At 54.0% G+C, this 57671-nt stretch carries 45 protein-coding genes and 1 pseudogene (1 of these 46 only partly in view); 21 read left to right on the forward strand and 25 right to left on the reverse strand.

Annotated features, from left to right (window positions below; all coding sequences use genetic code 11):
• On the forward strand, positions 1 to 1205 hold the 3' portion of the coding sequence (guaA, locus tag IEX96_RS09510) for a glutamine-hydrolyzing GMP synthase (RefSeq protein ID WP_150005119.1). It extends 343 nt beyond the left edge of the window; the window shows 1205 of its 1548 coding nt (coding positions 344-1548); its start codon lies off the left edge, out of view; the stop codon is at positions 1203 to 1205.
• Positions 1206 to 1359: 154 nt separating this feature from the next.
• Here the strand turns inward: guaA and IEX96_RS14325 are convergent.
• Positions 1360 to 1641, reverse strand: a pseudogene (locus IEX96_RS14325) (type II toxin-antitoxin system RelE/ParE family toxin); the annotation flags it as partial.
• A gap of 18 nt (positions 1642 to 1659) precedes the next feature.
• A complete protein-coding gene (locus IEX96_RS09520) occupies positions 1660 to 3912 on the reverse strand; it encodes a hypothetical protein (RefSeq protein ID WP_150005118.1) in 2253 nt (750 codons plus the stop codon).
• A gap of 769 nt (positions 3913 to 4681) precedes the next feature.
• Between IEX96_RS09520 and panB the strand changes: the two genes are divergently transcribed.
• From panB to der, 4 genes are all read left to right on the forward strand, one after another.
• Complete coding sequence (gene panB / locus IEX96_RS09525; RefSeq protein ID WP_150005117.1) at positions 4682 to 5536, forward strand: 3-methyl-2-oxobutanoate hydroxymethyltransferase; 855 nt, start codon at positions 4682 to 4684, stop codon at positions 5534 to 5536.
• Between the two features lie 135 nt (positions 5537 to 5671).
• Positions 5672 to 6388, forward strand: coding sequence for a tetratricopeptide repeat protein (locus tag IEX96_RS09530; protein ID WP_150005116.1), 717 nt, complete (start codon positions 5672 to 5674; stop codon positions 6386 to 6388).
• Between the two features lie 2 nt (positions 6389 to 6390).
• A complete protein-coding gene (locus IEX96_RS09535) occupies positions 6391 to 7734 on the forward strand; it encodes an outer membrane protein assembly factor BamB family protein (protein WP_150005115.1) in 1344 nt (447 codons plus the stop codon).
• Between the two features lie 12 nt (positions 7735 to 7746).
• Positions 7747 to 9237 (forward strand): ribosome biogenesis GTPase Der, encoded by a 1491-nt coding sequence (gene der / locus IEX96_RS09540; protein ID WP_149999474.1) that lies wholly within the window; start codon positions 7747 to 7749, stop codon positions 9235 to 9237.
• A gap of 25 nt (positions 9238 to 9262) precedes the next feature.
• Here der and IEX96_RS09545 read toward each other — a convergent pair whose 3' ends face one another.
• On the reverse strand, positions 9263 to 10054 hold the full coding sequence (locus IEX96_RS09545) for an enoyl-CoA hydratase-related protein (RefSeq protein WP_150005114.1): 792 nt from the start codon (positions 10052 to 10054) through the stop codon (positions 9263 to 9265).
• Between the two features lie 199 nt (positions 10055 to 10253).
• Positions 10254 to 11795 (reverse strand): DEAD/DEAH box helicase, encoded by a 1542-nt coding sequence (locus IEX96_RS09550; protein WP_188873837.1) that lies wholly within the window; start codon positions 11793 to 11795, stop codon positions 10254 to 10256.
• A gap of 342 nt (positions 11796 to 12137) precedes the next feature.
• Here IEX96_RS09550 and spbR point away from each other — a divergent pair, with 342 nt between their 5' ends.
• Both spbR and gyrA read left to right on the forward strand, forming a co-directional pair.
• On the forward strand, positions 12138 to 13247 hold the full coding sequence (gene spbR, locus IEX96_RS09555; protein WP_188873838.1) for a SpbR family protein: 1110 nt from the start codon (positions 12138 to 12140) through the stop codon (positions 13245 to 13247).
• A 235-nt stretch (positions 13248 to 13482) separates the two neighbouring features.
• Entirely contained in the window at positions 13483 to 16287 is a 2805-nt protein-coding gene (gene gyrA / locus IEX96_RS09560) for a DNA gyrase subunit A (RefSeq protein WP_229773645.1), read from the forward strand.
• A 208-nt stretch (positions 16288 to 16495) separates the two neighbouring features.
• Here the strand turns inward: gyrA and IEX96_RS09565 are convergent, their stop codons facing one another.
• Entirely contained in the window at positions 16496 to 18352 is a 1857-nt protein-coding gene (locus IEX96_RS09565; protein WP_150005112.1) for a sensor histidine kinase, read from the reverse strand.
• 812 nt (positions 18353 to 19164) lie between these two features.
• Here IEX96_RS09565 and IEX96_RS09570 point away from each other — a divergent pair.
• The 3 genes from IEX96_RS09570 to ssb all read left to right on the forward strand — a co-directional run bounded on the left by IEX96_RS09570 (position 19165) and on the right by ssb (position 23275).
• Positions 19165 to 22431, forward strand: a complete 3267-nt coding sequence (locus tag IEX96_RS09570; RefSeq protein ID WP_150005111.1) for an autotransporter outer membrane beta-barrel domain-containing protein — start codon at positions 19165 to 19167, stop codon at positions 22429 to 22431.
• 115 nt (positions 22432 to 22546) lie between these two features.
• Positions 22547 to 22657: an aa3-type cytochrome c oxidase subunit IV gene (locus IEX96_RS09575; protein WP_150005110.1), complete on the forward strand. Its 111-nt coding sequence runs from the start codon at positions 22547 to 22549 to the stop codon at positions 22655 to 22657.
• A 111-nt stretch (positions 22658 to 22768) separates the two neighbouring features.
• Positions 22769 to 23275, forward strand: a complete 507-nt coding sequence (gene ssb, locus IEX96_RS09580; protein WP_150005109.1) for a single-stranded DNA-binding protein — start codon at positions 22769 to 22771, stop codon at positions 23273 to 23275.
• Between the two features lie 13 nt (positions 23276 to 23288).
• Here the strand turns inward: ssb and IEX96_RS09585 are convergent, their stop codons facing one another.
• Positions 23289 to 23870, reverse strand: coding sequence for a hypothetical protein (locus IEX96_RS09585; RefSeq protein WP_150005108.1), 582 nt, complete (start codon positions 23868 to 23870; stop codon positions 23289 to 23291).
• A 113-nt stretch (positions 23871 to 23983) separates the two neighbouring features.
• Between IEX96_RS09585 and IEX96_RS09590 the strand changes: the two genes are divergently transcribed.
• A complete protein-coding gene (locus IEX96_RS09590; protein ID WP_188873840.1) occupies positions 23984 to 25405 on the forward strand; it encodes a DUF4139 domain-containing protein in 1422 nt (473 codons plus the stop codon).
• Between the two features lie 13 nt (positions 25406 to 25418).
• On the opposite strand, the gene IEX96_RS09595 is transcribed toward IEX96_RS09590, so the two are convergent.
• The 4 genes from IEX96_RS09595 to rpsF all read right to left on the reverse strand — a co-directional run bounded on the left by IEX96_RS09595 (position 25419) and on the right by rpsF (position 28052).
• Positions 25419 to 26633: an SAM-dependent methyltransferase gene (locus tag IEX96_RS09595; RefSeq protein WP_188873841.1), complete on the reverse strand. Its 1215-nt coding sequence runs from the start codon at positions 26631 to 26633 to the stop codon at positions 25419 to 25421.
• Between the two features lie 128 nt (positions 26634 to 26761).
• The gene (rplI, locus tag IEX96_RS09600; RefSeq protein WP_150005106.1) at positions 26762 to 27379 is read right to left on the reverse strand and encodes a 50S ribosomal protein L9; all 618 of its coding nucleotides are present in this window, start codon (positions 27377 to 27379) and stop codon (positions 26762 to 26764) included.
• 11 nt (positions 27380 to 27390) lie between these two features.
• The gene (rpsR, locus tag IEX96_RS09605; protein ID WP_149999462.1) at positions 27391 to 27636 is read right to left on the reverse strand and encodes a 30S ribosomal protein S18; all 246 of its coding nucleotides are present in this window, start codon (positions 27634 to 27636) and stop codon (positions 27391 to 27393) included.
• Positions 27637 to 27638: 2 nt separating this feature from the next.
• Positions 27639 to 28052 carry a 30S ribosomal protein S6 gene (gene rpsF / locus IEX96_RS09610; RefSeq protein WP_149999589.1) on the reverse strand — a complete coding sequence of 138 codons (414 nt, stop codon included), beginning with the start codon at positions 28050 to 28052 and terminating at the stop codon, positions 27639 to 27641.
• Positions 28053 to 28361: 309 nt separating this feature from the next.
• On the opposite strand from rpsF, the gene fabD reads away from it, so the two are divergent.
• The 5 genes from fabD to mltG all read left to right on the forward strand — a co-directional run bounded on the left by fabD (position 28362) and on the right by mltG (position 33003).
• Positions 28362 to 29303 (forward strand): ACP S-malonyltransferase, encoded by a 942-nt coding sequence (gene fabD, locus IEX96_RS09615; protein ID WP_150005105.1) that lies wholly within the window; start codon positions 28362 to 28364, stop codon positions 29301 to 29303.
• 75 nt (positions 29304 to 29378) lie between these two features.
• Positions 29379 to 30116 carry a 3-oxoacyl-[acyl-carrier-protein] reductase gene (gene fabG / locus IEX96_RS09620; protein ID WP_150005104.1) on the forward strand — a complete coding sequence of 246 codons (738 nt, stop codon included), beginning with the start codon at positions 29379 to 29381 and terminating at the stop codon, positions 30114 to 30116.
• 257 nt (positions 30117 to 30373) lie between these two features.
• Positions 30374 to 30607, forward strand: coding sequence for an acyl carrier protein (locus tag IEX96_RS09625; protein WP_042086239.1), 234 nt, complete (start codon positions 30374 to 30376; stop codon positions 30605 to 30607).
• Positions 30608 to 30706: 99 nt separating this feature from the next.
• On the forward strand, positions 30707 to 31975 hold the full coding sequence (gene fabF, locus IEX96_RS09630; RefSeq protein WP_149999459.1) for a beta-ketoacyl-ACP synthase II: 1269 nt from the start codon (positions 30707 to 30709) through the stop codon (positions 31973 to 31975).
• 29 nt (positions 31976 to 32004) lie between these two features.
• Complete coding sequence (mltG, locus tag IEX96_RS09635) at positions 32005 to 33003, forward strand: endolytic transglycosylase MltG (protein WP_150005103.1); 999 nt, start codon at positions 32005 to 32007, stop codon at positions 33001 to 33003.
• On the opposite strand, the gene IEX96_RS09640 is transcribed toward mltG, so the two are convergent.
• Complete coding sequence (locus IEX96_RS09640; protein WP_188873842.1) at positions 32975 to 33736, reverse strand: SDR family NAD(P)-dependent oxidoreductase; 762 nt, start codon at positions 33734 to 33736, stop codon at positions 32975 to 32977. The two genes, mltG and IEX96_RS09640, sit on opposite strands and share 29 nt — an antisense overlap.
• A gap of 157 nt (positions 33737 to 33893) precedes the next feature.
• Between IEX96_RS09640 and IEX96_RS09645 the strand changes: the two genes are divergently transcribed.
• Both IEX96_RS09645 and gmk read left to right on the forward strand, forming a co-directional pair.
• Positions 33894 to 34781, forward strand: coding sequence for a YicC/YloC family endoribonuclease (locus IEX96_RS09645; protein ID WP_150005102.1), 888 nt, complete (start codon positions 33894 to 33896; stop codon positions 34779 to 34781).
• Between the two features lie 3 nt (positions 34782 to 34784).
• The gene (gene gmk / locus IEX96_RS09650) at positions 34785 to 35411 is read left to right on the forward strand and encodes a guanylate kinase (RefSeq protein ID WP_150005101.1); all 627 of its coding nucleotides are present in this window, start codon (positions 34785 to 34787) and stop codon (positions 35409 to 35411) included.
• Positions 35412 to 35423: 12 nt separating this feature from the next.
• Here gmk and rsmA read toward each other — a convergent pair whose 3' ends face one another.
• From rsmA to IEX96_RS09670, 4 genes are all read right to left on the reverse strand, one after another.
• Entirely contained in the window at positions 35424 to 36275 is an 852-nt protein-coding gene (gene rsmA / locus IEX96_RS09655; RefSeq protein ID WP_150005100.1) for a 16S rRNA (adenine(1518)-N(6)/adenine(1519)-N(6))-dimethyltransferase RsmA, read from the reverse strand.
• Positions 36272 to 37261, reverse strand: coding sequence for a 4-hydroxythreonine-4-phosphate dehydrogenase PdxA (pdxA, locus tag IEX96_RS09660; RefSeq protein ID WP_150005099.1), 990 nt, complete (start codon positions 37259 to 37261; stop codon positions 36272 to 36274). Before pdxA ends, rsmA begins: the two co-directional genes overlap by 4 nt.
• Before the next feature lie 5 nt (positions 37262 to 37266).
• Entirely contained in the window at positions 37267 to 38592 is a 1326-nt protein-coding gene (locus IEX96_RS09665; RefSeq protein ID WP_188873843.1) for a peptidylprolyl isomerase, read from the reverse strand.
• Positions 38593 to 38743: 151 nt separating this feature from the next.
• Positions 38744 to 40954, reverse strand: a complete 2211-nt coding sequence (locus tag IEX96_RS09670; protein WP_188873844.1) for an LPS-assembly protein LptD — start codon at positions 40952 to 40954, stop codon at positions 38744 to 38746.
• A gap of 207 nt (positions 40955 to 41161) precedes the next feature.
• Between IEX96_RS09670 and IEX96_RS09675 the strand changes: the two genes are divergently transcribed.
• The gene (locus IEX96_RS09675) at positions 41162 to 42643 is read left to right on the forward strand and encodes a leucyl aminopeptidase (RefSeq protein WP_188873845.1); all 1482 of its coding nucleotides are present in this window, start codon (positions 41162 to 41164) and stop codon (positions 42641 to 42643) included.
• 146 nt (positions 42644 to 42789) lie between these two features.
• Complete coding sequence (locus IEX96_RS09680) at positions 42790 to 42969, forward strand: hypothetical protein (protein WP_150005095.1); 180 nt, start codon at positions 42790 to 42792, stop codon at positions 42967 to 42969.
• A 125-nt stretch (positions 42970 to 43094) separates the two neighbouring features.
• On the opposite strand, the gene IEX96_RS09685 is transcribed toward IEX96_RS09680, so the two are convergent.
• The 10 genes from IEX96_RS09685 to IEX96_RS09730 form a co-directional block, all read right to left on the reverse strand.
• Positions 43095 to 43340, reverse strand: a complete 246-nt coding sequence (locus tag IEX96_RS09685) for a DUF4170 domain-containing protein (protein WP_150005094.1) — start codon at positions 43338 to 43340, stop codon at positions 43095 to 43097.
• Positions 43341 to 43422: 82 nt separating this feature from the next.
• A complete protein-coding gene (gene dgcA, locus IEX96_RS09690; protein WP_229773646.1) occupies positions 43423 to 44439 on the reverse strand; it encodes an N-acetyl-D-Glu racemase DgcA in 1017 nt (338 codons plus the stop codon).
• Between the two features lie 15 nt (positions 44440 to 44454).
• Positions 44455 to 45102 carry an MlaC/ttg2D family ABC transporter substrate-binding protein gene (locus tag IEX96_RS09695; protein ID WP_188873846.1) on the reverse strand — a complete coding sequence of 216 codons (648 nt, stop codon included), beginning with the start codon at positions 45100 to 45102 and terminating at the stop codon, positions 44455 to 44457.
• Between the two features lie 146 nt (positions 45103 to 45248).
• A complete protein-coding gene (locus IEX96_RS09700) occupies positions 45249 to 45683 on the reverse strand; it encodes a c-type cytochrome (protein WP_150005092.1) in 435 nt (144 codons plus the stop codon).
• Between the two features lie 109 nt (positions 45684 to 45792).
• Positions 45793 to 47715 carry an alanine/glycine:cation symporter family protein gene (locus IEX96_RS09705; RefSeq protein ID WP_229773647.1) on the reverse strand — a complete coding sequence of 641 codons (1923 nt, stop codon included), beginning with the start codon at positions 47713 to 47715 and terminating at the stop codon, positions 45793 to 45795.
• Positions 47716 to 48097: 382 nt separating this feature from the next.
• Positions 48098 to 48577, reverse strand: a complete 480-nt coding sequence (locus IEX96_RS09710) for a bactofilin family protein (protein WP_188873847.1) — start codon at positions 48575 to 48577, stop codon at positions 48098 to 48100.
• Positions 48537 to 49844 carry a M23 family metallopeptidase gene (locus tag IEX96_RS09715; protein WP_268238503.1) on the reverse strand — a complete coding sequence of 436 codons (1308 nt, stop codon included), beginning with the start codon at positions 49842 to 49844 and terminating at the stop codon, positions 48537 to 48539. The genes IEX96_RS09710 and IEX96_RS09715 overlap by 41 nt, the downstream gene beginning before the upstream one ends.
• 153 nt (positions 49845 to 49997) lie before the next feature.
• Positions 49998 to 50837, reverse strand: a complete 840-nt coding sequence (locus tag IEX96_RS09720; RefSeq protein WP_150005089.1) for a ferritin-like domain-containing protein — start codon at positions 50835 to 50837, stop codon at positions 49998 to 50000.
• Positions 50834 to 51304: a peroxiredoxin gene (locus tag IEX96_RS09725; protein ID WP_229773648.1), complete on the reverse strand. Its 471-nt coding sequence runs from the start codon at positions 51302 to 51304 to the stop codon at positions 50834 to 50836. Before IEX96_RS09725 ends, IEX96_RS09720 begins: the two co-directional genes overlap by 4 nt.
• Before the next feature lie 58 nt (positions 51305 to 51362).
• On the reverse strand, positions 51363 to 54248 hold the full coding sequence (locus tag IEX96_RS09730; protein WP_188873849.1) for a bifunctional [glutamine synthetase] adenylyltransferase/[glutamine synthetase]-adenylyl-L-tyrosine phosphorylase: 2886 nt from the start codon (positions 54246 to 54248) through the stop codon (positions 51363 to 51365).
• 165 nt (positions 54249 to 54413) lie between these two features.
• Here IEX96_RS09730 and IEX96_RS09735 point away from each other — a divergent pair, with 165 nt between their 5' ends.
• Positions 54414 to 57668 (forward strand): YhdP family protein, encoded by a 3255-nt coding sequence (locus tag IEX96_RS09735; protein WP_188873850.1) that lies wholly within the window; start codon positions 54414 to 54416, stop codon positions 57666 to 57668.
• Positions 57669 to 57671: the final 3 nt, after the last annotated feature.

Genomic DNA, 57671 nt, shown 5'->3' on the forward strand with positions numbered 1-57671 from the left:
GATTGTTTGAAGGCATGTGGCAAGCCGGTTCCCGCGAGCAGGTCTGGATGAGCCATGGCGATCGGGTCGAGGCATTGCCGGACAATTTCTCTGTGGTGGCCACATCGGAAGGGGCGCCTTTTGCCGCCATAGCCGATGATGAACGCGGCTTTTACGGTGTGCAGTTCCATCCCGAAGTTGTGCACACGCCCCATGGCGCGCAATTGATCCGTAATTTTGTCCATGATGTTTGCGGCTGTCAGGCCGATTGGTCGATGGCGGCATTCCGGGATGCCAAAATCGCCGAGATTCGCGCGCAAGTGGGCGACGGCAAGGTGATTTGCGGCCTGTCGGGCGGGGTGGATAGCTCGGTGGTGGCGGTCTTGCTGCATGAAGCCATTGGCGATCAGTTGACCTGCGTGTTCGTTGATACCGGGCTGTTGCGCATGAACGAGGCGCAACAGGTGGTCGAGCTGTTCCGTGGCCATTATAATATTCCGTTGATCCACCGCGATGCCAGCGAACTGTTCATGGGTGAATTGGCCGGCGTCACTGACCCCGAACAAAAGCGCAAGATCATCGGCGGCTTGTTCATTGATGTGTTTCAGGAAGAAGCAGGCAAAATCGGTGATGCGCAATTTTTGGCGCAAGGCACGCTTTATCCCGATGTGATCGAGAGCGTGTCATTTTCCGGCGGCCCATCGGTGACCATCAAATCGCATCATAATGTGGGCGGGCTGCCCGAAAAGATGAACCTGAAGCTGGTGGAGCCTTTGCGCGAATTGTTCAAGGACGAAGTGCGCAATCTGGGCCGCGAACTGGGCTTGCCGGATGCCTTTGTGGATCGGCATCCTTTCCCGGGGCCGGGGCTGGCCATCCGTATTCCGGGGGCCGTCTCTACCGAAGCGGCGGATATCTTGCGCAAGGCCGATGCCATTTATCTGGAAGAAATCCGCAATGCCGGGCTTTATGACAGTATCTGGCAGGCGTTCGCCGTGCTCTTGCCTGTAAAAACCGTGGGCGTGATGGGCGATGCCCGCACCTATGACCATGTGTTGGCGTTGCGGGCTGTGACGTCCGTCGATGGCATGACGGCAGACAGCTATCCCTTCGATCATGGCTTCCTGTCACGGGTGGCGACGCGCATCATCAATGAAGTGCGCGGCATCAATCGGGTGGTTTATGACGTGACCTCGAAACCGCCCGGCACCATCGAGTGGGAATGATTGTCACTGGGTGGTAACTGCAATCAATAGCGATCTCAACGGTACTTGTTGCGAATCGAGCGGGGGTTAAATTTGTCAGCAATTTACACTGACTGGCAGTGCCGACTTTTAGCAGTATGAGAGATTGTTCGAGAGTGCACAGCACTATCGTTCATTAAAGGGTTATGTCTGGTTGTTTTAGATAATATTGTAATGCGTGGCGGCCACGCAGGACACGGGTAATTTTAACCCTGTTGGCGATCACACGGTAAAATAGGGTATGGCTTTCTACAGGGAGGCTTCTGGTGTCGGGGAGGAACTCGGGGCGCTCTGTATCCATAAGTAACTGCTGGGTCAGCAACCAGAATTGATTCTTTATAGCGGACAGATAGCTTTTGGATTGTGCTCTTCCCCACTGTTGCAGGCCATATTGGTAAATGTCCTTGAGGTCATTTTTAGCGGCAGGCGCAACGCACTAATCCTTGTATTTGTCCTTGATTGCCTGAGTCTCGCGCTCCAATTTGGTCCGTATCCGCGCCGTTTCATTGTTGAATTCGCGCAACATCTCCAGCCGTTTCGCGTCAGTACCCGCCTTTTGCATGTCCGCCTGAAAATTGACGTTCATGACGTTGATTTCGGCAAGGAAGGCGTCTGAAAGTGTCTTTATCTCGGCATTCATTTTCGCGTAGCGCTCTGCAGTACTCAGTGTGCTTGTGGACGATTTGGCCGGTGCCGCCATGGGGGCTGCTTGACGGGCCTCGTCAGGTACCTGCTGCACCGGAACTTCTGTCGACTGTGCGGGTGATGCAGTTTGTGTCGGTTGTACTTGTTTCGTAACGCCAACCGCGGGAACTGATAGCACCCGCAAAGGCTGTCCGTTCAGATCGTCTTCTGCCAGGGCAATCAGATTCCGCTCAAAGCGGGCGACTTCCGGGCTGGTGCAATCGTAGTTATTCTTCATCTGTACCAGCCCCTGCAGCACCAGGCGCTGTGCTTTGTTGAGCAGGGGGGAGGTGCTGTCCTGTGCGCCGTAGTGAGAGCCGACCCGCTCCAGTAGTGGGAAAAACTCCGGATTGATTGTGTATTCGGCCTCATAGGTTTGCCCGGGCTCATAGTCTGTGCTGCCGTCGAAATTGATGGTTTCGGTGCCGGATGTGGTATGCACGAAAGTGCGGGTCTTGGCACCTGATTTGAGGCACTGGGCTCCCCAGGCGGCGTAGGCGTACATGTACTTGTTAGCGGCACCAACAATGAGCCCGTCATCTGCTTCGATCATACCGGAAAGCAGCTGTGTGATCGGATTCTCTGTCATGTTGACCTGGGCCATCTGACGGCTGAGCATCTCATTCACTTCCGCTCGCTGGAGCTGATCCATCTCCTGTACCAAATCGCCACGGCCGTTGTAGATTGCGTTGAGGTAACGTCCGCCTGGCAACTCACAGAATGGTGCGTCGCTGCAGGCAGGCCCGAGATGATTCGCGTTCAGATATTCCAGATGGGCTTGTGCCCGTTCGCTCAGATGTTGGTCGAGCAGCTTCAGGTAACCCTTGTCATTGCCGAACGCGGAAGCCTGAATAGGCCGGAACTGGAAAGACATGCGATCCCATGGGGTCTCGTCTCCTTCGCGGTAGTTTGAGACGCTGGCCGTCAGCGCGTCGCCGCAATACTCGTTGACCACCTGCCTGGCCCGTTCGCCTAGCGCCTTGGCGTAGTTGCCGCCGAACGCCTGGTTTCGATCTTCGCTGGGTACCGTGTAGTAAGCGTCCATCCGCCGGTTCATGCACCAGTTGTCCTGGGCCGGATAGAGCGTGAGCTTCTGGCTCTTATAGAGAGCTTTGCGGGTGCGGATGAAAGTCTGCAGATCGTCTGCGGTGTCGAGGTCCAGATCAGCAAGCTGTTTGTGGAGCGAATCCGTGAACTTGACCCACTCAATACCCCAGAGCCGCTTGAACCCGGAAGGAGAAGGGGGGGACAGGTAAAGCTCATCGCTGTGACCCTTCTCGCCGGCTTCAGCGCAGAATTTCCGAATCATCTGGACATTGGAATGGCCGCGGTTGATCACCATGGTGAACGAGCCCCAGAGTGCATAACCATCGCGGCTGGCTGTGCATTGGCCGTTCGGCCGCTCGCTGCCCAGTTCGTACCAGTGCCCGGAAATGGTGTGATGAGACACCCGCGGTGGCGATGTGCCTTCCTGCATATGGCGCTCGATGTCTGTTCCAACCAGGTGGGATCTGAGCATTTTCCCGTAGATGGCTTCGAAGCGCCCGTCCTGGAATCGAACCAGCCCATTATGATAGCCCATTTCTGCCGGTAGATAACCTTGGGCGAGGGTGTCACGGACGAGATCACTGTACCAAAGCGCATTCTGTGCCACCCATCCTGCATTCCGGTGCATTTCGAATTGGTAGACCGGCCGTGGATTGGCCGGTCGTCCTGGCACATTCACTTGGATGATGTTTGCCTGCGGGCATTGGCTGAGTACATGAGGTACCGCTCCGCGCACGTAGTCGGTTACCCGAGGCAGCATATTCTGTATTTCGGAATGCCCCGTGTAGCCGATCTCGATGCCAACCCGCTCCGCGCAAGCACCTGACCAGTGTGTGGACCACGCCTCCGAAGTCGGCCCGTAACCGGTCTTAATAGCGGCTTCCGGGATAAAGACGGTACCTCGAGCACCACCGCCAGCGAGGAGCATGAGCAGACTTAGGATGATGCGAATAGACACGAATTTGGCTCCAGAGCGACTTGGGAAAGTGTCCAAATGTAGCACGACGACTGTCGTAGGTAAAATTGTCAGCGGCTTGAGATGGTATAAAGTCGAACGCATACGGAGTAATGTGATGTATTGGACTGCACTAAATGCCCGATAAATCATTTCGTTTTTCGCTGGGATAATTTGATCAGAGTCTCCGGTTATTACGCCAAGTCATTTTTATTGACAGTCCAGCACATTGGCCAGCAACATATCAACGATATTAGACGACACCAGTTCATCCTCAGCTGCCGTTAGTGTGGATTTGGCTTATCAAAAGCGGCTGCATCACCCTGCGTTTCAACCTTTTGGATTTATGCTCGGCAGATGATAATTGGCATCACCGCATCCTCGGCCAGCCAGTTTTTTAACATTCCAATGACAATGGTTATCAGCTATTTCCTTAAATGTAGTACGTAACGGGTCAGCAACATTTACGGGCAGTTTTCGAATAGCTTTAATTGTTTTCCTTCTGTAATGCGCTGTAAACATATGTAAAATTTAGTATTATGCTATTTTTATTCAGGTAGTAAATATTGCTGAGCGTTATTGGGTCGGGCAGCAAGGCGGCCTGCGAACTTCCGGGCAAGAAGGTGACCGGGTTTTGTGAGATTTTTTGAAGATGGTATTTTCCATGCTATCAGCCAAATATGAAATCATAAATCACTGAAAATACGGTGAAAAATTCACTCATTGACAATCGAGTGGGAATGACCCTCAAGGGTCGGTGAAAGGAGTTCTCATGAGCGTTCAACCACCCTCGGAGACAACAGCATCCGCGCCCATAAAGCGTTTGACGGTGCCGAACTTGATCAAGCGTAAACAGGCCGGAGAGCCCTTGGTGACGCTGACGGCCTATACGGCCCCTATGGCCCGGCTTCTGGACCCCCATTGCGAGCTTTTGCTGGTGGGCGACAGCATGGGCATGGCGCTGTACGGCATGGACTCCACCTTGGGCGTAACCATCGACATGATTATCAATCATGGTCGGGCCGTGGTGCGTGGATCAAAGCGGGCTTTGGTGGCTCTGGATATGCCCTTTGGCAGCTTTGAAGCATCAAAGCAGGTGGCCTTCACCAATGCGGCCAGAATGTTAAGCGAAACCGGTGCGCAGGCGGTGAAGCTGGAAGGCGGCAAGGAAATGGCGGAAACTGTGCACTTTTTAGTGGAACGCGGTATTCCGGTGATCGGCCATGTGGGGCTTCGTCCGCAATCGGTGCATGTGATCGGGGGCTATGCCGCCCAAGGCCGCGATGAAGATGCGTGGGAACCGATTATCGAGGATGCCAAAGCCATCGAAGCGGCCGGTGCCTTTGCCACTGTGGTGGAGGGAGTGGCGGAACCCTTGGCGGCCAAAATCACCGAAAGCGTGAACAATGTGGTGATCGGCATCGGGGCCTCGGCGGCCTGTGATGGCCAGATCCTTGTTACCGAAGATATGCTGGGGCTGTTCGATTGGGCGCCGCGTTTTGTAAAGCATTATGCAAGCCTTGGCCCCACCATATCGGATGCGGTGGCGCGTTATGCCGATGATGTACGGGCACGACGGTTTCCATCAACTGACGAGACGTATAAAATGCGGCGTCCGAAAAAATAAAGATAACCGGCGCGCCATCGCTGTGAATGTGATGGATTGCCTTTTGCGCTGGCGATATGGGGTGCTATGTGTTAGCGCCATGCAGATAAGACATGCAGGATAGACCGTCAGCAATCTGAAGGAGTGACGACAATCGTGGCTGAAGAATCCGATAGCATTTTTCGTGAAGTCGATGAAGACGTGCGCCGCGACCAGATGTTGGCGCTATGGCGCCGGCATGGGGTTTCCTTCGTTTCCGCTACGGTGGTTGTGTTGCTGGCCGCCGTTGGTTGGCAAATATGGACCGATATGCGCGAATCTTCGCTGAATGATCTGTCGGACCGTTATGCCGCGGCACAAGAAGCCGCCGCAGGGGAAACGCCTGAGACTGCGGCCGGTCTTTATGCGCAATTGGCGAAAGATCTGGATGGCGGCTATGGTCTTTTGGCTGGTTTGCGCCAAGGGGCGACACTTTTGGAAGACGGCGATGCTGCCGCTGCAGCAGCAGCTTATGATCGGGTTGTTGCAAAGGCCGGTGACAGCCGCGTCAAAGCCTTTGCCGGTTATCTGGCAGCCTCGGCCAAGGTGAAAGCGGGCGATGCGGATGGTGCCATTGCCCAATTGCAGGGGCTCGCGCTTCCCAGTGAGCCGCTTTACTACAGCGCCACCGAGCTTTTGGCGGCAATCTATACCGCACAAGGTGATATCGAGGAAGCACGTAGCCGTTTCGGTGCCTTGGTCGAAGACCCTGCGGCTCCCGCGGCTTTGGTGGCGCGGGCGCGCGATATGTTGGCGCTGTTTGATGCGGAGTCCCCCGGTGTGGATGCCGATAACAGCGTAGGTGAGACTGAAAGCGGGAGCGCAGCACAGTGAGCATGCGGCGGAGATTTCTGCTTGCCGTTCCGGCTATGGCGGCGGCTGTTCTGGCTGGATGTTCCAGTGGTGAAGATATCAGCGAGCCTGATGTGGGCGGCGGCTATGATGCCGATAACCGCGAACGGATTGCCGTTTTGACATTCGAACAGGAACTGGCGGCTGATCCGGCCATTGCCGATGTTCGAGTGATCTTGCCGCGCCCTTATAGGAACAAAAACTGGCCGCAATCGGGCGGCACAGCGGCCAATACGGCGCAGCATCTTGAAATCGCTCCCACCTTGAAACGGGCGTGGCGTACCAGCATCGGGCGCGGGTCAGATATTCTCACACGGCTGGATATGGAGCCGGTGGTTGAAGATGGCACCGTGTTTGCCATTGATACGCGGGGCTTGGTGTCTGCCATCGATACGGAAACAGGGCGCAAACGCTGGCAGGTGCGGCTGGAACGGAAAAAAGAGAAAAAGGCGCTGGCTTTCGGCGGTGGTTTGGCCGTGCAGGGCGGTGTTTTATATGTGGCCACGGGGTATGGCTTTCTCTCGGCACTGGATACGGATACGGGACGCGAGATCTGGCGGCATGACGGCATTGTGCCTTTGCGCGGCGCACCAAGCATTTCCGAGGGGCGGATTTTCACTCTGACCCAAGACAATCAGCTTTTGGCGCTCAATGCAAAAGACGGCAGCCTGATCTGGACCCAATCGGGCTTACCGGAAGATGCCGGGCTTTTGGGAGCGGCTTCGCCTGCTGTGGCGGGGGACACGGTGGTCGCTGCGATGTCTTCGGGTGAATTGATGGCTATGCGCGTCGAAAATGGGCGCTTGGCCTGGCAAGATACATTGTCGCGCACCCGCCGCTTGACGCCCCTTGCCACCTTGGCCGATATCGACGGAAATCCGGTGATTTCGCGCAATCGGGTATACGCTGTGGGGCATGCGGGCCGTATGGTGGCCATTGATATGCGTAGTGGCGAGCGAGTGTGGGAAAGTAATGTGCCGTCCGTCCATACCCCTTGGATTGGCGGCGATTATCTTTATGTACTGAGTGTCGATGCGGAAATCGCAGCAATTTCTGTCGCTGATGGTCGGGTGCGTTGGGTGACACGGTTGCAGCGCTTTAAAGACCCCGAAGACCGGGATACCCCTTTGTCATGGACTGGCCCTGTCCTGGCTGGTGACCGCTTGATCATTGCCTCGTCCCATGGCTATGTCTTGTCCATATCGCCTTATACGGGCGACTTCCTTGGGGCAGAGAAACTGCCTGATGGCGCACTGGCATCGCCGGTGGTTGCCGATGGTACCGTATATTTTCTGACTGAGGGTGCGGACCTCGTCGCATATCGCTGATAGGAAAAAGGCGTGTCGAAACATGCTCTAACGATAGCCATCATTGGGCGCCCCAATGTGGGGAAGTCGACTCTGTTCAATCGCTTGGTGGGCAGACGCCTTGCCCTTGTGGACGATACCCCCGGTGTTACGCGGGATCGCCGTGCAGGTATTGGCCGCTTGGCGGATCTTACCTTCCATATTGTTGATACGGCTGGTCTTGAGGAAGGCGATTCTGAAAGCCTTGCCGGGCGCATGCGGTTGCAAACGGAATCCGCTCTAAACGGGGCAACGATGGTGCTGTTCATGGTGGATGCCCGTTCTGGCATTACCCCGATGGACCGGCATTTTGCCAGTTGGCTGCGGGTGCAAAAAATTCCGGTGGTGTTGGTTGCCAACAAGGCCGAAGGCACGCGCGGGATGGAAGGCGCCTATGAAGCCTATTCGCTGGGTTTTGGTGATCCGGTGGCCTTGTCTGCGGAACATGCGGAAGGCTTGGGCGATCTGTACGAATCCATTACGGAAACGGCGCGCATTTTGGGCGTGGATCCTCGCGCCGAGATTGAAGAAGAAAAGCCCGACGAAGACGAGACTCTGGATGGGCCGCAAGAAGGCGATCTGGATTACGACTTTGAAGACCCTGAAGAAGAACCGGAATTCACCGACGACCGGCCATTGCGCTTGGCCGTGGTGGGGCGGCCCAATGCGGGAAAATCCACGCTTATCAACCATCTGGTGGGTGAAGAGCGGCTGATCACCGGGCCGGAAGCGGGCCTGACGCGGGATTCCATTTCCGTTGATTGGGATTATGACGATATTCCTGTGCGCTTGTTTGATACGGCCGGATTGCGCCGCCGCGCCCGTGTGCAGGAAAAGCTGGAAAAACTGTCCGTTGCCGATACATTGCGGGCAGTGCGCTTTGCCGAAGTCGTGGTGCTGATGGTGGATGCCGATCGCGGCGTTGATAAGCAGGATATCAAGATCGCGTCTTTGGTGGTCAATGAAGGCCGGGCTTTGGTGATTGCCCTTAACAAGTGGGACACTGTAGACGACCGTCTAAGCGCCCAACGGGCTGTAAATGACGTGCTTACCCGATCTTTGCCGCAATTGAAGGGCGTGACCACGGTGCCTATTTCCGCCCTTACCGGCCAAGGAACAGACCGCATCATGCCGTCTGTTCTGGCCGCTTATGAATTGTGGAATTCGCGCATCCGCACAGCAGAATTCAATCGCTGGCTTTCCGCTGTAACGGAAGCGCATCCGCCGCCTGCTGTGCAGGGTCGGGCAACGCGCATGCGTTATGGGGCGCAGATCAAATCCCGTCCGCCCACCTTTACCATTTTCACGAACCATCCGCGGGGCGTTCCCGATAGCTATATGCGGTATCTGGAAAATGAAATGCGGCGCGATTTCTCATTGGCCGGAGTGCCTTTGCGCTTGTATCTGCGTGCGTCCAAAAATCCTTATGTGGACGGGCGGAAAACCAAAAAGCAACGCCTGACGGAACGCAATAACCGCCGTTAAGGGCCGCAAGACAATCCTGTGGGTGTTATTTTCCGGTAAATGTGGCCGCGCTTTTGGTGAGAAAAGCGCGGACGCCTTCCATGAAATCCTGCGTAAAGCCCAGACGTTTTTGCGTTTCGGCTTCCAGTTCCAATTGATCGTCCAGCCCGTTTTCAAGCGAGGCCCGCACAAGCGCCCGAATACCGCCATAAGCAATGGTCGGGCCCGTGGCCAAGCCTTGCGCCAGTGTGTCCACCTCGGCCATAAGGTGATCGTCTTCAACGGCTTTGTGGATCAGACCCCAGTTTTGGGCTTTGGTGGCGGGTAATTTCTCCCCCAGCATCATCAAACGGCGGGCGCGGGCAGGGCCGATAAGGCGCGGCAAAAACCAACTGGCTCCGGCATCGGGGGCAAGGCCGATATTCACAAAGGCTTGCAAAAAATAGGCAGATCGGGCGGCCAGAACAAAATCCGCACAAAGGGCAAGGCTCATGCCTGCCCCTGCAGCCGGGCCATTGACTGCCGCAATCACCGGGATGGGAAGGGCCATCAGCTTTTTCACAACAGGATTATAACGTTCTCGTAAGCTGATCGACAGGTCGGGCATGCCCGATCCGTTTGTTGGTTTTTCGCTTAGATCGGCGCCAGAGGAAAAGGCACGCCCCGCCCCTGTGATAATCAAACAGCGCGTTGCCTGGCTGTCAGAAGAAAGATCGTCCAAAGCCGTTGCAAGTTCGGCCAATAAATCGGCGGACAATGCATTTAACCGTTCGGGCCGGTTCAATGTCAGCCGTGCAATCGGACCCTCTTTCTCAAGAGATATGGAACGGTATGACATGAAAGCCCCCTATGCGGTGTTATGACCGGTTCAGGCTAGTGCCGGGGGGCGTATGAGAAAAGCACAAACCGGCAAGGGACGGTTTGCTTCGCTCCGATATATGTTTCGGGGCAGGTCTTTACCCGTTTCGCACCATAAAAAATTGGCGACGCCGAAGCATCGCCAATCCAAGCCTGCGCGGGATCAGGATAGATGTAGGTTATCCGCGCTTGGGAACGGGGCGCATCAAAAAGGCGGGGACATGGGAGCCCATGCCCACCACAGGGGTGTCATCTTCATGGTGATGCCGCCCATTGCCATTATTGTTGCGACGATTGCCCGTCGATGTGTTGGAGCGGGATTTTCTATCATCCGTTGACCGGTCTTTGGCCTTTTTGTCTTCGGACTTTTCCGCCTCTTTGGGTTTGGACCGGCTTCTGGATTGCTTTTGAGGAGCCGCTTTTGTTTGCTGTTTTGTTGCTGCAGATTCGCTTGGCGCATCTTCTTTGGCCGTGGCGTCTGTCTTTTCTTCAGAATTGGTGCTTTGGGTTTTGGCCTGTGCAGCTTTGCCACGGGGTTTGCGTGCCGGGCGGCTACCGCTTTTCTTCGGTGCTTCCTCGTCGCTTTCCAGCTCGCGGGTTTTCACCTCTTTAAGCGGTTGGCGATCGATGGGACGCCCGATAAGCGCTTCGATTTCCAAAACAGCCTTGGTGTCGGACGGCATGGCAAGGGTTACGGAACAGCCCTTGCGACCAGCGCGGCCCGTTCTGCCGATGCGGTGTACATAATCTTCGGAATTACGGGGCACATCATAGTTGAACACATGGCTGACACTGGGAATATCAAGCCCACGTGCGGCCACATCGCTGGCCACCAGAATACGCACATCGCCAGATTTGAAACGGGTCAAAGTATCCATTCGATCAGGCTGGGCCATATCGCCATGAAGTTGCCCAACAGCCAGACCAGCCCGCTTGAGGCTGGTATAAACCGATTTTACTTCAACCTTGCGATTACAAAAGACAATGGCGCTGTCGATGTCATCGGACGCAATCAATTCCCGCAGGGCTTTGCTTTTTTCACGCGCCCCCACAATCGCAATGCTTTGACTGACTGTGGCAGCCGTAGAGGCGGGCGGGGCCACTTCTATCAGTTTGGGATCATTGAGAAACTTATCCGTTAGGCGTTTGATTTCCTTGGACAGGGTGGCCGAGAAGAACAACGTTTGATGCGCTTGCGGGATTTTCTGGCAAATGTTTTCCACATCGGGAATGAAGCCCATATCCAGCATGCGGTCACATTCATCGACAACCAGCACCTGAACGCCATTGAGCATCACATTGCCACGGGTGGCATGGTCCATCAATCGTCCCGGCGTGGCGATAAGAACATCAACGCCGCGTTCCAGCTTGGATTCCTGGTCGCCAAAAGAGACGCCACCGATCAGCAAAGCCATGGAGAGCTTGGAATGTTTTCCGTATTTTTCAAAACTTTCCGCCACTTGTGCAGCAAGCTCGCGGGTGGGCTCCAAGATCAAGGTGCGCGGCATACGGGCCTTGGCACGGCCTTGCGAAAGAATGTCGATCATAGGCAGAGTGAAACTGGCGGTTTTCCCTGTGCCGGTCTGGGCAATACCAATGACATCCCTGCCTTGCAAAATAGCGGGAATCGCCTGACGCTGAATTGGCGTCGGTGTGTCATATCCTGCGTCCCGAACCGCTGTTAACAGTTCATCGCTTAGTCCGAGATATTCAAAGCTCATGGGCGGATCGACTGTCCTCGCCTTTGTGAAATGCTGTGCCTGCGTGCATCAGCCATTTCGATGATCAAAATTTGGCGCAACAATAGGGAATTACACTTCAAAGTCAATGAAATGAGCCATGGTCGCGGATTGTTCTGGATTGTCCGTGTTTTAAGGTGGCAATATAAGACACCTTATGGGACATCCTGCTATAGGATGCACGATAAGAGTGCCGAATCCAAGGCGCAGGATATGACGGGCTTTTTCTGTTGGGTTTTACGGCACTTTAACCTTTTTGCGCCTAGGGTTTTTCTATGGGTCGATCCTGATTTTCGGCCTTGCCAGCTTTGAGGATGTTGCAATTTGAGCACGCAGTCGAATCTTTCCCAAGCAGATGTCCTGAAACTCCTGTCCGAACCTTCGGCAGAAAACCGTGCGGAAGCTGCGCGGAAAGTCGGGACATATTTTACAGAAACGTCTCCCACCGGGGCCGAACGGGCGCTGGCAGAAGACATTTTCCGTGCCTTGGTGAAGGATGCGGAAGTTCGGGTTCGCAAGGCTCTTTCCGAAACGCTGAAAGAAAATCCCTCCATTCCGGCGGATGTGGCGCGCACGCTGGCCAGCGATGTGAGCGAAGTGGCACTGCCGGTGATCGAATTTTCATCGGTCCTGACCGACAAGGATCTGCTGGATATCATCGGGACCAATGATCCTGAGCGGCAGGTGGCTGTGGCCAAACGTGCCACGGTTTCGCCCGATATTGCCGATGCTTTGGCGGAGTCGGGTGATGAAGCGGTCGTCTCCACCCTTGTGGGCAATGATGGCGCACAAATTAAAGATGCGACCTTTGCACGGGTGCTGGATAAATATTCCGGAAGTGATGCGGTCAAAACGCCCCTTACCAAGCGGGAAAAACTGCCCTTGGCGGTGGCCGAACGGCTTGTGACCATGGTCACGGAAAGCCTGCGTGACCATCTGGTGACGCATCATGAGCTGTCGCCCTCGATGGCGACGGATTTGCTGTTGGAAAGCCGGGAACGGGCAACGGTCAGCCTGCTCACACCGGGTATTAATGCGCCGGATGTGCTTAGCTTAGTGGACCAGCTTCATAAAAACGGGCGGTTATCGCCAACATTGATCATCCGCGCCTTGTGCATGGGCGACATGACCTTTTTTGAAGCGGCTTTGGCAAAACGGGCCGGAATATCGGTGGCCAATGCGTGGCAGCTTGTGCATGACAAAGGGCAATTGGGGCTTACCAAATTGTTTGATCGGGCTGAAATGCCCGCAGCGCTTTTGCATGTGGCGCGTATCGGGACAGCCATTAGCGAAGAAATGCGCCTGACCAGTGGTGATGATCGTGATTTGTTCCGGAATGTGATGATCGAACGGGTTTTGACCCAGATCGATCAGGATCTAGATAGTGACAATCTGGACTATCTGATCGGAAAGTTGGGCCGGAAGGCCGCTTGAGCCCAAGCGTTTTCAATGACTTTGGTGCCGATATCCTGATATTGCCCTTTGCCGGGCGGAGCCATGGCGTTTTTTCTTGTTTTTAAACAAGTTTAAGGCGAGGCCGAGCTTGCACCGGATGGGGCCAGTTGGTATCTAAAGACACCATTTCTGTCACTGGTGATCCTGGGCTGACATAAATGTCTGATACCCAGCAGCCGTTATACGAAATCCTGTAGAAAAGGGTGATTCGCCTGTGGTTGATACCGCCGATACATCTACGCCCGCCAATCCGACTTCCAGCATTGCCATCGAAGAGGAAATGAAATCCTCTTATCTTGATTACGCAATGAGCGTGATCGTGAGCCGTGCACTTCCTGATGTGCGTGATGGCTTGAAGCCAGTGCATCGCCGCATTCTTTATTCGATGCACGAAAACGGCTATGAATGGAACAAGCCTTATCGTAAATCGGCACGCATCGTCGGGGATGTGATGGGTAAATATCACCCCCATGGCGATAGTGCGATTTATGACGCCCTTGTCCGTATGGCGCAGGATTTTTCCATGCGCCTGCCACTGATCGACGGGCAGGGCAATTTCGGCTCTATGGATGGCGATCCGGCTGCCGCCATGCGGTATACCGAAGCGCGTATGGCGAAGGTGTCCACCACACTTTTGACCGACATTGAAAAAGACACGGTCAATTTCGCTGACAATTATGATGGATCGGAAAGCGAACCCGTGGTTCTGCCCGCCCGCTTCCCCAATCTTTTGGTGAATGGGGCCGCCGGTATTGCGGTGGGTATGGCGACCAATATTCCGCCCCATAATCTGGGCGAAGTGATTGATGCGACTTTGGCGCTGATCGATAATCCGGCGGCCACGAACGCAGACCTGCAAAACTATGTAAAAGGGCCGGATTTCCCCACAGGCGGGATTATTCTTGGCCGGTCGGGGGTTGTTTCTGCCCTTGAAACCGGACGTGGCTCTATCGTTATCCGGTCGCGCACACATTATGAAGAAATCCGCGGCCGGGAAGCGATCATCATCACGGAAACGCCGTTTCAGGTGAACAAATCAGCGATGATCGAAAAGATCGCTGAGGCTGTGAAAACCAAGCGGATCGAAGGGATCGCCGATCTGCGCGATGAATCCGACCGCGATGGCGTACGGGTGGTGATAGAACTGAAGCGCGATGCGGTTGGTGATGTGATTCTGAACCAGCTTTATCGCTTTACTCCGGTTCAAACCCATTTCGGCATCAATATGCTGGCGCTCAATCACGGGCGGCCCGAGCAATTGTCCTTGAAGGATGTTCTGTCTTCTTTCATCACCTTCCGCGAAGAGGTGATCACAAGACGCACCAAATTCGAGCTGGGGAAAGCCCGTGACCGGGCGCATCTGGCCGTGGGCCTTGTGGTGGCGGTGTCCAATATCGATGAGGTGGTTTCGATCATCCGCGGCGCACCCAGCCCGGCTGTTGCGCGCCAGACATTGCTGGAGCGGGAATGGGATGCTGGCGATATTCTGCCCTACCTGGACCTGATCGGCGAACCGCCTATGCCGGGATCAAAGGGGGCTGTTTACCGCCTGACCGAAATACAGGTGAAAGCCATTCTTGATCTGCGCTTGCACCGTTTGACAGCGCTTGGCCGTGACGAGATCGGCAAGGAACTGGAAGAACTGGCTGAAAAAATCCGCGGATTTCTTGAGATTTTGCGGTCTCGCACCCGTCTATATGAGGTGCTGCGTGGGGAAATCGTTGATGTGCGTGAGAATTTCGCCACGCCGCGTCGCACGGAAATCAGCATGCTGGAGGCATCCGGCGTCAATGAAGAAGATCTGATTGCCCGTGAAGACATGGTGGTGACCGTTACCCATGGCGGCTATATCAAGCGTGTGGCGCTGGATAGCTACCGGGAGCAGCGTCGGGGTGGAAAAGGCCGGTCAGGCATGGCCACCCGCGAAGAAGACGTTTTGACCACGGTGTTTGTGGCCAACACCCATCAACCGGTGCTGTTTTTCTCCAATTATGGTCAGGTCTATAAGCTGAAGGTTTGGCGCCTGCCATTGGGAACGCCGCAAAGTCGCGGCAAGGCACTGGTGAATCTGTTCCCGCTGGCCGAAGGGGAAGTCATCACCAATTTGATGGCACTGCCTGAAGATGAGGATAGCTGGGGCGAACTGAATGTGATGTTCGCCACCCGCACCGGCAATGTGCGCCGCAATCTGTTGTCCGATTTCACCAATGTGCCGTCCAATGGCAAAATCGCCATCCGCTTTGACGAGGGGGCGGATGATCGTCTGGTGGGGGTCCGCGTTGCCCATGAAGATGATGATGTTTTGCTGGCGGCCCAATCCGGCAAATGTATTCGCTTCCCCGTGCGTGATGTGCGGGTATTCAAGGGCCGCACGGCAACCGGGGTACGCGGTATGCGCCTTGCCGCCGGTGATCAGGTGATGGCCATCTCCATCTTGAATGGACAGGATGCCACCGTTGAGGAACGCGATTCCTATCTGAAGGTGGCTCCATGGAAAAATGCCGATGGGACTGAGTCTTCTCTGTCGCAAGAGCGTATAGACCAGATGGCCGAGCGGGAGCAGTTTATCCTGACCATAACGGAAAACGGATATGGCAAGCGCACCAGTTCCTATGAATACCGCACCACAGGCCGGGGCGGGCAGGGCATTGTCAATATCGTTACCAGCGAGCGTAATGGGGCCGTGGTTGGTTCCGGCCCGGTTTCGGAAAGCGATCAGCTTATGCTGTTGACCAATGCGGGCAAAATCATCCGCATTGGCGTGCAAGATATCCGCATTGCCGGACGAAATACCCAAGGCGTTACGCTGTTCCGCGTCGATCAAGAGGAACAGGTTGTCAGCGTTGCCAAGGTGCCTGAGCCAGATGAAGGTGAGGAAGAATTGGATGCGGAAGAGACCGCCGCTATGGACGGCGATTCCGCAAGCGGCGCTTCTGGATCATCTGAAGGGGAAGGCGAAGAGGCGCAGGCCCCGCAATCTTTGGAAGACGATGCTGGTGACACAGACCCAGACGCTTGAGACCCATAAATAAAACAATGCGATGCGGGGGGTGTGTTTAACACCTCCCGTTTTTTATTTTTTGCCGCAAATTATGCTGGTGGCCGCAATTATTTCTTTTGTTTGGGGGCGCGGTTTGGTTTTTCCCGCACTGTTGGTTTCAGATGGGGAGGATGCCCTTTTATCGGATAAGCGGGACACAGCTCAGGCTCAGGCTTATTGACCGGTTCTAGGCCGTTTCCCCTACGAAGCCATTTTCTTGCGATTGGTCCTTTGGCTGATACAAAGGCAGGGTGATGACGACCAGAGTCCCCGCCCCCGGATTGCTGCTCAGTGTCAGACTGCCGCCATGGAGCTCGATTATGCGTTTGGCCAAGGGCAATCCCAAACCAGACCCTTCAAAACGCCGGTTAAAGGTGCTGTCTGCTTGCGAGAAGGGTTCCATGATCCGCTCAACATCATCGGGATGAATACCGATCCCTTCGTCCTTGAAGCAGATCTTGTAAAAAGCGCCGTCTGCATAGCCGGTAATTGTTACGGTGCTTGGCCCGGGCGTGAATTTTACCGCATTGCACAATATATTGGTCAGCGCGCGCACAATCATATTGCGCTCCACATAAAGCGGCAGATCATCTTCGGAAAGATCGCGCACAATATCGATTTGCTTGTCTTGTGCTTTGGCCAAAGTCGGTTTCATCACATCATCCATCAGACCGGGGATGGCTTCCGGATGGCGATCAATATCTTCGATTTTATTGCCGATTTTGGTGAGATCCAAAATGGTTTCAACCAGATCCAGCAAGGTGTTTCCGGCGCTTGAAATGATGTCCATATAGGGCAAAAGAAGTTTTGGCTCGGCACCATTGTCGATCTTGTTTTTTATCAGCTCCGAAAAACCCAGAACCGCATTTAAAGGCGTCCTTAGTTCATGGCTCATATGGGCAAGAAAGTTCGATTTGGCCGAACTGGCCAATTCGATAGCTTGCAGGGCCTTCTTCAAGTCGATTTCGGCTGCGGTGCGCTTTTCGATTTCATGGCGCAGGGCATCATTGCTGTCCCCCAGCTCGCGGGTGCGTTCCTGCACCTTGCGGTCCAGCATTTCCATGGCGCGGGCGGTGGCTTCCACCTGATCGTTCAGCCGTGCGGTTTCGGCTTCCCGAAGGCGCTTTTCCGCTTCATTCTGGGCGCGTTCCATGCGCCGCTGGTTTTCATAAATCTCGCGGAAAACCTCTAGCGCATTGGCCATATCGCCGATTTCATCCCGGCGTTCACGCTCGGGGACAGACACATTGATATTGCCATCGGCAAGGGAACGCATGGCCTTTCGCAGCCGCCCCAAAGGCCGTGTGATGGAACTGTTCACCATGAGACCGGCGACACTTATGATCGTGGCCCCTAACAGAATGGCGAAGATCAGCTTGAATTTGATATCTTTGCGCATGCTTTGCGCTTCATCACGAAAGGCGATGGAGCGGGCGCGGGCAAATTCATGGATGGCGTTGATTTTTTCGGTTAGATCGCGAACCAGTTTGATATTTTCGGTGGCAGTTAGCTGTTGCGCCTGCGTTTGGTCCCCTTCGATCAAATGTCCGGCAATGGTCAGATTAAGCTCGGAAAATTGCTTGAAAAGCGTGAAGGCGTCTTGTGCATCTTCTTGGTTCCCAAGGAACCGTTCTCGAATGATGGTGAAATTTTGTCGTGCTCTTTTATGAGCGTTTTCCAAGGCTTCATATTTTACCAGCTTTTCATTGGTGCTTGCCGCCGATGCCATGGCCGAAAGATTGAGCTGCGCTTCTGTAATGTCGGCCCGGATTGCCATGGTGGCATTGCTGACCAGAAAGGGGTGCTGATAAGCTTGGTCCGTTATTTTTGAAAGCGCCTGAACTCCGAAATAGGTTGCAAACGATAACCAGCCGAAAGCCAAAATGCCCAAGCCGTACCCAAGAAAAATGCGATGAATAATCCTCAAGTGAAAAGAATTGCTCGGTTTGCTGATCGCAGGGCTTGTCTGGGCTTGGGCGCTTGACTCTGCCTCGCTATTTTCTTGCGAGGCAGGGGGCGCGGTATTTTTAGGTGCCGTGGTCACTTAGTGTGTCTCCGTTCAAGCGGCCCCCGACGAGACGCGAATACAAGACTTCCCCACAAAGTCTTTATGCTCCTCTACAGATTATTCTTTGTCCTTCATATGCTTAAAATCTTAACAATCCGGCAAAATTCCTTCATATCGGCCCGTGTCGATATATTCATTAAATTTGAAAAATAATGTGACATATATTTATAGCATGGCTCAATCATAGTTTTGTATTGAAAATGGGGATAATCGTCCTGTCGTACGGGAATTTTAGCATTTTCAAGACGATTGGACCCGACATGATCCCGCCATATCGGCTATAATAGCCCTTCCGGTTTTTCATTTCCCTGATGTGGCTGGCCATGCTCTTGCGATCTTTCCCACCGCCATAGAATGCCCGTATTTGATAGATAAGCGACGCCCATGAATCTGGATTTCAACCGTCTGAGGCGTCGGATGCCCAAGTCGCGCTCCATGAGAATCGCCGTGGGCGGTCTTCTCATGCTTGGTGGTGTGGGTGGAGTCTTGCCTATTTTGGGATTTTGGATGCTCCCCGCGGGTGTTTTTGTTTTATCTGTTGATTTTCCCCGAGTTCGCCGCTGGCGACGGCGGGTAACCATTAAATTTTTGCGCAAAAGTCGGCGCTGAAAAGGTGTCTCTCTTTATGACAGCACTTGCTCAATGCACCTGTGCCGCTTATGAGGGTTCATGATTGCTTTTCCTGACAGTATCGGCCCGAAATCTGGAATATTGATCCATGGTCTTGAGTCTATGCTGTGGACCCGAATTTTTCCTGTAATTTCTCGATTGATGCGGAGCTGAGATCTGTGAGTGTAAAAGCCGGTACGACGACCCCCGATCATCAAAATACTGTCGCTTTAGGTGTGCGCCTGTCGCGGTATCTGTCGGTTCCTATGGCGAGCACAGCCTTGGGGCTTGTCATGTCGCTTCCTGCCTTTGCCCAAGAGGTGACCATTGATGACGATCGCACCAGCACGGTGCGGACCTCGACAGCCGATGGCGGCTCTCCCGGTGATGTGACCATAAGCCCCAGCGGATCGATCACCGTCGAGGACGGGACTGCTGTGGTCATTGATAGCTCCAATTTGTTGGTTATTAACGGGGTTGTGGAATCCACCGACCGGGTGGGCGGTGTTGGCATTGATGTCTTGACCGGTGACAACGGGATCACATCGGGGATCGAACTTTCCGGTATTATCGCGCTGGACGGTGATTTCCAGGACAATGAGGAAGTGGTGGGCGGCCCCAATGTCGGGATCAGACTGGGCGGGGCCGGAACATTCACTGGCAATATCACCAGCAATAGTGGCAGTGAGATTGTTGTATTTGGCACGGACAGTGTGGGGCTGGACCTTGGGTCTGCGGTGGACGGCTCCATAAGCCTTGGTGGCACATTGGCGGTTCAAGGTGAAAATTCCATTGGCCTTGCCGTGCGCTCCAGCGTCAGTGGTGACATTGAAAATTCCGGTTCTATTCAGGGGGTTTCCTTTGGGGGTGAAACCGGGATGTTGATTGAAGGTGCCGTTTCAGGCAGTGTTTTAAATCTTGGCGCGATCACCACTGGGCGCAATCAGATTTTCGATAATGATTTTAATGTTTTGCCGCAGGAATCCGGCGGCCCCGGCGTGTTTATTGCCGCCGATGTGGCGCGGGGCTTTGTGAATGGCCCGCCGGTGATTCCCGAAGATCCCGACGAGGATGGTGATGGCATTGTCGATCTGATTCCGGGCACCGGTGCTACGATTGCTGCCCGTGGAGATGGCAAGGCCGTTGTGATTTCTGCGACCCGCAGCGATGGCAGTATGGGGGATGTCACCCTTGGGGCTTTCGGGACAGGCGATGAAGCTTTCGGGTTTATCAATCGCGGCACGCTTCAAGCCGATAGTCAGGAAACCAACTTTGTTGTCAATACCGTTCGCATTGAAGGGGCGCAATCCGGGTCCGATATTTTCCAGACCACACTGGAAGGCGGCTTTTTAAACGATACGGCCGGGGTTATTCGCTCGGATTCTATCGATCAATCAGCGACCTCCATCAGCGTGGGCAGCCACACTATTTTGCCGCTGTTCCAAAATAATGGCACGATTACCGCTCAATCCACGCGCACCAGTGATGATAGCAATTCCGATGGGGTACAAGATACATTCGGCCCCGGTGGTGACGCCTTTGGCATTGTGTTTGAAGAAAATGTCTCTGTCGATCGCATCGTCAATACAGGGTCGATTTTGGTTTCTGCCGCCGGTGAGACCAGTGTGGCGCGCGCTATTCTCGATTTGTCGGGCAATGTGACGGTGTTCGAAAATAGCGGCATCCTTTCCGCCAATACGCCAAGCAATCCGTCGGGATTGCGGATTGCTGCCGATTTCTCCCGATCCACATCGGATATGACGCTGACCAATAGTGGAACGATCTTTGGTGATGTGTTGTTGGGGGCGGGGAACGATATTTTCTCTATGGATGGCGGAACGCTGACGGGTGCTCTTGACTTTGGAGCCGGGCAGAACCGCTTTACTCTGGCCAATGAAGCGCTTTTCTCCGGCGCTTTATCGGGAGAAGATATCGATCTTGTCGTCTCGAACTCGAGCTTTGCCACCACCAATATCGGCACAACCAATGTCCGCACAGCACGATTCGAAGATGGCTCGGAATTGATCCTATCCTTGCAAGGAAATGCCCTCAATGAAGGTGCGCTGATTGCATCGGGCGATGTGACCATTGGCGCGGATACGATGATCGACCCGAATTTCTTTGCCTTTCCTGCCACGGGCACGCCTTTGGTGCTTATTTCCGCCGATCAGTTGATTTTGGGCGATAGTCTGGAAAATCTGAATCTGCAGCTTGGCCTTTCTTCGATCATTTTCGAACAATCCTTGGGATTGCAATCCGGTGATCGGGATGAATTGGTTGTCAATTTGCGGCGTCGCACAGCTGAGGAAATTGGGTTGAGCAGGCGGCGTGGGGCACTTTTTGAAGCCTCGATTGCCGGTCTGCAGGGCGATAACGAACTGGGCGGGGCCATTGCCAATCTGGAGACGAAAGAATCTCTGGAAAGTGTTCTGGATCAGGTCGCGCCGGAAGCAGGTGAAATGCCGCGTTATTCCGCTGTCACCAACCAATCCATGGCCTTGGGGATTTTGTCGCAGCGCTTTTCTTCCTTGCGGAAAGATGATGGGGTGGAATTTGCCAATTCTGCCCGTTTGGCGCGGGCGTCGGCCCGTCGTTCCCGCGAGGTGTCTACCAATGGGCTGAATGTCTGGCTGCAAGAAATCGGCTATGTGGCAAACCGCGATACGGTGGATGATGTCACGGGTTTTGATGGTGAAACGGTGGGCTTTGCGGCCGGCATCGACAAGCCGCTTTTTAATCTGGATGCGCTTGGCTTCAGCATCATGCAAACGGTGGGTGATTATAGCGATGATCTTGCCGGGAAAGACGAGTTCGACGTTTTATCCACCCAGTTCAATGTCTATGGCAGCTATTCCACGGGAGGGTTTTTCGTGGACGCCATCGGCACTTTCGCATTCATGAGCTTTGACCGGACGCGGTTGATTGAATTCGATGATTTAAGCCGCGAATTGGAATCCGATTGGAATGCCACGCAGTTCGGTGCCAGCGCCCAGGCCGGTTATCGTATGAAATTTGGCCGCTATGGGCTGACCGCTGCGGGGAATATCAATTATGTGAAGCTGGATGAAGATGGCTATACGGAAGTGGCCACCAGCGGATCAGGGTTCGAGGTGGACGATCGCAAGACCACATCCTTCCGTGCCGGAGCCACGCTGGCTTTGGATGCGCTGTTCGCCATGGGCGATGACCTGAAGATAATGCCCACCATTCGCGCCGGTTATCTGACAGAACTCAGCGATGACGAGATTGAAACCCGTGCCCGCTTTGCAGCAGGTGGCGACAGTTTCCTGAGCACAACGCCGGTGGCGCTGGATGATACGGTGATCGGGGGTGTTGGGCTGGTGTTTTTGACAGACAGCATCAATGTGTCGTTCAACTATGATCAGGAAAGAGCCAGCGATTTCATTTCGCACACAGGATCCTTGACGGTCCGGATCAAATTCTGATCCGAAAACCGACATGCGGGTCGGGTTCAGGGTTTCATCAGCTGCGATGATCCGCTAAACAACGGGATGAACCTCGATTTTTGATTGTCGCACGAATGCGGTACAGGAGTTTGCAATGGACACTGAAGAGCACGAACGGACATTTGATGGCTTTGTCAAACTAAGTAAGTGGGTGGCCATAGCTTCGGTCATCGTTCTTTCCGCCATGGCAATTTTTCTGGTCTGAGCGGCTGTTCTGACGGTTGGGAAAAGGCTCCCTTTTTCCCGGACTATCCGTCTTTGAATTGAACATTTGACGATCGAACACAGTTTTTAAAATCCTTGAAAAGGGGGCATCATGGCATCCAGTTTGAATAAGGTCATGCTGATCGGAAATCTTGGGCGCGATCCTGAGGTTCGTACGCTAAACGATGGATCACCGGTGGTTAATCTGGCCATTGCCACATCGGAAACATGGCGTGATAAATCGAGCGGTGAACGCCGGGAGCGCACGGAGTGGCACCGGGTTGTGATCTTCAATGAAAATCTTGCCAAGGTGGCGCAAAATTATCTGCGCAAAGGCAGCAAGGTCTATATTGAAGGCCAGCTGCAAACGAGGAAATGGCAAGATCGCGACGGGGTGGAAAAATATACCACTGAAATCGTTTTGCAGCGTTTCCGTGGTGAGTTGACCATGCTGGATAGCCGTGGTGGTGGTGAAGGCGGCGGTCGCTCTTCGGGCGGTGATTATGGTGCTGGCGCTTATGGCGGGGGCGGCAATGATTATGGCTCAGCGGGCGACCAAACCGGTCAAGCTGGCCAAAGCGGCCCATCTGGCGATCTGGATGACGATATCCCGTTCTAATCGGGCAAGAAATTTAATCTGAGAGCGGTTTATAAAGACCGTCGAACCACGGGGACCAGCCTGTGTTCGGCGGTCCGTTTTTTATTTCGAAAAACTGACAAACGCTGCCATCCTTATTGGCGGTCCAGGTGCCGCGAAAAGGCGATTTTATGCCTGAATAGGGCTGTAAAAACCCTTCCAATTGCATCACTCCGGGTTTTATCAAGCTGCCGGATATGTCGATCAGGTAGCCCGGAGCCGCGATCCAGATTTGTCGCCATTTGCGACTGGTAGGGTCATAATAAGTGAGGCTTTCTCCGCTGCCGCCACTTTGTGCTGTCCAATGCTCCAAAAGCGCACAGCCCCCCTTGAGTTTTTCAATGTGATTTGTACCGGCAAGGATGTGATCATTGGCACGGTCCAAAACCTGCCAATGACCCAGCCAGAAATCGAATTGGGAAAACTCCGGCGCGTCGCAGATATTTTGCACAGGGGCAGGCACGGTAGATGAAGGAGATACGTTTTTCTGTCCCGTATTGATTTCCGAGGCGCCCATGAGGAAAAACACAGATCCAAATATCGCCCCGGCCATGCGAGAAAAAGCCATACTGCCCATGATCCGGTCTCCATTGTTTTCAGCCGCGCGATGATCAGTGTCTCGCTATGACTTGCTCATGTCCAGTTCATCCTGCCATTGTCATAGTAAGGCAAAGGAACAGGAGAATGGGAATGAAACGCAGTCTTTTGATATCAGTGGCCCTGACAATGCTAACGCCGGCGGTGCTGGCAAACCCGGACCACCGGACAATAGATGCCGATAGCCGTACCGACCTGTCCCTGACCATTTATAACAATAATTTGGCGCTTGTTCGTGATGAGCGGGACATCACAGTGACGTCCGGCCAAACGCAGCTGGAATTTTCAGGGATTTCCACACAAATTCAGCCCCAAACCGTTCTTTTCTATGGCCGCGATTTGCAGGTGATGGAACAAAATTTTGATGCCAATCTTCTGACCCCGCAATCCTTGTTGGAAAATGCTGTGGGTGAAAGGGTGAAAATTTACCGTTCCCATCCTGAAACCGGGGAAGATAAAGTGCTGGATGCCCGCATCTTGTCGGCAAGGGGTGGCGTGGTGCTTGAGGTGGATGGACGCATTGAATTTCTCAATGAATTGCCCGGTCGGGTGGTGTTTCAAAATATCCCAAACTATTTGCATGTGGAGCCGGTTCTTTCCCTGCTGATTAACAGCAAAAAGTCCGGCGATCGCACAGTGGCCCTTAATTATCTGAGTGGCGGCATGTCCTGGTCGGCGGATTATGTGGGGATCTTGTCGGAGGATGAACGCAGCCTTGACCTTCAAGGCTGGGCTAGCATCGTCAATAGTAGTGGCGTGGATTTCACAGAAGCCTCCATTCAGCTTGCCGCAGGCGAGATCAACCGGATCAATCGCGGAAATAATGTGGGCCGCTTTTTGGCAGCAAAGACAATGGAAAGCCGGGCGCAGATGGATATGGTCCAGATGGAACAAAGCGCTTTGGCCGATATGCATCTTTATGAGGTGCCGCAAAAAACCACTTTGGTGGATCAACAGACAAAGCAAATTGCCTTGATCCAAAAGCCAAAAATATCGGCCAGAAAAACCTACCGCTATGTGACATCCAATTTCCAAAGCATGGACAAAGCCGTTTCCGTGGATATGGCCTTGCACTTTGATAATGCAAAAGCATCAGGGGCAGGGGAGCCATTACCCGCCGGCGTTTTGCGGATTTACACCAGGGATGCGGATGGGCGGTTACAGTTCATTGGCGAAGATAATCTTAACCACACACCCGTTGACGGGGAGGTGGTCGCCCAATTGGGAAAAGCCTTTGATGTGACCATTCAGCCAACCACTGTGGACCACAAAGTGTTGGAAAACACCCGTGACCGCAGCGTTCACAGCTACACCCAGCGCTATCTTGTAAAAAACAGGAAAGACAAAGCCGTAACGGTGGAGATTGACCAGAAAATCTATGCGACTGGCTGGAAAATCCTGAAAGAATCGCAAGCTCATAGCGAGAAAACAGCGCAAAAGATTCTATGGAAACTGGACGTTCCGGCATCGGGTGAAGCCATATTGGAATTTATGGTGGAGGTTGAGGCGCGTTAAAAGCGGACCGCTTTTATAAAGGTATGTCTTTCTCGAATGTCTCCATATAGGGGCGTGTATATGGCAAGCTGTGAGGGTTTTGACAGAGCTGCCATTGCGCCACCACATGCCCGCCATCGCGAAATGAGAGTTCAGAGCCCGCCAGATAAAATTCCCACATCCGGCAAAACCGCTCATCCAGAAGAGTCGCGACTTTGTGCCGGTTTTTTGAAAATCTTTGCCGCCAATGGCGCAATGTCTCGGCATAGTGGTGTCGCAAAATCTCGAGATCTGTCAGCATCAATCCCGAGCGTTCAATATGGGGCAGCACTTCAGACAATGCAGGCGAATATCCACCGGGAAAAATATATTTGGTCATCCACGGATTGGTCGCTCCCGGCCCTTGTGACCGGGCGATATGATGGATCAAAGCCACGCCATCGGGGGTGAGCAGATTATGTATCTTTTGAAAAAAGGCGCCATAAAAGGGCAAGCCGACATGTTCGAACATGCCAATGGAAACAATGCGGTCAAAGGCCGGTTCAATGGCGCGATAATCTTGCAGGTGAATGGAAACCCGGTCCGATAGCCCCGCCTGTTCGACCCGATCCTTGGCAAGTTGTGCCTGCTGCGTGGATAAGGTGATGCCGGTCACCTGCACATCGCAATGGTGCGCCAGCCATAAGGCCATGCTGCCCCATCCGCAACCGATATCCAGAACGCGCATGCCCGGTTTCAAGGCCAGCTTTGCTGCGATATGGCGCAATTTCTGATTTTGGGCCGTCTCCAGGTCATCATCGGGGGATTCAAAATAGGCGCAGGAATAATTTAGTCCGCGATCCAGAAACAGTCGGTAAAGCGTATTGGACAGATCATAATGATGGGCGACATTACGCTTTGCGCGTCGTGCGGGATTATATTGCGCCGCGAATCGTATGGACTGCCGCCATCCGCGCTGGATTTTTTGTAAAAGAGGATCGGAATCGTCTCCTGCACCAAGATTGCGGGTTAGCAAGGACAGGAAATCGAACACCGTGGCATTCTCGATGGTCAAGGCCCCATTCATATAGGCTTCCCCTAATTTCAGATAAGGGTTGAGGCCGATGGCCAGGGCTGTTCTGTGGTTTTTCACATGCACATGGATGGCGGGGCCGCTGCCATCGCCATACTGGCTGAATGATCCTTTGCCGATCTGTAAGCGAAGAGAGCCCTTTTTGACGATATGTGAAAAAAGTGCATTGAGAAGCATCACTGGTCCCCACAAATCTTCTTGCCATAAAGAAAGTGGTAAACAACATATTCTTTTTGTCAAACATATGAAAAAGGCGGCCCTTGTGGGACCGCCTTTCCATGAACTTACAGAGAAAAGAGACCGCCTTAGGCGTTGTCTTCATCCTCGGATTCAGAGGACATATCAGCGTCATCGGCATCTTCGTCTTCAAGAAGATCCTGCACAAGCTGTTCGGTGTCCATATCCGCTTCGTCTTCCAGATCATCGGCATCGTCACCAAGAACGGCGCCACCGATTTTCCACTGCTGCTCGGCTTCCGTTTCGGAGCGGGCAACATTGGCGGTCACATCAACAGACACTTCCGGATGCAAGCGAACCAGAACCGTATGAAGTCCCAGTTCCTTGATCGGTTTTTGCAGCTCAACCTGCGAACGGACAACCTGGAAGCCCAATTCACCAAGGGCATCGGCAACATCACGGGCCGTGACCGACCCATAAAGCTGACCGGATTCCCCAGCCTGACGCACTAGAACGAAACGCGCACCGGTCATTTTACCGGCAACGGCTTCGGCTTCTTCACGGCGGGCAAGATTCTGAGCTTCAATATCCTTGCGACGGGCTTCAAACGCTTTGCGATTGGCAACCGTTGCACGGAGGGCTTTGCTGCGCGGCAAAAGGAAATTGCGTGCAAAACCCGGCTTCACGTTAACTTCATCGCCCATTTGGCCGAGATTTGGAACGCGTTCGAGAAGGATGACTTTCATCGATCGGCTCCTTATTTCACAACAAATGGCAGAAGAGCGATATTACGGGCGCGTTTGATAGCGCGGGCAAGCTCTCGCTGCTTCTTGGCGGAAACGGCCGTGATACGGCTGGGGACGATCTTCCCACGCTCAGAGATATAGCGTGACAGAAGTTTCGTATCTTTATAGTCGATCTTCTGCGCATCCGGGCCCGAGAAGGGGCAGGTTTTGCGACGGCGGAAGAAGGGGCGGCGTGCGCCGGGGGCTTTGCTGGCCATGATCAATCCCTCCTGTCACGTTGTTCACGACCGCCATCGCGGCCACCGCCATCACGACCACCGGGGCGGCCGCCACGACGATCAGAACGTTCGGGCTTGCTGCGCAGGAAAATCGACGGACCTTCTTCCAGCTCATCCACGCGGATGGTCATGAAACGCAAAATGTCTTCGTTAAGACCTGCCTGACGCTCCATTTCGGCAACCGCAGGATAAGGGGCATCGATGTTCAAAAGAACATAATGGCCTTTGCGGTTTTTCCGGACTTTGTAAGCAAGCGGGCGAAGGCCCCAATATTCGTTCTTGGCGACGCGTCCGCCAAGGTCTTCGACAATTTTCGTCAGCTCCCCGGTCAGGCTTTCAACCTGAGCGGTGCTCACGTCTTGCCGAGCAATGAAGATATGCTCGTAATACGGCATCTGGTGCTCCTTGCTGATCGTACGCGCAGGCAAATGCCTTTGCGCCTCCAGCTTTCTTCAAGATAAAAAGCCGGGAAATCCCCGGCAGATTGGGGGCTATAGCGCGCAAAGCCGCATGATGCAAGGGCTAAGGCCGGTTTCAAGCCGCAAAAGACCAGTCTGTTCCCAACATATTGCCAGAGCTAATTGAAAGGTCTATGCCCATCAAGGTGATAAAGGCACAAAAACGTAAGGGCAGCTTTTGGCCCATGCGGAATGATAGAGTGCACGATACTTCAGGAACAAACCCGGATCGGGAGCTTTTTTCATATGACACGCGCCGTTCTTTTCCCCGGGCAGGGAAGCCAATATGTGGGCATGGGAAAATCCCTTGCCGAAGTTTATCCCGTTGCACGGGCGGTTTTTGAAGAAGTCAACGATGCCTTGGGTCAAAATTTAAGCCGCTTGATGTTTGAAGGCGACGAGGCCGAATTGCGGCTGACAGAAAATGCCCAGCCCGCCTTGATGGCGGCCAGCATGGCCGTGGTGCGGGTTCTGGCCGATGGCGGGGTTGCCATCAGCGATTGCGCAAGCCATGTGGCGGGCCATTCGCTTGGGGAATATTCAGCGCTTTGTGCCGCCGGTGCTTTATCGCTTACCGATGCGGCGCGCCTGTTGAAACATCGCGGTCAAGCCATGCAACGTGCGGTTCCCCTGAATGAAGGGGCCATGGCCGCCATTTTAGGGCTGGAAATCGATTCCGTGGAAGAGGTGGTGAAAGAAGCCGCCACCGATGATCAGGTTTGCGCCTGCGCCAATGACAATGCGCCGGGGCAGGTTGTTATCTCTGGTCATACGGCTGCTGTGGAGGCGGCCATTGCTTTGGCCAAAGAGCGTGGGGCAAAACGCGGCTTGCTTTTGCCCGTTTCGGCCCCTTTCCACTGCTCCTTGATGGCTCCTGCTGCCGATGAAATGCGCGAAGCGTTGAAAACTGCCAGCATCGCAAGCCCCGTGGTGCCGGTCATCACCAATATCACCGCCGCACCGGAAACCGACCCCGAAGCCCTGCGCCGCTTGTTGGTGGAACAGGTTACAGGGCGGGTGCGCTGGCGTGAAACGGTGCTGGCCTTTTCCGGTTTGGGGATTGATCAAATGGTGGAACTGGGAGCAGGGAAGGTCTTGTCCGGACTTGTCAAAAGAATCGATCGGTCCATTGCTACGGCGAACATTCAGGACCCGTCGGATCTGGATGCCTTCATTGCCACGCTTTAGCATGTGAAACTGTGTCTTTGTATTTGGAACGAGCCTTCGATGGTCAAGAATGGAACAGGTGGGAGACTTTGATATATGTTTGATCTGACGGGAAAACGCGCTCTGGTCACCGGCGCATCCGGTGGCATTGGCGGGGCCATAGCAACCGCGCTTCACGCACAAGGGGCCGTGGTGGCGCTTTCCGGCACCCGCCAAGAGGCATTGAGCGCCGTTGCGGAAAAACTGGCGGATAGAACATATGTGATCCCGGCCAATCTATCGGATCCGGAAAGTGTCGAGGCCTTGGCCAAATCCGCTCTGGAGGCCATGGGCGGTGTGGATATCCTTATCAACAATGCAGGCATCACCCGTGATCAGCTTTTGATGCGCATGAAAGATGCGGATTGGGCCGATGTGATGCGGGTCAATCTGGAATCGGCTTTTCGCCTGTCACGCGCCATGATGCGCCCGATGATGAAAGCCCGCTATGGCCGAATCATTTCCATCACCAGTGTGGTTGGCGTGACGGGGAATGCAGGGCAGGCCAATTATGCCGCCTCGAAAGCGGGCATGATCGGCTTTTCCAAATCTTTGGCACAGGAAGTGGCTTCGCGTGGGATCACGGTGAATTGCATTGCGCCGGGCTTTATCACATCGCCGATGACCGATGCCTTGGGGGAAGATCAGCGCACGCGTTTGCTTGGCGGAATTCCTGCGGGCCGGTTTGGTGAAGGGGATGATATCGCCTCCGCAGCCGTTTATCTTTCCAGCGCCGAAGCCGGATATGTGACCGGCCAGACCTTGCATGTGAACGGCGGCATGGCAATGATATAGAGATAGATCGTGTTTTTAGCGAAAAGTCCCATGGAAATTGGCCATAAAGGTAAAAAATGACGAACAGGTCGGCTTTGATTTATGGATAATCTATGATAGAGCCGAGCCGCTTTCACCAAATAGCCTTTGACTGCTTATAATGGTCGGTTATTGATCGGGTGAAAAAAATCGTTGTGTTCGATGGGATGGAGGACTTACTACACCCGGGAACAAACCCTGCCCTAAGGGATCGAGCCCACAGCATAAGGATATTGGGAATGAGCGATACAGCCGAACGCGTAAAGAAAATTGTTGTTGAGCATCTTGGCGTTGAAGAAGCCAAAGTGACTGAAAATGCAAGCTTCATTGACGATCTTGGCGCCGACAGCCTTGATACCGTTGAGCTGGTGATGGCTTTTGAAGAAGAATTTGGTGTGGAAATTCCCGACGATGCCGCCGAGAAGATCCAGACTGTGAAAGACGCAATCGATTTTATTGATGCGAACAGCTAAGACCTGTGGTCTTGTTGAGCTAAGCTGATACGGCGGCGGGGGCTTTCCTGGCTCTCGTCGCCGTTTGCCTTTCAATGCCAAAGACGAATAGGTGCTGAGATGAGACGTGTCGTTGTAACGGGCCTGGGAATGGTGACACCGCTTGGGGATGGGGTCGAGACCAGTTGGTCGCGCATCCTGTCGGGCCAATCCGGTGCGGGTGAAATCACACGCTTCGATGCGTCAAACAGTGTGGCTCGGGTGGTCTGCGAAGTGCCTGTTGGCGATGGCAGCAATGGCACCTTCAATGCCGACCGTTATATGGAACCCAAGGACCGCCGCCGGGTGGACGATTTCATCGTTTATGGCATCGCTGCCGCACAGCAAGCCATCGAAGATGCCGGCTGGACAAACCCGCAAGGGGAAGAAGCCGAACGCTCCGGCGTGATGATCGGTTCTGGCATTGGCGGTTTGCCCGGTATCGAGGAATCCTCCGTTTTGATGCATGAGCGCGGTCCGCGCCGGGTTTCTCCGCATTTCATTCCGGGGCGGCTGATCAATCTGGTGTCGGGGCAGGTGTCGATCCGTTATGGCCTGAAAGGCCCCAATCATGCGGTGGTAACGGCTTGTTCTACCGGAGCCCATGCCATTGGTGATGCGGCCCGGCTGATCATGCTTGATGATGCGGATGTGATGGTGGCCGGTGGTGCCGAAGCAGCCATTTGCCCTGTGGGCGTTGCGGGCTTTGCGCAGGCAAAAGCGCTGTCTACCCGTTATAATGATACGCCGGAAAAAGCCTCCCGTCCGTGGGATGAAGGCCGTGATGGCTTTGTCATGGGGGAAGGCGCGGGCATTGTGGTTCTGGAAGAACTGGAACATGCCAAAAAACGCGGCGCGAAAATCTATGGGGAAATCGTCGGTTACGGGATGTCGGGCGATGCCTATCATGTCACCGCTCCTGCACCCGATGGCGATGGGGCTTTCCGGGCCATGCGCGCTGCCTTGAAACGTGCCGGGATGGCTCCTTCGGATATTGATTATATCAATGCCCATGGCACATCCACTCCGCTGGGAGACGAGATCGAATTGGGGGCGGTGAAGCGCCTGTTCGGTGATGCGGTTTCGCAGCTTTCCATGTCGTCCACCAAATCGTCGATCGGGCATTTGCTGGGCGCTGCCGGTGCTGTGGAAGCGATTTTCTCCATGTTGGCCATGCAGCAAAATATTGCACCGCCGACCCTTAATCTGGAAAATCCAAGCCCAAGCTGTGAAGGCATTGATCTGGTGCCATTGAAAGCGAAAGAGCGCCCCATTCGCGCGATTCTCTCGAACTCTTTTGGCTTTGGCGGAACCAATGCCTCTTTGATTATCAAAGAGTTCACTGAATAAGCAGCTTTCGCGTCAAATAGGGCCAGGACATGACCCGAGGCCGCGTGACGATAAGCATTTTTGCCCTGCTGCTGATCCTGACGGGATTGGCGGGAGGGCTTTTTTATCATCAGATCAGCCGCCCCGGCCCGTTAACCGCCCCCCAGCGCATTTTGGTGGAGCGCGGCAAGGGGCTCGGGGCCATTGCCCATATGCTGGAACAGCGTGGCTTGCTGCGTGACCGACTGAGCTTTCGCCTGACGGCGCGGTTGTTGAAAGCGGACCGGGATGTGCGGGCCGGTGAATTCGAAATCAAGCCATATGCCAGCGTTCTGGAAATTCTGGATGAATTGCGCTTTGGCGATGCGGTCTTGCGCCGCGTGACCATTCCAGAAGGGCTCAGTAGTGCCCAAATTGTCGCTTTGTTATCCGAAACCGAAGGTTTGGTGGGCGAGATAGACCGCATCCCTGCGGAAGGAACATTGCTTCCTGAAACCTATTATTTCTCTTATGGCGATGAAAGACAGACGATCCTGAAACGCATGGAGCGTGCGCAATTGGATTTGCTGGCTTTGCTATGGCCCGACAGAGAACCGGATCTGCCTTTTTCCACCGAATTGGAGGCCATCACCTTGGCATCCATCATCGAAAAGGAAACCGCCAACCATGCGGAGAAACCGCTGGTGGCCAGTGTGTTTGTCAATCGCTTGCGACGCAATATGCGGCTGCAATCGGACCCTACGGTGATTTATGGGGTGACAGGCGGAGAGCCTCTTGGCCGCCCGATCTTGCGCAGTGAACTGGACCGCGAAACGCCCTTCAATACCTATCGCATAAAGGGGCTGCCGCCTCATCCCATCGCCAATCCCGGTGCGGCCTCGATTGCCGCCGCCCTTCATCCGGCGGATAGCGACTATCTTTATTTTGTGGCCGACGGGAAGGGCGGGCATGCCTTTGCGACCCGGCTTTTTGAACATAATGCCAATGTGGCGCGTTGGCGGCGCCTGCTGAAAGAGCGTGCTACTTCTTCGGAGACTGTCTTAAAATAGCGTCGCTAAGGGCTTGTGGCAGCAGCGTCAGAAAGCGCATGGCAAAGGCCGTGGGGAAGGGGAAGGCGATCACTCCCTTATTACGGGCCAAGCCTTTGGCGATGATCTTTGCGGCTTTTTCGGATGTCATCAGGAACGGCATGGGAAAGCGATTTTTTTCCGTCATGCGGCTTTCCACAAAGCCGGGGCAGATCACATTGATCTTTACCCGCCCCCAATAGGCTCCGCGCAAAGCATCGCCATAGCTTTTAACGGCCACCTTGCTGGCGGAATAAGAGGCAGCCCCCGGCATGCCGCGAAATCCGGCGATAGAAGCCATGATGGCAATCTGGCCCTGTTTGCGCTCTTTCATCCGCTCTAATGCCGGGTGAATGGTGTTGAACACGCCGGTTACATTGACATCGAAGGTCTGTTTTGTGGTTTCGTGCAAAGAACGCTCTTTGCTGGTGCTCAAGCCAATCCCTGCATTGGCAATGACCAGATCCAGCGCTTTGCGGTCGTCCAGGTCTTCAACCCATTGCATCATGGCGGCTTCATCGGCCACATCAATGCCCCGTTCTTCAACCTCGGCCCCTTGGCTTCGGCAGGCTTCGGCTACGCTATGCAGCCTTTCCGCATTGCGGCCGGAAAGCGCCAAGAAGACACCCTTTGCCGCATAATGAAGGGCCAATGCCTCTCCTATACCGCTGGAAGCGCCAGTAATCAGGAGGGAGTTTGGCATTTTATCGGTCATGGGCTGGCTTTCGATTCATTGTTTCCATGCGCGGCGTTGATCGCGCCGACTCTTGTCTTTATAGTCCGCGCCATCTTGAAAGCTTTGACCTTTCTTTGCCAGAGCATGAAAAAATAAGCAAAAACAGGCATCGAACGGGAGGGGGAGACGGGCGGCAATGACAGTTCTGAGTATGACCGGGTTTTCCCGTCTCGAAGAAGAAATCGGCAAGTTTCGCTGCGCTGTAGAGCTGAAAAGCGTCAATGGGCGCGGCCTTGATATCCGCGTGCGGCTGCCGTCTTTTTTGGATGGCTTCGATCTTGTCTTGAAAAAGCAAATTTCGGCGGTGATCGATCGGGGATCGGTCGGGTTGTCCCTTATGATCACGCCCATTGCCGTCAATTCCCAATTGGCCATCAATGAAGAAAAGCTGAACCAGCTTGTTGCCTTGGGCCGCCAATTTGTTGGGGATATTGGTGTTTCGGCCCCTCGGCTGGATGGTCTGTTGGCGCTGCCCGGTGTGATGGAAAGCCAAAGCCTTCGTCTTGAAGAGCAAGACCGCACAGAATTGGAAGCGGGGCTTGGGCTGTTGGTGCAAAAAGCCCTCGCGGCCTTGAATACGGCCCGCAAAGCCGAAGGCGCGGCGCTGGCGACTTTATTGCATGCCCAGATCGATCAAATCGAAGCGCTGGTCAAGGCGGCGCAAGACCATGACAGCACCCGCCTTTCCGCCATCAAAGACCGCTTGTCCCAGCAGATCGACGCGTTATTGGGCGATAAAACCCATCTTTCGCCTGAGCGTTTGGAGCAAGAAATTGCCCTGTTGGCGGTGAAGCAGGATGTGCGCGAAGAAATTGACCGTTTGCACGCCCATGTGGCCCAGGCCCGCAGCCTCTTGGCTGGTGGCAGCCCTGTGGGGCGGAAGCTGGATTTTCTGGCGCAGGAATTTAACCGGGAAGCCAATACCCTGTGTTCAAAATCCGCAAAAACAGATTTGACCCGGTTGGGGCTGGATATGAAGGCCGTGATCGATCAGTTCCGTGAACAATGTCAAAATGTGGAATAAACCGTGAAAAGACAAGGCCTTCTGCTCATTATCTCATCTCCTTCAGGTGCTGGAAAGTCCACACTTTGCAGCTATTTGCGCCGTGAAGAAGGGGATAAGATCTGGACATCTGTATCCACAACAACGCGGGCCCGGCGTAAGAATGAAGTGGAAGGGCAGGATTATAATTTTGTTTCCACAGAGAAATTCCAGCGCATGGTGAAGGGCGGAGACTTTCTGGAACACGCCGAAGTGTTCGGGAATTTTTATGGCACGCCGGGGGAGCCGGTAAAAACCCGTCTGCAGCAGGGCACCGATGTTCTGTTCGATATTGATTGGCAAGGAGCGCGGCAAATCAAGGCCAATGTGCCGCCTGAACAGGTGGTTTCGATCTTCATTTTGCCGCCCACACTTGCGGCGCTGGAAGAACGGCTTTTGCACCGCGCACAAGATACCACCGAGACGGTAAAATACCGGATGTCCCGTGCCCGCGAGGAAATATCGCATTGGTCGGATTATGATTATGTGTTGGTTAATGATGATCTTGATGCGTGTTTCCAACGCTTGCGTGCGATCATCGAAGCCGAGCGGGTAAAGGCGGAAAAAGAGCATTCCATCAAGGAATTGGCGGAAAATTTATTGGCGGAATAAGGCAAGAGGGCTTCAGGCTTTGTCGTTCATGGCCTGCCATGCCAGCGCCAATTTGCAAAATCCGACAATATCCACAGTTTCAGCCCTTTGGGTGGGGGTGATGCCGGCCCGCTCCAGCAGTTCTTCCGTTTTGGGCGTCAGGGTTTTCAGGCTGGCGCGCAACATTTTCCGGCGTTGCCCGAAAGCTGCTTCTGTCACACGCTCCATGGATTTTGGGTCGATCCCTTCCATGCGGGGGGCGCGCGGCGTTACGTGAATGATGGCGCTGGCCACTTTGGGCGGCGGGGTAAAGGCCGAGGCAGGGACATTGAACAAAATGCGCGGGTCGGCGCGCCATTGTGAAAGCACCGATAACCGCCCATAGGTCTTGCTGTCTGGCTGGGCCACAATGCGTTCGGCCACTTCCCGTTGGAACATCAGGGTCAGGCTTTGCCACCATGGCTGCCAATCGGCGGTCATCCAGCGGACAAAGAGCGCGGTTCCAACATTATAGGGAAGGTTGGAGACAATTTTCACCGGACGCCCGGCGAAAAGGGCTTTTTCATCCAAAGCCATGGCATCATCGGCGATCACTTCAAGGCGGTTTGGCCATGCGGCTTTGATTTCTTCCAAAGCGGGCAGGGTCCGGCTATCGCGCTCCACCGCCACCAAACGGGTCGCCCCTTCCATCAGCAGGGCGCGGGTCAAGCCACCCGGACCAGGGCCAACTTCATAGACCACACACTCATCGAACGGTGCCGCCGCTCTGGCAATGCGCCGTGTAAGATTGAGATCCAGAATAAAATTCTGCCCCAAGGCTTTGGAAGCCCGCAATCCGTGTCGGGCAATCACATCGCGCAAAGGGGGAAGGGGATCATGGGTCATCGGGTCATCTCGGCGGCCATATGGATGGCGGCAATCAGGCTATCTGGGCGGGCCTTGTTTTGGCCTGCAATGTTTAAAGCGGTGCCATGGTCGGGCGATGTGCGCACAAAAGGCAGCCCGAGAGTGATATTGACACCACGATGAAAATCTATTGTTTTCAATGGAATAAGGGCTTGATCATGATACATGCACAGCACCGCATCATAGTGTGTGCGGGCTTCTTCGTGAAACAATGTATCGGCGGGATATGGCCCGCTTATCTCGATGCCTTCATCCTTCAAAGTGGCAAGGGCGGGGGCGATGATGCTTTGCTCTTCCTGCCCAATGCCGCCAGCTTCCCCCGCATGGGGATTCAGGCCTGCAACAGCCAAGCGCGGGCGGTCGATGCCGAAACGGTCCCGCAATTCTTGATGGGCGATCAAGGACACATGGCGGATGGCTTGCTCGGTAATAAGGGCGGGAACCGCCTTTAAAGGTACATGAATGGTCAAGGGGATCACCCGCAAGCCCGGAACTGCCAGCATCATCACGGAATATGAGGGCGGTTTTCCAGCCAAACGTGCCAGAAACTCCGTATGGCCGGGATCTTGAAACCCTGCCGCATAAAGGGCGCTTTTCTGGATCGGGTTGGTAACAATGCCGCGCACCAATCCTTGCTGTGCCAAGGCCACCGCTTGTGTGATGGCCTCAATCACAAAGGGAGCTGTAGTCGCAAGCGCCTTACCGGGGGTGATGTGTTCGGGAAATCCCGGCAGTTCCAGAACCGGCAGACCATGCTGGAATTGCGCGGTCGCTTCATGCGGCGCGTTGATGGGAAGCAGCGGGCAGGCAATGGACTGCGCCCTGAATGCTTGCACCGATCCCAGTAAAAAGAACGGTGGCAAGCCGGCGTCCTGCCGTGCAAGCCATGCCTTTGCCGTGATTTCCGGTGCGATACCCGCAGGCTCGCCCATGGTGATGCAGAGCGGAGCCGGAGGCTGTTCCATAAGGCTTACCGATAATCGACGATGGCATCACGGCGCAGATCGCGCAGATACCGCCGCGCCATCATGGCCAGTTTTTGTCGTTCCAGCTGATCGATGATCTGGTCAAATTCCGGCATGGCCACTTCCGGAACCGTGCGGTCACAAACAAAAAACACCCGATAGCCATCTTCCATTCGGGCCGGTTGGCTGGGGGTTTGCATTTCCAGCTCTTCCAAAATGGTGCGCAGGCTGCCCGGCAGATCACGCAGACGCAATTTTCCCAGCGGCCCTGCATCGGGAACACCCAGCTTGCTGGCATAAGTGGGGATGTCGTCGCAGGATGTCATTTCAGGACGCATGCTATCCAATGTGTCGAAAAATGCCAGTTGCTGATCTTCCGTGGTTTCCGCTGTGACCGGCATGAAAATCTGCCGCACATCCAGTTCCATATCCAAAGGATCGGCCTCCAAGACGCGGCGGCGATCCTTCAAAAGCAGAATATAATATCCCCCCGCAAGGCGAATTGGTTCGCTTACCCCCTCGACAGAGAGATTGGCCACGGCTTCGGCAAGAACCGGGCTAAGCTGGTCCGGTGTGACCCAGCCCATATCGCCCCCGGCAGCCGCCGTAGAGGATTGCGAGAATTGTTGGGCAAAACCGGCGAAGTTCGCGCCTTCGCGGATCTGTTCCACGATGCGCTCGGCCGATTGGCGAACATCCGCTTCACGGGACGGATTATCAACGATCAGATAAATTTCCGATAGATTATATTCCGGTTGCCCCGCGCTGGATTCGATGCGGGCAAGTTCTTGCTCCACTTCTTCCTGCGCCACATTGGCAAAGCGTCCCAGCCGGCCATTGACCAATTCGCCCCAAGCAATTTCCGGCTTCATCTGATCCAGATAGGCTTGTTTGGTAATGCCGAGCCTTGCCAGATAATCTTCAAATTGCTGTGTCGTCTGGTTGAAGCTGGCGGCTTGCCGGGCAAAGGCGGATTCCGCTTCCTCATCGGAAATAATCAGCTCAAATCCGGCAGCTTCTTGAAGCTTGAGCTTATCATCCACCATATTGCGCACCACCTGTTCTTGCAGGCGGGCCAGCTGCTCTTCATCTTCGATGCCACCGATAGAGGCGATGGTCAGGCGCAATCTTTGCACCACATCATAGGCCGAGATCGGTTCGTCATTCACCAGAACGACGATCCTTTGCGGAACCACAAGATTGGATTCTTGCGTACTGATTTGCTGTGCTTGAAGGCTGGGAGAAACAAATCCGAGGCATAGTGCGGACAAACATCCCAGGAAATATTTGGGCAGCCGAAAGCGAGTCCGCCCCATAGTGGCAGACCGCATGGCAAATGCCTTCAAAGAACCAGCGAAATCAAAATTATGAATGGTCATCGCACGCAAGCATCTACTCTTGAACATGTCTCTCGCTTCTTGCTCTGGGAGCAATGACTGGGTCAGCAATAAGGCAGCAATGGGGCAAACCTGTCGGCCTGCATTATCCCAAGCTACGCAATCTTATCCGGAGCCCAACAGATGTGCCGCGCTGGATATCACGGTCTTCCGTGAATCGTTTGCGCACATTGATGCCGAGTTCCATACATTCGTTTTCGTAAAGCACTCCGGTTTCATATTCAATGGGCTGGGAGTCTTTTCCCAATCCGTGAATGAGTCCGCCAAAGATACGCCAATTCTCCGTTGCTTGAAAAGTGGCGTCGAAACGGATTTCTTCACGATTGGACCGTTCTGTGATTTCCAGATCGCGATCAATCCGAAGATACCCCAAATTGACGCGAAAAACATCCGTTCCGATGGTTGAGACGATTTCATGTCTGCGCGGATCGAACGAAGATTTGTCCAACTGGAATTGATAGCTGAGATTTAACCAGTTCTGAATACTGAGATCGACCGCACCGACATAGTCCGAGCGCTTGGTTCCCAGTCCTGTGCCTTCGGGCATGACTTCGGTCAGATCGGTGCTGCGATAGGACTGGCCTGCCACGGCCGCCAGAGTGATATCCGACATATCAAGGCTGTATTTCAAGCCATAGCTGGCGCGGCTGCCCCCTTCCCAGATATCGAATCCCGGTGCGCGGTTCAGCGAAAACAGATTATGCGCCGTCAATTCGATGGTGCGGCTGTCTTCATTGGGAATCGCTGTGGACCGGCCACTTTCAGGAATGGCGGCCAGTTGAATGATCGGCTCGATGGTTTGGCTGATGCCCCCTTGGTGGCTGGCAAAGGGCCAGGACATGGTGGCAGAGACGCGCCCCAAAGCGCGGGTTTTGGTCCCCGATTCTCCGGCGAACAGTGCAACATCGGTCCGTGAAGCCTGAGAGGTGTCATAAAGATCGGTTCGGGCAAAGGCATCAAATGTGATTTTCTGCCCCAAGGGCGTGATGACGGGGGCTTGCCATTGCACGGATGTGGAGGCCCGTGCTGTATCGGCCCCATCGAAGCGGACCAATTGGATCGAATTGAATTGCGCTTCAACCGTTCCGCCCAAAAAGCCGGGGGGGGACACATAGTGCATATCGATCCATGGCAAGGCCTGTGCCGTTAGGCCGCCTTCATCTTCTAGCCGCAGGCCACGAAAGCCAATCAGTTCTCCGCTTATATAGCTGCGACCGTAAAAACCTTCCAACTGATAGTTGCTGGTCAGCGTATCGGCATCGGAGAAATCATAAAGCCGCAGAAATGTATCATCGCTAACGATCTGGGCATTATAGGTGGATTGCCAGTGATCAGTGTGAACGAAGCGGCCTTTTGAAAAGAAATGCCCACGGAAACCATTATCATCTATGCCTGTTACGGCTTCTGATGGTTGGTCCCCATGGCTGATAGAGCCATCCATATCGAAATACCCACTTCCGAAATGTTGGCGGTATTTCACTCCGAGCACCGGCGACTCTTTGGTGGTCAAAATCGGTGTAATGGTAAGATCACGGCTGGGGCTTAAAGCGATATGATAGGGAAGTTCGACCACCACGCCTAATTCCTGGCGGCTTTTAATCTCCGGCACCAGCAACCCGCTGTCGCGCTCTACCGTAGGATCGGGATGCGACAAATAGGGGAGCCAGAATACGGGCACCCCAAGAATTTCAAAAAAGGCGCTTTCATAATAAAGGCGGCGTTCTTTTTTGTTATGAACAACCTTGAGCGCCTTGATCTGCCACAATGGCTGTTTGTCTGGATCGGTGTCGCATACCGGGCAGGGGGAAAACACCGCATCGCGCAATTCGCTATTGCCATCTTCAAAGCGTTCGCCGCGATTGGCCGCAACGCGCGATCCATCGGTCAGAATAAGGCGGGCATTTTCAATCACTCCCGCCCGTAAAGCCCCGCTCAAGCGCACCGAACTGGCCTTCAGGATCATGCCGTCGGGATTGGTGATCCGCACACCCCCTTCGGCCTGGGCAATGCCCGTTTTATCATTATAACGCAGCAGACCCGCTTCCAGCCGATAACCATCATGGATCACCACCACATTACCGCGTGCGATGATTTCACTGGTTTCGGGATCGATGGAGCTTTGATCGGCTGAAAATACCACGTCGCGCTCATTTAAAATGGGGGCGGCGGCGGTTTGCTTTTGCTCTGGCCGGTCGGCAAGCGGTGTTTCAACCAAGCCTTGCGTGTCGGGCACGGTTTGAGAAAGGGCCTGCGGGGCGGCAGAGCACAAAAGCGCGGCATAAAGGGTGGTACGCATAAAAGGCACGGGGCGGGGCAACTTTCGATCTTCAGGCGAACAGAATAGCCAAGTCCGTCTTGATACAGCCTGTTTCTTTTTGCCGCAATGAACGAGATGATATCCACTGCGGCTTTTCACCGGCTCCAATGGAGCCTATGTATACATCAATATCACCGGCGGACATTTCTGCCAGCCGGTCTTGGTGACGTCTCAGGAGTATAATGCATGAAAATCAGCTTTTCCGCACCCAAAGTCCCGACATCCGATGCCCTTGTGGTTTTTTCGGAAAAATCCAGCGCGTTCAAAGGCCAAACGGCGCAGATAGATGCTGCGATGAGCGGTGCCTTGTCCAAGGCCGCAAAGACCGGACGGTTTGAAGGCGAAACAGGCGATTTGGTCGAGGTTCTGGCCCCGGCAGGGCTGGAGGTGAGCCGGGTCATTTTGATGGGCGTGGGAGAGGCTGCCAAGCTGACCGCCACGGATTATGAAGGCTTGGGCGGCAAGATCGTGAAACAATTGCAGGCCAGTGGCGAAGCCCATGTCACCATTGCACTGGATGCCATGGGAGATCTGGCGCAAGAAGACGCCGCAGCGCATCTGGCCGCGGGTATTATGCTGCGTTCTTATCGTTTTGATAAATACCGCACCAAAGAATCAGAGAAAAAGAAGCCAACGCTTCATGGCGCCACCATTGCCTGTGATGCCCATAAGGCGGCTGCCGAGCAATTCAAACGCCATGAAGCTGTTATTTCCGGCGTGTTCCTGACCCGTGATCTGGTGTCTGAACCGGCCAATATCATTTATCCCGAAAGCTTCGCCGCCATCGCCAAGTCCTTGGAGGAATTGGGCGTCGAGGTGGATATTCTCACCGAAGAGGACATGCAAAAGCTGGGTATGAATGCCTTGCTTGGCGTGGGTCAAGGCAGCGCGCGCGATTCCCGTTTGGTGGTGATGCGCTGGAATGGCGGCGAGGCGTCTCAAAAGCCTTTGGCCTTTGTGGGCAAGGGCGTCACCTTCGATACCGGCGGCATTTCTTTGAAGCCGGGCGAGGGCATGGAGCAGATGAAGTGGGATATGGGCGGGGCCGGTATCGTTACGGGCCTTATGAAGGCGCTGGCCGCACGAAAAGCCAAAGCCAATATTGTGGGCGTGATCGGCTTGGTTGAAAATATGCCGTCAGGAAAGGCGCAACGGCCCGGTGATGTGGTGACATCCATGTCCGGTCAAACCATCGAAGTGATCAACACCGATGCGGAAGGCCGCTTGGTTTTGGCCGATGCGCTCTGGTACACGCAAGCCACCTTCAATCCACAACAGATCATTGATCTGGCCACTCTGACCGGTGCCATCATCATTTCTCTGGGTCATGAATATGCCGGTTGCTTCACCGATAGCGATGATATCGCTGAGGGCCTATCCAAAGCCGGGGCAAAAACCGGTGACAAAGTGTGGCGCCTGCCGATCAACGATGCCTATGACAAGCTGATCAATTGCGATGTGGCCGATATGAAGAATGTGGGCGGCCGGGCTGCTGGCTCTATCACAGCGGCGCAGTTCTTGAAGCGCTTCACCAATAATGTGCCTTGGGCCCATATTGATGTGGCGGGCATGGTTTGGTCGGAAAAAGATGCAGATCTTTATGAAAAAGGGGCCACTGGCTATGGTGTTCGGCTGCTGGATACCTATGTATCATCTGTGATGGAATAATAACCGACGGTTTTTTCGGTGGCAGGCGGTTCCAAAAATAATTTTGGAGCCGTCTGTCGTTAGATTTTCACAGTTCATCATCAGCATGAAACAGACGGGGAAGGAAATACCCGCAAAAGACAACGATAAAACAAGGCAGCACGATAATGACAAACTTTACAGATGAATGCGGCATTGCGCGATTAGCCGCTCTAAAACTCGCCGCCGACCGCCCTCATTCCGCGCAAGATGCAATGAAGCAGCTTAAAGGCTGGCTGGGTGTTTATGTGCGCGATGGTGAAACACTGGCAACCGCCGTAGAACACCATTTCAAATCGGCCGGATAATCCACAAAGCTAAAAGACCGGACGGCGTATCTGCCTGAAAAGGGCGGTTCCTTTTCTGTGCGCAGATGCCGTCCACTTGGCTGCTTATGCCCATAATGCTTATGCCCATAAAAGGGCATGGAATCTTATTTCAGGGTCGGTTCCAGCAAGCGGTGCAAATGCACGATCACATATTTTTTCATGGCATCATCCACATTGGCTTGGCTCACACCGCGCCATGCTTTTTCTGCTTCCCGATAACTGGGGAAAATGCCAACCACTTCCACTTTGTCCAGATTTTCAAAGTCTAATCCCTGAGGGTCCGTAACGCGGCCACCAAAGACCAGGTGCAAGAGCGGTTTTTCAGAGCCCGTATCGGAGCTGTTGGTCATCTTTATTTTCCTGTGCGTGAAAAGGACGGAGCGAATCAATTGTGCCGCTCGGATAGCATGGCTTGGCCTGTGATTGAAGGCGTTATGGAAAGCCCCACAAGCCAGATCGAGAGACTTTGATCACACCGTCCTCGATCGTGAGGCCATTGGCCCGGTCTTTGGCCAATAAAAGCGGGCCATCCAGATCAACCCAGCGGGCCAGAGGCGATAAGTGAAGCGCTGGCATCATGGCCAGCGATGATCCGACCATACAGCCGATAAATATATCCATCCCGGCCGATTGCACAGTGCGGCATTGGCGAATCGCGGCGCTTAGCCCACCGATTTTGTCCAACTTGATATTTACGGCGCTATAGCGCTTGGCCAATGTGGCGATGGATATCGTTCCGTGGAAAGATTCGTCGGCACAAAGGGGAACCGGCGCATGATAGCCTTCCAGAATTCCATCTTCACCAGCCGGCAATGGCTGCTCGATCAGTTCCACCCCGCAGGCTGCGGCGACGGGTGCTAATTCCTGCAGGGCATCAAAGGTCCATCCTTCATTGGCATCAACGATCAGGCGGGCATTCGGGGCCGCTTTATGGATTGCCCGCAAGCGTTCGGCATCATGGGGCGCATCCCCCAATTTGATCTTGAGCAAAGGCATATGAGCGGCCTTGGCTGCCTGTTGCGCCATGATGTCCGAACGATCAAGGCTGATGGTAAAGGCGGTGATCACATCAGCTAATGGCGGCAAACCTGCTAAATCCGATACTGTCTGGCCGGTTTTTTTCGCTTTCCAATCCCATAAGGCACAATCCAGCGCATTACGGGCCGCCCCGGCGGGCATCAGCTGTTCAAGATCGGAGTGCCGCATTGGCTGTACGAACGTGCGAGCCACCTTACGAACGTCCTCTACGGACTGTGCGATGGTTTCACCATAGCGGGGATAAGGCACCGCCTCGCCAAGACCTTGATGGCCTTCGGCCTGAACCGTCGCGACAATCACATCCGCTTTTGTCTTGCTGCCCCTTGAAATGCGAAAGGGACGGAGAAGCGTGAAGCTCTCCATCCCTATATCGATGGTCAAAGGGGGCAGGGCATCATGATCAAAATGCACTGGCCTGATCCATTATTAGCCTTCTGTTGAAATGAGCGCCCCTTTGCGCAAGGTATCGAGCAAGCCATCAAAGCCTTTGCGTTCGATAATCGAAGAAAATTCATCACGCTGGGTTACGGCCAGAGAAATGCCTTCAACCTTGATATCGACGATTTGTAGCTTGCCGTTTACAGAGCGCATGCGCCAATCGGCAGAAATCGGCTCACCGCCGGGGCGAACGATTTTCGAACGCACGAACAGATCGCGCGATCCGGCAGGGGTTGTGCCTTCAACTTCCAGTTTTTCATCGCCATAATTGCCGATGCGACGGGCAAAATTGTTCACGATATAAGCCGGAAACAGCTCTTGATATTCGCGCAACTGTTCTTTGGAAGCCGTACGCATATGCCGACCCAGAACCAGCTTGGCAATGAAATCCACATCGAAGCCTTCATATAAAAGGTCGCGGAATGCTTCTTCGCGCTCCGCTTCCGTACGCGAGGCATCGCTCCAGACGGCGACGGCGTCATTTGAAAGCTTATTGATGAATTCTTCCGCAGCTTTCGGGTCCTGGGCCGCTTGATCTTGCGCAAATGTGGATGTGGAAACCAACCCCATAAGAAAGACAAGACCGGAAAGCAGCAGGTTCCGATATGTGGCAAGCGTTGAATAACGTCGTGACATGGTGGGCGGTATCCTCATTTGTTATCGTGTTCTGGCTAGTCTTTTGCCCGATATATATAAAAAAATCAGGCTGTTTAAAGTCATATCACCGGAAATTCATCGCAGCGCGAGCCGGTGAGAAACAAAGGGCCACTTGCCGCATGGCATTATTTTTGCCGCAAATAGGCCAAAAGGTCATAACGGTCTTGTTCTTTTCTGATGCCGGAAAAAGCCATTTTGTTTCCCACAAGCATGCTGTTAGGGGATTTCATCCATCGATCGAGACGTTTTTCTGTCCAGATAAAATCCGCATCCTTCAAAGCGGCGGAATAGGATGGAAAGTCAGGCAATCCGCCGGCCTTGCGTCCGAATATACTGGAAAGATTCGGGGCAATTTCTGGATTGATTGTGCTGGATGCTTTGTTCTTCTCCAGAGAATGGCATGCCTTGCATTTGAAAAAGACCCTGCGCCCACGGTCCGCATCGCCTTTTGCGGACAGGCTTGTGTCCGCAGCATCGTCTTCTGGCTCTGCAAGGGCTGCAGGTCCGGTCATATGGCCCAAAAGCAATATGGCTAAAAACGCCAACCCTACCGGTTTCATATTCTGTTCCATGGTTTCGTGCAAACGGGCTGCCGTAAGGTCTGACAGCCCGTTTTACAATATATTTCAGTCAAGCTGAATGCCGACTGAATCCTTATATGCTTTTGCTTTATTCCGCAGGCTGGGTCTGTTCACGGTCAGCATTGGTCTGGATTGCCCCGGAACGAATTCGCGCCAGATAATCATCCAGCATCCGCTTGACCTCGCCAGAAAGCAGATACAGCCCGATCATATTGGGCAGAGCCATGCCCAATATCATAGCGTCGGCAAAATCCATCACGCTGGTCAGCTTCATGGAAGACCCGATGATCAGCACTCCAAGGAAGGTAACTTTGAACACCGTCAATGGCATTTGCTTGTCGCCGCCCAGCAAATAAACGAAGGCGCGTTCGCCATAATAGTACCACGTAATGGACGTGGAAAAGGCGAACAGCAATACCGCAAGGGACAACACATAAGGGAACCAGTTGAAGGCCGAGGCAAAGGCCGCCGAGGTGAGGGCGATGCCATCGGAAATTTCCGCTTCCAGATGCATATCGGTGATGATGATCACCAAAGCGGTCATGGTGCACACCACAACGGTATCGACGAATGGCTCCAACAAGGCCACCAGACCTTCGGAAACAGGTTCTTTGGTTTTGGCCGCGGAATGGGCAATCGCCGCAGAACCGACACCCGCTTCATTTGAAAAGGCAGCGCGGCGCAGTCCTTGAACCAGAACGCCGATAAAGCCACCAGCGATCCCCATGGGCGCAAATGCCCCATGCATGATCGCGCTAAAGGCAGCCGGAATATGCCCGGCATTCATGCCCAGAATAACAAGGGCTGCCGAAACATATAAAATCCCCATCATCGGGACCAACCGTTCGGTAACGCGGGTAATGGACCGGATGCCTCCGATAATCACCATGCCAACGGCGACCGCATATAAACCGCCGATAATCCACGGCTTGCCGCTGAGAAAGCTGTTTTCCCCGAACAGGGCAGGAACCATCACGTCCATAAATTGCTGGGTGGACTGGTTTACTTGGAACATATTGCCCGCACCAAAGGCGCCACCAATACACAAGATCGCAAAAACAATCGCCAGAACACGGCCCAACCCGCCCAGTCCGCGCTGTTTCAGCCCTTCTGACAAATAATACATCGGACCACCGGAAACGACGCCATTTTCGTCGATCTTGCGGTATTTCAGGCCTAGCGTACATTCGGTGAATTTCGAGGCCATGCCAAACAGCCCGGCCATGATCATCCAGAAGGTGGCGCCGGGGCCGCCAATAGAAATGGCGATGGCCACGCCGGCAATATTGCCAAGCCCGACAGTTCCCGACAGAGCCGCAGTCAGGGCCTGAAAATGGGTGACTTCGCCGGGATCTTTGGGATTGTCATATTTGCCACTGACAATGCGCAAGGATTGGGCGAAGCCGCGAAAATTGATGAAGCGCATTTTCAAGGTGAAATAAATCGCACCGATCAAAAGCCACAAAACGATAAAGGGCAAGCCGAGGGCCCCGTCATCAAGCGCCTTGATAAAAATGCCGGCAGCTTTGGGGGTGAAGTCCGCATCGGTCTTGCTGCTGACAGCGACCTTTATCACATTGTCTTCGCGGCTGGTCTGAAGGGCTGTTGCGCCGAAATCCCGCTGCATATGGGCATCGAGAGTGGCTGCGGTTTCTGTTCCATCCACGCCCATTTGCACCGGCGTATGGCTGGGGCAAACAACACCGTCACGATCCATTTCATAAATGATAGATGTGCCGTTGATGGAAACGGAAAGAACATCTCCTTCAACGAGGCGGGTATCGCTGACGCGGATGGCTCCGCGGGCAATGTCGCTGCCGCCTTTGAGGGGAATGGGATAGAAAATGAAATCTGAAACGGCATCTGTGACCGGGCTGACAAACCGGTTGATTTTTTCAGCAACGGTATAGGTTGTTGGTCCACATTGTGCTGTGCTTTGCGCTTTGGCTACAGTGGAGCCGCCCATAAGCAGCATTGGAACGGCCAGGGCGGAGATAAGTCGTTTCAGCATGTACTTCTCTCATTTTTCCAGATTCGGCGATTTGGACATAAACAGCGTTTCACAATGATCCGGTCCAAAGGATGGGGGCAGTCCCAAGCTGCACTTTCATCGCTCAAATCCATTGCTTTGATTGCGGGCATGCTAGTCTTATGTATAAGCCAGCACAACAAGCCCAACACAAAATTGCCACATTATGGCCAGCTTGGCCCGGTTTTTGATAGATTATAGTAAGAATACCGACATATCCCTGTGCTTTGGTGATGTTCTGTGCCGTCTGCACCGGAAGAACTGGATCTTGTTACAAAAATGCCACCGCATCCCTTTATCGGGGCGGTGGCATGGTCGCGGCGTTTCCATTTGAAAGCCAAAAAGCGGTGAACGCATATGGTCGTCATGTGCTGGACAGGGCTTTTTCGGTGCGGGTGGCCGCATGGGCCTGCTTGGCGTTGCTTTCTTTATCAACGCCGGGTTTGGTAGAAGACATGGGGTTTTCGGCATGGATGATATTGCCCGACAAACGCGCACCGGCTTCAACCGATAAGGTTTGATGCATGATATCGCCGCTAATGCGGGCCGTTTTTTCAAGCCGGACCACAGTGCCGATCACTTCACCTTCCACCTGCCCACGAAGAGTGATGGAATTGGCAACGACCTTGCCAAGAATACTGCCGGTTTCCCCCAATGTTAAAGAGGCACAATGGACATTGCCTTTGATGTCTCCATCCAGTTGAATTTCGCCGGGGCTTTCAATATCGCCGGTTATTAAGACCGACGCACTGATAATCGACGGCGCATCCGATGCCGAATCGCGCTTGCTAGTTGGTGCCTGTTCAGCTTTTTTCATATCTGCCTTGTTGGAGCTTTTGAACATCCTGAGACGCCTTGATAAAGGGGAGGGGATCGACCAGTTCGTCATTGAACCAGACCTCCCAATGTAAATGGGTGCTAGTGGATCGACCAGTGGACCCCATTTCGCCAATATGGTCGCCAGAAGTCACCGTCTGTCCAGTTTTCACCAGTAATTTGCGCATATGGCCATATCGTGTTCGCAAACCATTTCCGTGATCGATTTCCACCATCAGGCCATAAGCGGGTCTGCGGCCGGCGGCGATCACCTTGCCCGGTGCAGCGGCCAGAATTGCCTCGCCGGGCCAGCCAGCAAGATCGACACCGGAATGGGTCGCCCAGCTTTTGCGAAAGGGATCGCGCCGGGGGCCAAAATGGCTTGAAACATAATAGTTCTTGGCAGGGATATGGCTGGGGATGCGGGCTAAAGACTGATCCAGAAAATCCCGTTGCTGGGCGATCTCGCTCAATTCCTGAAAGGGTTTCGACAAAAAGGCGGGCGGTGTTTCCAAGAGAGGGCCACCAGTGCCGCTGTCTGCCTGAACAGAAGCAATCAAAAGATCGACGGGCAGCCCCAAACGCTCAATCATGGCGCGGCGCTCGGTCAGCTTTTCTTGTTCGCTTGTCGCCAATAGACGGGCCATGGCGTCTTGCTTGTCGGATACCCGTTCCAGAATTTCGAAGACGGTATCAACGCCTGTGGAAAGCGCATGAACGGAGATATCGCGGGAGGTGAGAGCCGAAGCGGGTTTGATGCCCAAAAGCGAAAACAGAACGCCTGTGTCCTGAAGATTGGCTTCTTCACCCAAGGCCGAGCCGGAAGCTGTCCCGGAAGACGAATTATCGTCCTGGGCCGCAGGTGCTTTGTCTGCTTCATTGTCTGAGCCGGGTTCCACAGCAGCGGGCTGATGGCTGTCCGCGTGAAGCGCGCCCATCGTGCCGCTGACACGTTCAAGCAATTTCTGCCGTGCTTCAAGGCGCTGGGTGCGGATCAGGGCATCGCTTTGCAAGCGTTCCAGTTCCGATACCAAAGAATCCAGTTCGCCAGATACATAGTCCAGTTCATGCTGTTTGGCAGCCACACGGCTGTCTTCGCTCACATAAGCAATGGAGGCCGAAAGGGTCCATCCCACAATGCCAAGGGCAATGCTGGCGGTAAAAGCCTGTGACCGTGGCGACAAACGCACAAAACGGACTTCTCCCCGAGAGCGGAAGAAGATCTGGCGTTCGGGAAACATCTTATGAAAAAAATGTGCCACTTGCCGCCGAATATGATGCCTGTGAAACCTCAAAAGCCTGACTTTTCCTGCGTGATAAACTGCATGGTGGTTGATCTGATCCTATCACCAAGGCTTTTCCAATATCTTAATAACAATTAAGAATAAAGCGACCTTGATGAACGGCTTTGCTAAGAAACTGGGAATGCACGCGAAAATCAAGGATTTTTAAGGGCATTTTTGGGCCAAAGGCTCATAAAAATCACGGGGCAGGCCCGCTTTTGATCGGGCCTCGGTGTTGAAAGGCGGCTTCAATGCGCCACGGAAATAATTGGTTACCTGTGTTTGGAAATGCAGTTGCGGCTCTTTTCCATCCCGTGCGCACAGCCAATGAAACCATTTCTGTCCGGCAGCCACATGTCCCACTTCATCAGCATAAATCACCGATAATGCATCGGCGCTTTGCGAATCGCCCATGGCCTTTAGCCGGTTTATCATGGACGGCGTGACATCAAGGCCCCGTGCTTCCAAAACCATGGGAACCACCGCCAGACGCGCCCCTAAATCCTTGGCAGTGGCTTGGGAGGCTTCCCACAAGCCATCATGGGCGGGCAGATCGCCATAGCATGCTCCCAGATCGGTCAGACGGTCGGCAATCATCATGAAATGGCGCGCTTCATCATCGGCCACCTGCACCCAATCATCCAGAAAATCACGCGGCATTTCGGCCCCGAAACGCGCCACCAGATCCCATGCCAAATCAATGGCATTCAATTCGATATGCGCAACGGCATGCAATAAGGCGATCCGGGTTTGCACACTGCCGCCCTTGCGTCGGCGCGGCATTTGGCCGGGCGAAAGCAATTGGGGCGCCGCGGGCCGGGCGGGCCGGTCCGGCGGGCAGTTTTCGATCGCCTCCCCAAGTGCGCCCGATTGCCAAAGCCGTGCGGCCGTGCGGCTGTTGGAAGCCTTTTCCTGAGCGTCCGACGTGGTCAAGACCCACAGAGCTGCAGCGCCCAATGAGGAAAGATCCTCTCCGGCGGATGCGGGGATCTCTGATCCGGTCATGCCAGCGCCTGTGCCGCGGCCAGCACTTCGTCCGCATGGCCTTTCACCCGTACTTTGGGCCAGATATGGGCAATGCGCCCCTCCCGATCGATCAAAAAGGTTGCGCGAACAATGCCCATATAGCGCCGCCCATACATATTTTTTTCCTGCCACACCCCATAGCGTTCGCATAGATCGCCATTTTCATCGGAAACCAGCGTTACTTTAAGATCATGCTTGGCGATGAAATTCTCATGCTTGCGGACGGAATCTTTCGATACCCCCACTATCGCGGTATCGCTGTTTGTGAAGGCCTCTATCTGTGCGCTGAAATCCTTGGCTTCGGTGGTGCAGCCGGGGGTGTTGTCTTTAGGATAAAAATATAAAACGACCTTTTTGCCCTTCAGATCATCAAGACGAAAATCCACCCCACCATTGGCGGGCTGAGCAATTTCCGGGGCCATATCTCCAATGGCGGGCATGGTCATAGCGATCTCCTTCATGTCCTACCCCAATGATCTACCGGGGTGCATCTATATATATATTTTATGCGATATTTCTCTCGATTATCTTATGATAGAGAGCAAAAACACGCGCCTGCATATCCAGCATGGATTGCCGCATATCCTCAAATCGTTCAAAAGCCGTCGCTCGCGCCAAGGCCGCCCGCAATTCCGGTACGAATCCGTCTTCATCAGGATTATCGCCCAAGGTCAAGCGTAACAGGCTTTGTACCGCGTGATACAAACTATGGGCCTGTTTGAGAACCCGTCCATCATCTGGATCAAGAGCCTTTGCCGTGACCAGGTGATCAAGACAATCATCCAGACGAGGCGTGAAGATTTGTGGATGGCGCGCCCCTTCGCGCAGGAGTAAATATTGCACGATGAATTCCAGATCCATCAGCCCGCCCCGCACATGCTTCAGGCTCCATGGGTTGGTAACAGGAAATTCTTGCGCCAATCGTTGCCGCATTTCAGCCACGGCAGGCAGCAGGGCTTTTTGATCGCGCTCAGAGGTCAGCGTTCGGGTAATGGCCTGCTGAACCTTTTGCGCAAGATCGTCGGGTGTTGCGGTTACACGGGCGCGGGTGAGCGCCATATGTTCCCATGTCCAGGCGGCTTCGCGGTAATAATCGACGAAGGTTTGCAAGGTCACCACCAATGGCCCTGCAGATCCAGAGGGGCGCAAGCGGGTATCCACCTCCCATAAGCGCCCTTCCAAAGTGAGAACCGTAATGGCAGTGACCAAAGCCTGCCCAAGCCCACTATAATAGCGCGACGGACTGACGGCCTTGGGGCCGCTTGAAAGGGTGGCCCCTTCCTCTACGGAATAAAGAAAAACGAGATCCAGATCCGATCCGAATGATAATTCCCGGCTACCGAATTTTCCCATAGAAACAATGCATAAGGCACCTTCTTTGAAAGTCCCGTGGCGCTTTTGATAATCGGCTTCGACCAAAGGCAACAATTCGGCAAGTACCGCATCGGCAAGATCGGTCATGGACAGGCTGGTTTCGCGTACATCAGAGATGGCCTCCAACGCCTGCACACCAAGCTGGAATTTACGCTCGTCCGTCCAGCGGCGCACCATATCCAGAACATCCTGATAATCCCGCGCCCGCTTTAATGTGCGGCGCAAATCGTCGCGCAGCTCTTCGCGGGATGGAAGCGGCGCGAAAAAGGTGGGGTCCAACAAGGCATCAACCAATTGTGGACGCTTGGCCAGATTTTCCGCCAGAGCCGGAGCGATCCCCATGATGCGGGCGATCAGACGAAACAGTGATGGATTGGAATGGAATAATGAAAAAAGCTGAATGCCAGCAGGGAGTTGTGACAAGAAGCTATCAAACCGTGTGAGCGAGCGGTCCGGCTGTGCGGTTTTGGAAAAAGCCTCCAATAAGGGCTTGAGTGTCTTTTCCAAAAGCCCGCGTGCCCGTGCTGTACGCAAAGAGCGATAGCGGCCCCGCCGCCAGCCTTCAATCAGCGCAGCCATCGTGGTTGGTGCTTCAAAGCCAAGTTGTTCCAGCAAGGCAATAAGCTGCGCTTCATTAAGGGTTGTATTCCCATCCGGGCTATCGGGGAGAAGCTGGTCATAATGGGTGCTTACCCGATCAAGATGCGCCTTCAAGCTGCGTGTCAATGCCTCGACACTGTCGAAACCGGCAAAACAGGCAATGCGCTTTTGTCCGTCATCCTGTTCGGGCAGGGCATGGGTTTGGGCATCGTCAACCATCTGCAAGCGATGCTCAAGCTGACGCAAAAAACGATAAGCAGCCGCCAGATCATTACGGACGGGTTCAGAGATGCGCCCCATCTCCAAAAGCGCATCCAAAGCCCCCAATGTTTGGGGAATGCGGAGAAAAGGCTCGCGGCCCGCTGCGATCAATTGGTGGATTTGCGTGTAAAATTCCACCTCCCGGATGCCTCCATATCCCAGCTTCACATCAAACCCCGCCAGCTTGAAGGCTCCATGATGATGATGGCGGTGGATTTGATTCTTGATACCGTGAATATCTTCTATGGCCGCAAAATCCATTGATCTGCGCCAGATGAAAGGACGCAAGCGCTCCAGATAGGCGGCACCGGCACGATGATCTCCGGCGCAGACCCGCGCTTTGATCATGGCGGCGCGTTCCCAGCTTTGGGCGGTGCTTTGATAATAAGATTCGGCGGCCCCCACCGACAAAGCCAGTGGCGTTGCACCGGGGTCCGGGCGCAAGCGCAAATCCGTGCGGAAAACATAGCCATCTGCAGTGCGGCGTTCCAGAATGGTCACCAGATCCCGCGTCATTTTGATCATACAATCGGAAAGCGTGCGCTTGCCTGTATAGTGCACCACGTCTTCATCATAGAGAACGATCAGGTCGATATCGCTGGAATAATTCAGCTCATAAGCCCCTAATTTCCCCATAGCGAGCACGAAATATCCCGAATTGTTTGTCTGGTTTAGCGCAGTTTCGCTTTCCCATGATGCAAGCTCACCTTGTACAACCCGTTGCGATAAAAGATGCTCTACTGCCAGATTGATACAGCGATCTGCAAAGCGCGAAAGGGCAGAGGTAACATCTTCAAGACCCCAGTATTTTCCGATATCTGCTGCCGCAATCAAAAATGAAACACGGATTTTAGACTTACGTAAATGGGTCATGAGCTGATCCATAGATATGGATCTGTCACAGGCTTCTAGAGCCTCCATTTCCTGCTCGAACAGGGCATCGGCAGATTTCAGCATCAAATCGGCCATTATATCCGGCGCAAGATGCAAAGATCGCGCAAGATACGGGCTGTTTCCGGCCAGTGCATAGACCAAGGATTTGGCCTTGGGCGTGCACAGGGCGTCTAACTGTTCTTCGGTCAGTTGGGCGTTCAAAAGTGCGTCATATTCGTCTGCCGCTTTGCCCACATCAAAAGGCAGTGCTATGCCTGACATTGCGTATCCTGTTTTTTTGAAGACTATTCATGTGTGATGCCCAATCCTCGTCATAATCCACACGCAAAGCCATGGGCGAGAGCGATTAGAATGCGCGGTCCCCTCTCTTGAGGTCAAGACATGTGCAGGATGGGGAAACTCTGTACGGGCGATAAGGACAAAATCGTGCGACGTTGGCTGAAACGCTGTGCCTATCTGATATGTATCGTGGCAGCCCTGGTGGTGTTGGCAACGGGCCTGTTGCTTGCCCGCTTGGCCATGAAACCCTTGTCTTTAGAACTTTTTGCTGGCCGCCTCTCTCAATATACCGACGATCTGATGCCCGGAATCGACTTCGATTTTGCAAAAATCAGCCTTTATTGGGATAGGTCAACCAATCGGCTCGAGATCGTTTTGAACGATGTGGCGCTGGATATGGATGGTGCCGCGGACAAGACGGGACTGAAGGATGATATCAAAGGCAATGAGGCCCGTCTTCCACGAGTTTATCTGGTGTTGAAGGCAAAGGCCCTGTTAAAGCGGCAAGTGCGCCTGACCCAAATCGTGATCACCCGGCCTGATGTGCGCGTTCGCTGGTCGGCCAAAGCGATTGAAACGCTGTTGGAAGGACCATCGGGCAACAGCACCCTTGATCTTGAACTGGATGCACCGGGTTTGCTTACCGAGATCATCAATGCGCTTTTAGCCCCCGATGCGCTGGCTTCAACCTTTTCGACCCTCGATCATGTGGCCGTGGATGGCGCTCATGTCACTTTGGTGGAAGACGCCTCGGGGACCACTTGGCTGATGCCGGAAACGCAGCTGCAATTCCGCCGCGCCCAATCCCAGGCCCTGCATGTTTCCGGGCGCGGCACCTTGATGACGCAAGGGGATTCTCAAGCGGGCCAGCTCGATTTTGATGCAACGGTGTTTGGGCAGAAAGGCCGGCGACAACTTGACGTCAAGCTGTCGGACTTGCGATTGCCTTTGCTGGTTGACGGGCTGGATATCCTGCCTGTTCTGGCTGGCATAGATATGCCGCTTGATGGCGATATGCGCATTGATCTATCGGCAAAACCGGACCGATCTTTGGTATTTCTTCTGGATGCCCATGCCAAAAAAGGGCAGGTGGCATTGGCCCCTTGGTATCCGGAACCCCGGCCTTTTGATGAAATTTCCACTTCGGTCTTGTTCGATAGTACGCAAAGAGCGCTTGAAATAACCGGCCTGTCTGCCCGGTTTGCCGATACGGAAATGTTTGTTTCCGGCACCATCTTCCCGCAGCAGGACCGGCTGTCCTTCATTGCCCTTAAAGGTGGGTTTTCTGCCCTTGGTGTGGATGATCTGAGCCATTATTGGCCCCGCACGGTTTCAAATGGCGGGCGCGAATGGATCGAACGCAATTTGGAAAGCGGCCGGATTTCTAATGGGGAATTGACGTTTCTCCATGATGAAGAAGCACATGCCGACGAGAAAGCCGGGCTGCAACTGGATTTTCAGTTCGATCAATTGGTCGCCCATGTGTTGCGCCCCATGCCGCCCATCTTAGGAGCCAAAGGGCGCGGCCGTTTGACGGATCGGGGGCTGACCCTGCATATCGAAGGGGGAGAGGCCGATGGCCTTCCGGTGGCGGGATCGCAAGTGGTACTGTCAGGCTTTGGAAAATCCGAACCCACTGCCGCTGATATCCAGCTGAAGATGTCCGGGGCACTTCCCCAAATCTTGCGGCTGATCGATTATGAACCATTGGGGTACACCACAGCCTTTGGGCTTGACCCCGATAGTTTGAGCGGCAGAGGGGATCTTGTTGCCTATTTGACATTCCCACTGGTGAAAAGTCTCTCGCTGAATGATGTGGGCATTGCCATTGATGCCACCGTGGGCGACTTGATGTTGCCCGATATTTTTGCCGCCACTCCTTTGACCGAGGGGCAGCTTGCTCTCAAAATCGACCGTGAGGGGTTGCAGGCATCCGGTACGGGCACTTTGGGTCCGGCATCCCTGCATATCGATTGGGATGAACGCTTTTCCCCGCCACCGGGTGACTTATCCTCGCGCTTTGATATTTCCACGGTGCTAACGCCCGAAAGCCTGAAAGCTCTGCTTTTCGATCCCGATCCGTATCTTGAAGGCCCGATTCCCGCCAGCATCCAGCTAATGGGCCGTGGACCGGATATTCAGCGGGGGCATATTGATCTGGCATTGGATAAGGCACGCCTTTCCCTTGCGCTGATGGACTGGGAAAAACGACCCGATAACAAAGCCACGATGGGATTTGATCTGGATCTCTCCCAAGATGGCAAGGTGCTGATCAACCAGATGAAAATTCAGGCTGCCAACGACCATTTGTTCGGGTCCATGCAATTTGATGAAGACGGGGTTTTTCAATCGGCGCGTTTTGACGAGATTGTGCTGGGTGAAAACCGCCTTTCTGCCGATCTGAAGGCGCAGAATGATGGCTTTACCGCCCAAATCAAAGGGCCTGTGTTTGATCTGCGCCCCGCCTTGTCCACTTTGGGGGAAAAGCTGGAAGCGAGCGGTGCTCCGGCGATGGGTGGCCGCCCGCCCATTGTCTTTTCCGCAGACTTCGAGAGTGTCTTGTCCTTATCGGATATCACCTTCTCCAATGTACGGATCGATGCCCGGCATACAGGGATGAACTGGGCCAAATTCCATCTGGATGCGGAATTGGGGGCGGATGACGCCGTAAAATTACGGCTCGACAGCGCGGGTGAAGGAAAAGAACGCAGCTTTGGGCTGGAAGCGCAAAATGCGGGGTATGTCTTGGCGGGCATGGGGCTGTTTGACAATGCCGAGGGTGGGGCCTTTACACTGGATGCCACATTAACGGCAGCGGGCACTCCTCTTGCCGCAAAAGGGCGGGCGGATCTTCGCAATTTCCGGATTGTCCGAGGGGAAACCTCGGATGTCACAATTGAAGAGGGCGCCGCAAGTCAGCTTGACCAATATATCGGCAAGAATGGCTTGTTGTTCAATCAGATGCGCGTGCCTTTTACCCTAAGCAACGGCATTGTGGATATTGAAGGTGCGCGCGCCAGTGGCCCAAGCCTTGGGCTGACGCTTGAAGGCCAGATTGATGAAAAACTGGAGCGGGTGAATATGAACGGTATCATCGTTCCCGCTTATCGTTTGAACGCGTTGCTTGGAAATATTCCGCTCTTGGGGGGATTGTTTACCGGCGGTAAGGGAGGCGGCATGTTTGCGCTCTCTTACCGGATCAAGGGGAGGGTGGCCGACCCCACAATTTCTGTGAATGCGCTCACGGCCATTATTCCGGGGATTTTAAGGAAGCCCTTTGAAGGCAGCAAAGGCACCCTGGATAAGGTAGAGCCAGATGAAGAAGAGCCTTCACCAGAACCCGATATTGAGTCTGATGAAGGCCTTGATGCGGATTTGGAAGAGCCGCCTTTATTTCATTGATAA

Origin of the sequence: Iodidimonas muriae, assembly GCF_014647255.1 — a bacterium.
GTDB lineage: Bacteria > Pseudomonadota > Alphaproteobacteria > Sphingomonadales > Rhodothalassiaceae > Iodidimonas > Iodidimonas muriae.

Bases quoted from the DNA above. Each gene is read 5' to 3' on its own strand.
- panB (WP_150005117.1), top strand. From the start codon at position 4,682: ATGAGCGTTCAACCACCCTCGGAGACAACAGCATCCGCGCCCATAAAG.
- IEX96_RS09535 (WP_150005115.1), top strand. From the start codon at position 6,391: ATGCGGCGGAGATTTCTGCTTGCCGTTCCGGCTATGGCGGCGGCTGTT.
- IEX96_RS09545 (WP_150005114.1), bottom strand. From the start codon at position 10,054: ATGTCATACCGTTCCATATCTCTTGAGAAAGAGGGTCCGATTGCACGG.
- IEX96_RS09550 (WP_188873837.1), bottom strand. From the start codon at position 11,795: ATGAGCTTTGAATATCTCGGACTAAGCGATGAACTGTTAACAGCGGTT.
- IEX96_RS09575 (WP_150005110.1), top strand. From the start codon at position 22,547: ATGGACACTGAAGAGCACGAACGGACATTTGATGGCTTTGTCAAACTA.
- ssb (WP_150005109.1), top strand. From the start codon at position 22,769: ATGGCATCCAGTTTGAATAAGGTCATGCTGATCGGAAATCTTGGGCGC.
- IEX96_RS09585 (WP_150005108.1), bottom strand. From the start codon at position 23,870: ATGGGCAGTATGGCTTTTTCTCGCATGGCCGGGGCGATATTTGGATCT.
- IEX96_RS09590 (WP_188873840.1), top strand. From the start codon at position 23,984: ATGAAACGCAGTCTTTTGATATCAGTGGCCCTGACAATGCTAACGCCG.
- IEX96_RS09595 (WP_188873841.1), bottom strand. From the start codon at position 26,633: ATGCTTCTCAATGCACTTTTTTCACATATCGTCAAAAAGGGCTCTCTT.
- rplI (WP_150005106.1), bottom strand. From the start codon at position 27,379: ATGAAAGTCATCCTTCTCGAACGCGTTCCAAATCTCGGCCAAATGGGC.
- rpsR (WP_149999462.1), bottom strand. From the start codon at position 27,636: ATGGCCAGCAAAGCCCCCGGCGCACGCCGCCCCTTCTTCCGCCGTCGC.
- rpsF (WP_149999589.1), bottom strand. From the start codon at position 28,052: ATGCCGTATTACGAGCATATCTTCATTGCTCGGCAAGACGTGAGCACC.
- fabD (WP_150005105.1), top strand. From the start codon at position 28,362: ATGACACGCGCCGTTCTTTTCCCCGGGCAGGGAAGCCAATATGTGGGC.
- fabG (WP_150005104.1), top strand. From the start codon at position 29,379: ATGTTTGATCTGACGGGAAAACGCGCTCTGGTCACCGGCGCATCCGGT.
- IEX96_RS09625 (WP_042086239.1), top strand. From the start codon at position 30,374: ATGAGCGATACAGCCGAACGCGTAAAGAAAATTGTTGTTGAGCATCTT.
- fabF (WP_149999459.1), top strand. From the start codon at position 30,707: ATGAGACGTGTCGTTGTAACGGGCCTGGGAATGGTGACACCGCTTGGG.
- mltG (WP_150005103.1), top strand. From the start codon at position 32,005: ATGACCCGAGGCCGCGTGACGATAAGCATTTTTGCCCTGCTGCTGATC.
- IEX96_RS09640 (WP_188873842.1), bottom strand. From the start codon at position 33,736: ATGACCGATAAAATGCCAAACTCCCTCCTGATTACTGGCGCTTCCAGC.
- IEX96_RS09645 (WP_150005102.1), top strand. From the start codon at position 33,894: ATGACAGTTCTGAGTATGACCGGGTTTTCCCGTCTCGAAGAAGAAATC.
- rsmA (WP_150005100.1), bottom strand. From the start codon at position 36,275: ATGACCCATGATCCCCTTCCCCCTTTGCGCGATGTGATTGCCCGACAC.
- pdxA (WP_150005099.1), bottom strand. From the start codon at position 37,261: ATGGAACAGCCTCCGGCTCCGCTCTGCATCACCATGGGCGAGCCTGCG.
- IEX96_RS09665 (WP_188873843.1), bottom strand. From the start codon at position 38,592: ATGCGGTCTGCCACTATGGGGCGGACTCGCTTTCGGCTGCCCAAATAT.
- IEX96_RS09670 (WP_188873844.1), bottom strand. From the start codon at position 40,954: ATGCGTACCACCCTTTATGCCGCGCTTTTGTGCTCTGCCGCCCCGCAG.
- IEX96_RS09675 (WP_188873845.1), top strand. From the start codon at position 41,162: ATGAAAATCAGCTTTTCCGCACCCAAAGTCCCGACATCCGATGCCCTT.
- IEX96_RS09680 (WP_150005095.1), top strand. From the start codon at position 42,790: ATGACAAACTTTACAGATGAATGCGGCATTGCGCGATTAGCCGCTCTA.
- IEX96_RS09685 (WP_150005094.1), bottom strand. From the start codon at position 43,340: ATGACCAACAGCTCCGATACGGGCTCTGAAAAACCGCTCTTGCACCTG.
- IEX96_RS09695 (WP_188873846.1), bottom strand. From the start codon at position 45,102: ATGTCACGACGTTATTCAACGCTTGCCACATATCGGAACCTGCTGCTT.
- IEX96_RS09700 (WP_150005092.1), bottom strand. From the start codon at position 45,683: ATGAAACCGGTAGGGTTGGCGTTTTTAGCCATATTGCTTTTGGGCCAT.
- IEX96_RS09705 (WP_229773647.1), bottom strand. From the start codon at position 47,715: ATGCTGAAACGACTTATCTCCGCCCTGGCCGTTCCAATGCTGCTTATG.
- IEX96_RS09710 (WP_188873847.1), bottom strand. From the start codon at position 48,577: ATGTTCAAAAGCTCCAACAAGGCAGATATGAAAAAAGCTGAACAGGCA.
- IEX96_RS09720 (WP_150005089.1), bottom strand. From the start codon at position 50,837: ATGACCGGATCAGAGATCCCCGCATCCGCCGGAGAGGATCTTTCCTCA.
- IEX96_RS09725 (WP_229773648.1), bottom strand. From the start codon at position 51,304: ATGACCATGCCCGCCATTGGAGATATGGCCCCGGAAATTGCTCAGCCC.
- IEX96_RS09730 (WP_188873849.1), bottom strand. From the start codon at position 54,248: ATGTCAGGCATAGCACTGCCTTTTGATGTGGGCAAAGCGGCAGACGAA.